The organism is Nitrobacter vulgaris (genome assembly GCF_002028545.1).
Taxonomy (GTDB): Bacteria; Pseudomonadota; Alphaproteobacteria; order Rhizobiales; family Xanthobacteraceae; genus Nitrobacter; species Nitrobacter vulgaris.
Map to the genome: position 1 here is coordinate 57,501 of NZ_MWPQ01000010.1, position 57,536 is coordinate 115,036.

Sequence of the window (57,536 nt, forward strand, 5' to 3'; positions counted from 1 at the left end):
GGAGAAGGCGGGACTGAAGATCGACCGCGGCGTACTCGTCAACGAGTTCCTGGAAACAAGCGCTCCCGGCATCTATGCGGCCGGCGACATCGCGCGCTGGCCCGATTCGCGTTTCGGGGAGAACATCCGCGTCGAGCACTGGGTGGTAGCACAACGTCAGGGCCAGGTTGCCGCGCGCAACATGCTAGGACACAACGAAAAGTATGACGCTGTGCCGTTCTTCTGGAGCCAGCATTACGATGTGCCAATCAATTATCTCGGACATGCGTTAAAGTGGGATCATATCGAGGTCGACGGAAACGTCGCTGATCGGGATTGCCTGCTGCGCTACAAACATCAGGGGCGCGTGCTGGCGGTATCCTCGATCTATCGGGACATTGAGCACCTCAAGGAGGAAGTGGCGATGGAGCGCGCCGTGGTCTCCTGAAGTTCGGCTGCGCGGTATAGGAGATGATCACCATTCTATTGCGTGCGCCAGCCCAAGTCGGCGTGATCGCGAGTTTTTGTGAGACGCAATCCCTTTAACATGAATACGCCAGTCTGCGACGGAGCGATCCGTGAGTGAACAGCCAGATGATCGTAAATTCGCGCTGTTCGATACCGCGATTGGAGTTTGCGGTATCGTTTGGACGATGCGTGGCGTCGAAGCGGTGCAACTGCCGCTGCCGGATAAGGACAAAACCCGGATGCGCATTCTCCAGCGTTTCGGGAGCGTTGCAGAGGCAGTTCCGCCGGACGCTGTACAGGCTGCGATTGACGGCATGTATGCGTTGCTTGAAGGTAAGCCGGCCGATTTATCCAATGTGGTGCTCAATCTCGACGGCGTAGGCGAATTTGATCGCCGCGTTTATGACATCGCACGCACCATTCCTCCGGGCAGGACGATGACCTATGGCGATATCGCCAAACGTCTCGGCGGCGTTGAACTGTCGCGCGATGTCGGTCAGGCGCTCGGCCGTAATCCGTGTCCGATCGTGGTGCCGTGCCATCGCGTGCTTGCAGCCGGCGACAAACCGGGAGGCTTCTCGGCGAACGGCGGCGTTGCGACCAAGCTGAAAATGCTTACCATCGAGGGCGCGATCATCAATCACACGCCAGGTTTGTTCGATTGACCTGTTTCCCGCAATTGCCGCTCTGAGCGTTCTTGTTGCGGAAGACCTGGACCGGTTTGGCCTGACTGGACCGACCGGCGCATCACGCCGTCAGGCTGAGCCCGAGCGGTTCAGTCGTTTCCGATGCCTCATTGCCGCCGCCGTGGTAAGGTGCTGTTTATCTCGTTTCGAGTGGCGATGCGCGGGTTTGACCCGGATCAGGCGCCGCGCCGTCTGAAGAAACACAGATCAAAATCATCACGCTTCTCATTCTGTCAGAAGCGGAAAGACTCCAAGGCCGGAATGGCTCCAGTAGCCCGGAGACACAGTTGAGCGGTGTTCCCTTCGATCCATCCAGTCAGGACGGCGACCAGCGCGAGTTGGCGGGACTTGAACTGACGCGAGCTCTGCAGCGCGCAAGGTGGGTGATCGCATGGGAAAGGGCATGGCCGCATGTTGCGCGGCTGCTTTGCGTCGGCGGGCTTTTTCTGGCGGTTTCCTGGGCCGGCGTTTGGCTTGTTCTACCGGTGATGGGACGTGCCGTTGCCCTTTCTGCATTTGTTCTGCTCGCCATTGCGGCGATGGCGCCTGCCATCAGGTTCCGCTGGCCCAGCCGCGAGGAAGGATTGGGCCGGCTCGACCGCAGTGCTGGCCTTCGCCATCGTCCCGTCACCGCGCTCGCCGACACGCTGGCGACCCGGGATCCGGTCGCGCATGCTTTGTGGCAGGCACAGCGCGCGCGCACGTTGACGGCGATCAAGCGTCTTCGCGCCGGGTTGCCGTCGCCGAGGCTACCGCTGCACGACCGCTGGGCGCTGCGATCGCTGGTGATGGTGCTGATGGTCGCCACCTATATCGCGGCGGACGGCGAACGGACCGAGCGCGTGGCTGCTGCGTTCGACTGGAATGGAATGCTGACATCGACCAATGTCAGGGTCGATGCGTGGGTGGCTCCGCCGCCTTATACCGGCAAGCCCCCGATCATTCTGTCCAAGACCAACGCGGATGCAGCGTCCTTTGATGGCGGGCCGCTTCCGGTGCCTGCGGGCAGCACGCTGACCGTGCGTTCGAGCGGAGGCAACTTCGACGTCGCGCTCGGCGGCGGCGTGACTGAAAAGGCTAATGCCGACAAGCCCCCGGAAGGTACGAACGAGCGGCATTTCACCATTGTCGCGGATGGTACGGCTCGTGTGCGCGCCCCGGCGGGGCTACCGCGATGGACATTTAGCGCAATTGCCGATCGCGTCCCGGCCATATCGCTGGCCAAGCGGCCGGAGCGCCAGGCGCGCGGATCGTTGCTGATGTCCTATCGCCTGGAGGACGATTACGGCGTGACCGAAGCCCATGCGGAATTTTCGACCCGGCCCGGACCCGCTGCAAAGGACGGGGCGGTTGCGCGCCCATTGTTCGATCCGCCGCAATTCGCGCTGGTGTTGCCGAATGCCAGACCCCGCAGCGGAATCGGGCAGACGGTCAAGGATCTGAGCGAAAGTCCCTACGCTGGCGCCGAAGTGACCTTGACGCTGACCGCGCGCGACGATGCCGGAAACGAGGGGCGCAGCGAACCGCTCGACCTGCGCCTGCCGGAACGCGTGTTCACTAAACCGCTTGCGCGCGCGCTGATCGAGCAGCGCCGCATCCTGGCGCTGGACGCTAATCAGAATAAGCAGGTCCATACGGCACTCGATGCTCTCCTGATCGCCCCCGAGGTATTCACTCCCAAGGTGGGGGAGTATCTCGGTCTTTACAGCGTAACGAAGCAGCTCGAGGAAGCGCACATCGATGCCCAGTTGCGTGAGGTCGTCGCCAGCCTCTGGGGGCTCGCCGTAAGCATCGAGGACGGCAATATCACCGACGTCGAGAAAGCGCTGCGTGCCGCGCAGGATGCACTGAAGGAAGCATTGGAGCGCGGCGCGAGCGATGAGGAGATCAAGAAGCTCACCGAGAATCTGCGCGCGGCGCTGGATAATTACCTGCGCCAGTTGGCCGAACAGATGCGCGACAATCCGGAGCAACTGGCGCGTCCGCTCAATCCCAACAGCAGGGTCATGCGCCCGCAGGACCTCGACAACATGATCGAGCGCATGGAGCGTCTGTCCCGCTCGGGCGACAAGGACGCCGCCAGGCAATTGCTCGATCAGTTGCAGCAGATGCTCGAGAATCTGCAAATGGCGCAGCCGGGCCAGGGTGAGGGAGGAGATCTGCAACAGTCGCTGAATGAACTCGGTGACATGATCCGAAAGCAGCAGCAGTTGCGCGACAAGACCTACAGGCAGGGTTTGGATTCGCGTCGCGATCACAGCCAAGAGCCCAACGACCAGAATGCCATGAGTGGCCTGCAGCGGGATCAGCAGGCCCTGCGTGACAGGCTTCAGACATTGCAGCAGGAACTTGCCAAACGCGGAATGGGGCCGAGCCAGCACGGCATGCAAGGGCAGTCGGCCGGGCCGGGTGACGATCTCGGTCAGGCCGATTCCGCAATGGGCCAGGCCGACGGCCGGCTTGGCGAAGGCCATGCCGACGGCGCCGTCGACGCGCAAGGCCGGGCCCTCGATGCGCTGCGCAAGGGCGCTCGAAGCCTTGCCGAAGCTTTGCAGCAGGGTGAAGACGGGCCGGATAGTCGAGTGGGCCGGCAGAACGGCGGTCAGACTGACCCGTTGGGGCGCCCGCTGCATGGCCGCGAGTTTGGCAACGATACGACAGTCAAAATTCCTGGCGAAATTGACGTGCAGCGAGTGCGCCGCATTCTTGAAGAGTTGCGCCGCCGCATCGCCGATCCGTCACGGCCGAAAATCGAACTCGATTACATCGAACGGTTGCTTAAGGATTACTGATCGTTCCGTCAGTCAGCGTGCTTAATGCCCCGGCGACGGCAGAGCGGATATCGGCCACCGAGAACGGCTTCGTAACGACGTCGTGCACAATAGCGTTGAGACCCGAGGCGCGCTCGCGCTGATCGGCGAAACCTGTCATCAGCAGGATGACCAGGTCGGGGAAATCGCGAGCGACCGCGAGAGCCAGCGCAATGCCGTCCATGATCGGCATCTTGATGTCAGTGAGCAGAAGGTCGAAAGCGCGCGCGTCACCGGTCAGAATATCCAGCGCTTCGGCGCCATCGGCCGCCGTCACTGTCTCGTGGCCGTCCATGGCGATGGCGCGGGCGACAAGCGAACGCATCGAGTCCTCGTCGTCAGCGATCAGAACCCGCGCCATGACTCAGGCTCCGTTCCCGGCCGCAAGGTCCTGCCGGTTAAAGAAGCGAACACCGATCCTGCGGCCTTCAGATGGCGGGGCCGCCAGCCGTGTCCGGAACCAGACGTTTTCGCCGGGCTTGAGCGCTGCCTGCTCGAGCACTGCGTTCCACGCGTAGATTTCGGTTTCATGCGCGTCACGGACACTGAAGCGCAGGCGCGGCAATTCGACCGGCTTGCGGCTTTGCGCGACGATCATGCCTTCGATCACCAGCACCGGCTTGCCGTCGACGGTTTCGGTGGACGTCTTGACGTCTTTGAAGGCCAACCCGCGCAGGTTTACTTCCAGTCCGACCAGCCGATAGAACGTTGCGGTTTGCGGCAGCAGGTGCACGATCTCGACGCGCCAGATGACAAGAGCCAGCACCATCGCCGCCATCGCGACGCAGAAGGTGTTCAGAGTGATCGCTGGCGGGCGAAGTGCGAATAAGGGCTTGAGCCGGTCGCGGAACCGCGAAGCAATGGAGAGCGGACGCTTGTCATCGCGCGCCGTATTGTCGTGGGGCGTATTGTCTTGTCGGGCCGGCGAAGTCCAGACACCGGCGAGATCCTGTGGCGGCCCCCCGAGTTCGGGGGATTTCGGCAAATCGCTGGCGATCGACGGACTGTCGACGGACGGCATGTCGCCGGTCTTCGGAGGGTCGGTCCATCCCGCCATCTCGTCCGCTCCCGCCATCGTGGGGATGCGAACGTTGGCGATATTGTCAGGCGTCGCCCGCCATGTTTTCTTGCAGCGCGAACAGCGGACGGTGCGGCCCGTTCCGCCGAAACTTGCGAGATCGACCGCATAGGATGTCGTACAGTGTGGGCATACAATGTGCATGGACGAATCGCCAGAAGTGACTGCCGGAAGTCTACGCGCTGACCGTTAACGAATCGGAAACCATAACCGACGCACAAGGGGACGAGGGTGAGCTTTGTTCCAGAGGCCACAGATGTGGTTGGGGCCGCGCCGGCGTCAGCCTCCCTCGACCGAACGTTCGTGTGGTGATGATCCATTTTCTTCATTCAGCGAGGTGATCAAGGGACCTTTCGGTCCAACCACACCAGAATCATTGAGTTGTTGCATGGAGGGCGAACTTCGGAAACCGGCACATTAGTGTCCTTTCGAATCCCAGGTTCGCGAAAGGAAACGCTGGAATATTGCGAACTTGGAAATCGGGACACAAGGCTTGATCCGGTTCGAAAATGTCGGCTTGCGTTACGGGCTCGGCCCGGAGATTTTGCGCGACCTCAGCTTTAATCTTCCCGCCCGTTCCTTTCAGTTCCTCACCGGCCCGTCGGGTGCCGGTAAATCCTCCCTGCTGCGGCTGCTTTTTCTGTCGCTGCGGCCGACGAGGGGTCTTGTCAACCTGTTCGGTCAGGACGTCTCGCTGCTGAGCAAGGATGCGATCGCCGACTTGCGCAAGCGTATCGGGATCGTGTGGCAGGACTTTCGCCTGCTCGACCACATGACAACTTACGAAAACGTCGCATTGCCATTCCGGGTTATGGGCCGCGATGAGTCGACCTACCGCCGCGAAGTCATCGATCTTCTGAAGTGGGTGGGTCTTGGCGAGCGCATGGATGCGCTGCCGCCGGTCCTGTCCGGAGGGGAGAAGCAGCGCGCGGCGATCGCTCGCGCGGTGATAGCGCGACCGCAGCTTCTGCTGGCAGACGAGCCGACCGGCAACGTCGATCCGACACTTGGGCAACGTTTGCTGCGGCTGTTCATCGAGTTGAACAAGTCCGGCACGGCGGTCATCATTGCCACCCACGATATCGCTCTGATGGATCAGTACGACGCGCGGCGGCTGGTGCTGCATCAGGGACGGCTGCACATCTATGAGTAAGGCAGGGGACGGACACGATGTGCTGATGGATCTCGGGCGCGAACGCCCGCAGGTGCCGGTCCGCGCACGCAATATGTCGCCGATCGTACCGCGTGCATCGATCGCAGGCCGTGCTCTGGTGGCCGTTGTTGCCATCATGACGTTTCTGGCGTCGATCACGACCGGGGCGGTACTTCTGATCAACGCTTCGGCTGCGGAATGGCAGTCGGAGGTCGCGAGCGAAATCACCATCCAGGTGCGTCCCGTCGCCGGTCGCGACCTCGAGCGCGATGTAACCGCGGTCGCCGCCGCGGCTCGGGAGCATCCGGGTATCCTCGATGTCCGGCCGTACACCAAGGAGGAGTCGGGCAAGCTGCTGGAGCCTTGGCTCGGCAGCGGTCTGTCGCTCGACGATCTGCCGATACCGCGCATGATTGTGGCGCGCGCCGCGCCGGGGACCAGGCTCGATCTGGAAGGGCTTCGTAGCCGCGTGACGCAACTGGCGCCCTCGACCAGCGTGGACGACCATCGCGCCTGGATCGACCGGATGCGATCGATGACCAACGCGACCGTGTTCGCCGGAATCGGGGTTCTCGCGCTGGTCATTATTGCGACCATTATCTCGGTATCGTTCGCGACCCGGGGGGCCATGGCGGCCAATCGTCCGATCGTCGAGGTGCTGCATTTCGTCGGGGCCAGCGACCGCTACATCGCCAATCACTTTCTGCGTCATTTCCTGCGGCTCGGGCTGAGGGGCGGCGTGATCGGTTGTGTCGCCGCGATGCTGATGTTCGGGTTCTCCGAATCGATCGCCAACTGGTTTTCCGGAACGCCGGTGGGAGATCAGTTTGCGGCGCTGCTGGGCACGTTCTCGCTGCGCCCGTCCGGCTATCTCGTGCTGGCTGGCCAGACGGTCCTGATTGCGGCGGTCACCGCCTGGGCTTCCCGCCGCACATTGTTCGCGACGCTTGATGAGATCGATTGAGCAGTCGCTCAGGGCCAGCGCGACATTCCGGCGCGGCCGAATTCCACTTCGCCCCAAAACGCACTAAAGTCGAGGGGACCAGGACATCGAACGGATGAGTGAACAAACCCGCCATGACAAACCGGAAGCCTCGGGTCGGGTGCCGGCGCGGCGGCGCCGCACGTTGCTCGCGGCCGCGGTTGCCGCCGTTGGGATTGCCTTTGTCGGGGCAGGGGTGGGCTTCGTCGGATTTCTGTCGCAACTGCGAGGGGTGGAGACAAAGCCTGCCGGTAACGCGGACGGCATTGTCGTGCTCACCGGCGGCTCGTCGCGGATTTCCGATGCCGTCGAGTTGCTGGCCGGCGGCTACGGCAAGCGGCTGCTGATTTCGGGTGTTCATCCGACCAACGGGGTCAGCGATATTTCACGCTCGTTGCCGGACAACCAGCGACTGCTGACATGCTGCGTCGATCTCGATCGCTCCGCGGTTAACACCCGGAGCAACGCAAGCGAGACGCGGCGCTGGGTCGACGAGCAGGGCTTCCGTTCGCTAATTGTGGTGACGTCGAATTATCATATGCCTCGCGCCATCGTCGAACTGTCGCACGCGATGCCGAACGTCACCTTGATTCCGTTCGCGGTCATCGGTGACAAGTGGCGCGAAGAGCCATGGTGGACCAGCGCCGCTACCCTGCGGCTCTTGTTATCGGAGTATGTCAAATACATCGCTGCGGAAGCGCGGGTTCGTCTGGCCCATCTTGGCCTCGAACTTCCCCCCGAAAACGGCGATTAGCCGACCGGGGCGTTCGACCACGCCGTCCGGCTTCGGGCTTTTGCAATTAGACTACGCGCCAATTAACACCACGGAATTGGATGCTTGATGATTTCGATCTTTGTGCGCTCGCTGGTCTTCAACGTTTTGTTCTATTTGACGATGGCAGTCTGGATCGTTGCCGCGCTGCCGACATTCGTGATGCCGCGCGCGGTGTTGGTCAGGATGGCGAAGGCTTGGGGACGCTGGAATATCTGGCTGATGCGCGTCATCTGCGGCACGCGCGTCAAAATCCTCGGTACCGGGAGGATTCCAAAGGGCCCCTTGATCTTCGCCTCGAAACATCAGTCGATGTGGGAGACCTTCGCCCTCTTTAGTCTCATTGATCAGCCGGTCGTCATCCTCAAGCGCGAGCTGACATGGATTCCGTTCTTTGGCTGGTATCTGATGAAGACGGGCATGATCGGCATCGACCGCAAAGCCGGCATACGCTCGCTCAAGATGCTGATCCGGATGACGCGGGAGGAGATGCGTCTCGGGCGTCAACTCGTCATCTTCCCGGAAGGCACGCGACGTCCGATCGGAGCCCCGCCAGCCTACAAGAGCGGCGTCGCCATGATCTATGCCGAAGGCGATGTGCCGTGTGTTCCGGTGGCCCTCAACTCCGGTCTGTGCTGGCCCCGCCGGACGTTCCTGCGTTATCCGGGAACGATTACGGTTGAATTCCTCGAACCGCTGCCACCGGGATTGCGGCGCGATGAATTCATGTCGCGGTTGATGGTGTCGATCGAAGGGTCGACCGCTTCCCTGGTCGAGATGGGACTGCGTGAGCAGGGGCGGTTGTTGGGTCGGGCGGCGGAGGATTAGAGCATGATCTCGAAACGCCAAGAGTCCTATTCAAAACTTCTTGCATCGCACCTACTTGGGCAACCGCGCATCATTGTGCAGCAGTTCTGCCAGCTGATGAAGTTTAGGGTCGCGAAAGCCCTGTGACTCGATCGACTTCACGGTCGACAAGACATAGTCCCGATTGTGTCCGGATCGGCCGTGCCCCTGGCGGACATAATGGACCTGTTCAGCCAGCGTCAGCCGTCCGGCATACTGGACATGTCCGCGATCGACCACGTAAGCAAGCGCGCTGACCCGCCGACGCGCGTCGTCCTCGAGCCAGACGGAGCGCGTCACCTCGCGATAGACGTGGGTGGTCTGCTCGCGCTCCCGCAAATACGCAATTGTGGTCTCGCGCCGGTTGGCTGCAACGCGGAATGCGATGCCCCGGCAAGCTCCCCCCCGGTCAAGCCCGAGAACCAGCCCCGGTCTCTCCGGCGTCCCGCGATGGTCGAACGAGTAGACGCAGAGCGCCCGGTGCTCGCCGATCAGCCGCGCCGGAATCTGTTCGGCAAAATCGAATCCCGGTCGCCACATCAGCGAACCATAGGCAAATACCCAGAGATCGCTGTCGGACCTACCAATAGCCGGGTCAACTTGTTCCTGCACACTCATCCACGCTCCAACCAGAGCGTATCCCGCAAATTGGATACCGAATACGCACAAGCTATTATAATTGAGAGCATTTTCTTAGGGCTAGCCGGGATTTACCCGGCCAACAGATGCTTTAACAGAGCCGCACCGCCAGGCGAAGCGGAACGAAAGGGGCTGGTTTTGCCGAGGTTGCGCGACTATGGTCGGAGACCCCCGCCACCTGACAAATTCATGAGCCAGCCTCCCGCATGAACGCTGCCAACGCCTCTCGCAAGCACCGTCTTTGGCCCGTCTTCGTCATGCCCGTGCTGGTGGTCATCGCCGCCGCGGCTTGGAGTGGGTTCTGGTTTTATGCCGCCTCCCAGGTCGATCAGACGGTCGATGCCTGGCGCGCGCGCGAGGCCGCGTCCGGGCGCAACTATGATTGCGCCAAGCGGACTGTCGCCGGATTCCCCTTCCGTCTTGAGGTTCACTGCAAGGACGCGACCGTCGAGCTAAAGTCGCAAACGGCCGATCAGGCGGCGATAGCGCCACTGACTGCGCGCCTCGGGGATATCCTGGTGGTCGCGCAGATCTATACTCCGAAACTGCTGATCGCAGAGTTCAAAGCCCCGGCAACGCTATCCCAACATGGACAGCCGGTGATGGTCGTCAACTGGAGCATCGCGCGCAGCAGCATTGTCGGATTGCCAGGTACTCCGCAGAGCGCGGATATCGTTTTCCAAGATCCTGCGATCGACCATGTCGCAGCCTCGGTGCAGACCCCGGTTGCGCGCGCCAAGCAAGTCGAGCTTCACGGCCGCATCGCGGAGAACTCCAGACCAGATCACCCGGCGATCGAGGCTGTCCTTGAATTGACCGGGGCGACCATTCAGGACGTTCATCCGGTGCTGACTGCGCCATTCGATGCTGATATCCGTGCGATCGTACACGGGCTGAAGGATGTCACGCCGAAACCCTGGCCGGTGCGGTTTCGCGAATTGCAGGCGGCGGACGGCCGCATCGAGATCAAGCAGTCGCGTATCCAGCAAGGCGATCTGATCGCGATAGCCGCAGGCTCGCTAGGGCTTACCGCCGATGGGCACCTCGACGGCGAGTTACACATGACAGCAACCGGTTTCGAGAAGGTGATTCCGGCGCTCGGAATCGATAAAATGCTGGAGCAGGGCGTGCCGCAGGCCACTCTCGACAAGGTCGCGCCCGGCGTGAAGACCAAGGATATCGACAATCTGTTCGGCGCGCTGGACCGGGCTATTCCAGGGTTGGGTAAGGCCGTGCGTGAGAACGCCAACGTCGGGGTCACGGCGGGCCTTAATGCAATCGGTCAGGAGGCAACGCTGGAAGGGAAGAAGGCGCGCTCTTTCCCGTTGCGATTCGTCAACGGCGCAATCTTCATCGGGCCGCTGAAGGTCGCCCAGACGCCGCCGCTATTCTGATCGAGTGCTGATATCTGCTTCGGCGGTCATGCACGTGCTTGACCCGCGCACCCATCATTTCTCGTAAAAGGATGGATTGCCGGATCGAGTCCGGCAATGCCACTATGGCTTCTTTGCACCCGTCTGCAGCCGCCCGAAATCGGGAGCCGCGGAATCCTGGCCGATCTCGACGATGCCGCGGCGGATTGCGCGGGTGCGGGTGAAGTGCTCAAAAAGCGCTTCGCCATCGCCACGGCGCATGGCGCGCGTCAGCTTGGAGAGATCTTCGTTGAAGGTGCCGAGCATTTCCAGCACCGCATCCTTGTTGGCCAGAAATACGTCGCGCCACATGGTGGGATCGGAGGCTGCGATGCGCGTGAAGTCGCGAAAGCCGCCGGCGGAAAATTTCATCACTTCGGAGGATGTGACCTCGCCGAGTTCGTCCGCGGTGCCAACAATGGTGTAAGCGATCAGGTGCGGCAGATGGCTGGTGATCGCCAGCACCAAATCATGATGCTGAGGGGTCATGATCTCGACCCTGGCGCCGATCGCGGTCCAGAACGCGCGCAACTTGTCGACGGCGGCAATATCCGTTTTGTCTGGCGGCGTCAGTATGCACCAGCGATTGATAAACAGTTCGGCGAAGCCGGAATCCGGACCCGAGTGCTCAGTGCCGGCCACCGGATGTGCTGGCACGAAATGCACGCTGGTGGGCAGATATGGGGTCATCTCGCGGACGACGGCGCCTTTCACCGATCCCACGTCGGAGACAATGGCGTCCGGCCGGAGGTGAGATGCGATCTCTTGCGCCACCGCGCCGCACGCCCCGACCGGAATACAGAGGATCACGAGGTCGGCGTCGCTTGCGGCCTCGGCGTTGGTGTCCACCACGCGATCGGCGATGCCGAGCTCCGTCACCCGCGCACGCGTCTTCGCGGAGCGTGCGGTGACCACGATTTCGCCGGCGAGGCCTTGCGCGCGCGCCGCGCGCGCGATCGAGCCGCCAATCAGGCCGAATCCGATCAGCGCGATCCGCCGGAATAAGGGCGGTGCGGTCATGCCTGCGCCATGAAGTCGCGCAAGCCATCCGCCACCAGCCGGTTGGCTTCCTCGGTGCCGATGGTCATGCGCAAGGCATTCGGCAGGCCGTAATTGTCGAGCGCACGAAGCACGAGGCCGCGTTTGGTCAGAAACACGTCGGCCTCAGACGCCGTCTTGCCCTTGGTGTCAGGGAAGTGGATCAGGATGAAGTTCGTCACGCTGGGCGTGACCTTGAGGCCGAGCTTTGTCACTTCGTCCGTTAGCCAGTTGCGCCACTCTTCCGTGTGAACCTTCGACATCTGAACGTGCGCGGTGTCCTCGATCGCGGCCACGGCCGCAAGCATTGCCGGCGTCGAGACATTGAAGGGGCCGCGGATCCGGTTCACGGCATCGACGATATGCGCCGGGCCGAACATCCAGCCGATCCGCAGCGAGGCCAAGCCGTGGATCTTGGAGAAGGTGTGGGTCAGCACGGTATTTTCCGTCGTCGCCACCAGCTCGATGCCGAATTCGTAGTCGTTGCGCGACACATAATCCGAATAGGCACCGTCGAGCACCAGCAATACGTGGGACGGCAGGCCCGCGCGCAACCGCCTGATCTCGTCGAACGGCAGGTAGGTGCCGGTCGGATTGTTTGGATTAGCGAGCCAGACCATCTTGGTCTTCGGCGTGACCCGCTTGAGGATCGCGTCGATGTCTGCGGTATACTCGGTCTCGGGTGCGACGACGTTTGTCGCGCCGTTTGCCAAGGTCGCAATCGGGTACACCAGAAAGCCGTGCGTGGTCGAAATCGCTTCGTCGCCGTGGCTGAGAAAGGTATGCGCCAGCAGGTTGAGAATCTCGTCCGATCCCGCGCCGCAGATAATACGGTCCGGGTCCAGCCCATAGGCGCGCCCGATGGCTGCGCGCAACACGCGCGAGGTGCCTTCCGGATAGCCTTCGAGGTGAGCCACGGCATCGCGATAAGCGTCCATCGCCTTTGGCGAAGGGCCGAACGGCGTTTCATTGGCCGACAGCTTGAACACTTTGCGGCCCGCCTCCGGTACCGGACTCTTGCCGGGCGTGTAGGGCGCAATATCGAGAATGCCGGGATTCGGCACCGGTCGGGACATCATTTGCTCCGGACTAGAGCCGTTCGCTTCTGACGGAATCAGAAGCGGGCTCTAAGATTTTGATTTGACGCGTTTTCTTCACGCGAACTGGCATCCACTTCGCTGGAAAACGCTGTAGCGAGACGTTACGGACGAGCCGCCCTGCTGGAAGGCATCGTATAGCGCGTTGCGTGACTGCCGACGAGAGCCATTGAACGGACCGACGCGCCGGCTTCGATTAGCGCCGATTTGATGGTGTCGAGGCTGGTGCCGTCCGTGATGGACACCAGCAGCGCGGCGCCGTCGAAGGCGCCATCGGGCACTGCAACGATCTCGGCGAGCGGCGACAGTGTGCGGGCGGTATTGGCATTCCAGCCGGAGACGCGCACGCTCCAGGTCTCCACTTCCGTGACCCGCGCATCGTCGGCGACTCGTGAGATCACGAACACCGGCAGCGCGGCCGGATGATCGGCGCGCTCGATGAAGGGCAGGCGGGCGATGATCTTTGGCGCGCCGTCGGCTTCCAGTGCAAGCCACCATGGCGCGCGGCTCGAGGTCGCCGAGACGAGCGCGAGGTCGCCTTTCGCATTCGCCACGGCTTCCACAGCGGCTTGCGCATTGAAGTGCGGCACGAAGGGGATGGTGAAGCCAAAATGGAAGCGCGCGGAATCCCGCATCGCGGATTCGCCGAGTGAGAGATCGGCGTGCAGCGAGAAGGGCGCCTGAACGTAGGTGAAGGTTGCGATGATGACGCGCCAGATGCTTTCGACGGTGTCGAGCGGCAGGATGCCGCGATGGCGCTGCGCCAGACGCCGCATCATGTCAGCCTCGCGCGCCGGCCGGAATGCCGAGCCGACCTCCTGGGTCTGCTTCACCGATATCAGGCGGTCAATGATGTCGCCGCGCTGCATCAGCAGGTTGTGAACCTGCTCGTCGATGGCGTCGATCTCTTTGCGTAAGTCTTGCAGAGATGGAGGCGCGGGGGAGATTTTCGTCATGGATGCAACCTGTCGGCCGCAGGAAGGAGCGTCGGCCGCGGTCCGGTTCTAACATTCGCATCCCGTTTCAGCGAGCCTTCTTGCGAATGTTGGAAGCGACCATAGAGCCACGCTTCTTACAGAGGCAGAAACGTGGCTCTACGGTTTGATGTGATGCGTTTTCTTTACGCGAACCGGTATTCACTTCGCTCGAAAACGCTCTGGCCCCGGTCGTGATCATGGGCCGGCAGCAACCGATCTGCTTATCTTGACGAAAAGCATGCAGCGGACTATTTTTCGTCCGTTCCGTGGTCATTTGAGCCGGCCGGCTTGCAGCCACGTTAAACAACTCGCTAAACAGGCCGGGGACAGCGAAATCCTGATCCCGGCCGAACCCAAGTTCGGGCCGGGTTTTTTATGGCCTGCGGTCCGGTGGTTTCCCGAAGCCCCGGCGGGGGCAGTGCAGGATGGCAAACGTGCAATCGATACCGGGGCCGGCTCAAGCCGAGTATCGAGCCCAGGAAGCAGATCATCCCACGTCGCAGGTCGCGATCTTCGGAAGCGATCAACCGCTTCCGCTCGATTGCGGCATCGATCTCGCGCCGTTCCAGATTGCCTATCAGACCTATGGTAAACTCAATACTGCAAAATCCAATGCCATCCTGGTTTGCCATGCCCTCACCGGGGACCAGCATGTGGCTAACCTTCATCCGCTCACCGGAAAACCAGGCTGGTGGGTGACCCTGGTGGGACCCGGCAAACCGCTCGATACCGAGAAGTATTTCATTATCTGCTCCAACGTGATCGGGGGCTGTATGGGCTCGACGGGTCCCGCCTCGATCAATCCCGCGACCGGCAAGGTGTGGGGCCTGGACTTCCCGGTCATCACCATCCCTGACATGGTGCGCGCGCAGGCCATGCTGATCGACCGCCTCGAAATCGACACGCTGTTTTCGGTGGTCGGTGGCTCCATGGGCGGCATGCAGGTGCTGCAGTGGTGTGCGGCCTATCCGAAGCGCGTGTTCTCAGCGCTGCCGATCGCCTGCAGCACGCGTCACTCCGCGCAGAACATTGCGTTTCACGAATTGGGACGGCAAGCGGTGATGGCTGATCCCGACTGGCGCGACGGCCGCTATGTCGAGCAAGGCACCCATCCCCACCGGGGCCTGGGCGTGGCGCGGATGGCCGCACACATTACTTATCTGTCGGACGCGGCGCTGCATCGCAAGTTCGGACGGCGGATGCAAGATCGCGAGTTGCCGACATTTTCGTTCGACGCGGATTTCCAGGTCGAAAGCTATCTGCGCCACCAGGGATCGTCATTCGTTGAGCGCTTTGATGCCAACAGCTATCTCTATCTCACGCGAGCGATGGACTATTTTGATGTGGCGGCCGATCATGACGGCGTGTTGGCCGCCGCGTTTCGCGATACCCACACCCGGTTCTGCGTGGTCTCGTTCACCAGCGACTGGTTGTTTCCGACCTCCGAATCGCGGGCGACCGTGCATGCCCTCAATGCCGGCGGTGCGCGGGTCTCGTTCGCGGAGATCGAGACCGATCGCGGCCATGATGCCTTCCTGCTCGACGTTCCCGAGTTCTTCGATATCGCGCGTGCGTTCCTGGAATCTGCGGGAAAGACCCGCGGCGTGGCCGATGCAGGGCAATGAGATGAGTGTGGAGCAGCCGGCCCTGCCGTTAGATGAGGTCGCTCCGCGGGCGGGCGACCGTTATCGCAGTGATCATCTCCTGTTGGCGGAGATGATCAAGCCAGGTTCAAAGGTTCTGGACGTCGGTTGTGGCGACGGCGATCTTTTGCAACTGCTCGAGACGCGGGGCATCGATGGCCGCGGCATCGAGCTGTCGCGGGAGGGCGTCAATCGTTGCGTGGCCAAGGGTCTTGCAGTGGTGCAGGGCGACGCCGATACCGACCTTATCAACTATCCCGACGATGCCTTCGACTACGTCATCCTGTCGCAGACCTTGCAGGCCACACGGCAGCCGAAAACAGTGCTGGAAAATCTGCTACGGATCGGCCGGCATGCTGTCGTTTCGTTTCCGAATTTCGGCTACTGGAAGATGCGTGTTCAGCTTCTGATCGGCGGCCATATGCCGCGCACGGACAACCTGCCGGCGACATGGTACGATACCCCGAATATCCATTTCTGTACCATCAAGGATTTCGTCCAGCTCTGCGACGAGATCAACGTCAAGATCGAGCGTGCGGTCGCGCTCAATCTTTACGGCCGGCCGCTGCGGTTCAACGCGCCCTGGTGGTTTTGGAATATGTTCGGGGAGCAGGGAGTGTTTCTGCTTAGCCGGGCGGAGAAGATCGCTCAGGCTTCGGCAAAGGACGAGTAAAGGTACTTTTCGTCCACTCCGCTCAAAATTTGGGTCGATCGCGTTCGTGATGATGGATCGATCGAGCTCCTGAATGGATCGAGTTCCACGCGCTCCAGGGCTCGTGGAACCGGTTTGCGGCGCAACGTGGCCAGTACCTGGCGTCTTAATAAATGGGCTTGGTAACTTACGCCTATCGCAAAATACCTTTTTAAAACATCAATTTGGAAAAATACCGCATTCTACCAAAGGCGTATTGCACCGCAGATATGCGCTACGCGCAATGCAGGTATGACTTCAAAAAGCCTGCCCCCCGTGATTTTAAGGCCCGCGTTTTCTCGGCACGACATAAGAGCGGAGTTCACCGTGACGCGTGTGGGGAAGTGGGAGGTGTCACAGGGGAGCAAGTATGTTCCAGTTAGTTGCGTTGCGCTGGTTGCCGCGTATTTTGGCACTGGCGGTGTGTTTCTTGGCCGTGGTCGCTTTTGCGATACCGGCCTCGGCTAGACCTTACTATCGTGCGGGACATTACGCGCACGTTCACTATAAACACCATCATCACGTTCACCGGCATTATCGTCATCACAGATACCGCTACACGCGGCGATTTCATGCGCGTGAGTGGAGGGACGCCAACGCCGCCTTGACTCCGGGGACGGGATTTTCAGGCGGAGGCTTGGTCTCGAATGTTGTTGCGGAAGCCAGGCGCTACATCGGAGGTAACCCCACCGGTCGTAGCCGGCTCTGGTGCGCGCGGTTCATGAACATGGTTCTGAAGCGCGCTGGACACCAGGGGACGGGCTCCGACATGGCGCGTTCATTCGCGCATTACGGGCGGCGAGTCTCCGGCCCACAGGTCGGCGCCATCGCCGTCATGGGCCGACGCGGCGGCGGTCATGTCGGCGTCGTCAGCGGTATCGATCGGCGTGGTAATCCCATTATCGTCTCGGGCAATCACGGCCATCGCGTCGCGGAGTCGGTCTATCCGCGCGGCCGCATCTACGCCTACGTCGTGCCGAACTGAGGCATATGATGCCGTTTCGCCCTCTCCTGCAAAGGAGAGGGTTTCGCAGTGAACGAGGACCGGCGGGGGCACGTTTCGACGGGCTCCCGCGCTCCGCACGGACGTCGTCCCTGCGGCCTCTCCTGCGGCGGAGCAGGAGTGGAAGGAAGAATCGCGGTCTCTCGTTTACGCGAGCGATTCCGGAAGCGTTTCGACTTTATCGTCGATCCTGATCGTGCCGCCGGTGACGACTTCCGCATAAACCCCACAATCGCAATGCCCCAGCGTTCGCATCAGCGTGCGCGGAATGTCGAGATCGCGTGCCGCGGTCTCCGGGTCGACGTTGGTGGCGGTGCATCGGACGATGCGCTTGACCACCTTGAGCCGGATGTCGCCGATCGCGAGTGTGCGCTCCAGCAAGTCGAGTTCGCTCCAGGCCGGCCAGCATCGGACGTACAGGTTGGCGCGGAAGCGTAGCGGGTGAACCGGCTGCCCCACCATTTTTTCGATCGCGGCGACACTCTCGAGATTGATGATCGAAACCACTTTCCTTGCGACGTCCGAAAAGCTGTGTCCGTTGCCGACGAGAATCTGGGGCGGTCCCCTCAGTTCCTGCGAGAAGTTGGCGGCGAAGAACCGTTCGACCGCGGCGCGGCCCTCGGCTGTTCCGAGGTCGGCGCGCACCGCCTCCTTGCCGCCAGTCCGGATTGTCAAAACTCGGCTGGTGTCGTCATAACGGCTGTGGAGCGTAGCGAGCCGCTCGTCGCGCATCAGCATCAAAAACCTGGATTTTGGGAAGTACCGAGGCACGGCAGGGTCGAATCCGGTCGGACCGTTCTCGATCGCATAGCTGCGGTCGCCAGAAACGGTCTCGCCGGGGGTAAGCATCGCGTGTTGCAAAGGTTCGGCGGACAGACCTTTGACGGGATAGCGGTAAAGGGCGGTAACGGCTGCATTGGAAATTTCGGACATGGTGTTCTTTAAAAGATTCCTGCGAGCCTTGCCATCGGCTTCGAATCTCCGAACCATGCCCCTTCATTTCCTGGGAGCGTATTCCTACATTTGTTACCGCCGGAACGATCCGGCGTCGACCGCTGCCGGTTGAGGAATGTCAATGCGGCGGCGGAACCCCAATGAGGATGCTGCTTTCGTGCCTTCGGGGCGAAGGCGGCAGGCCGAGGGAGATTTCCATGAACGTTGAAAAATATACCGAGCGGGTGCGCGGGTTCATCCAGTCGGCCCAGTCGTTGGCGATGCGTGAAGGCCACCAGCAGTTTACGCCGCTGCACATTTTGAAGGTGCTGCTCGACGACAGCGAAGGCTTGGCGGGAAGCCTGATTGATCGCGCCGGCGGAAATTCGCGCGCGATCCTGAAAGCCACCGAAGCCGAGCTCAACAGAATGCCGAAGGTGTCGGGCGCCGGAGCGGGCCAGATCTATCTGGCGCCGGCCACGGCGCGCGCGCTCGATGCCGCGGAACAGGCGGCCGAAAAGGCCGGCGATAGCTTTGTCACGGTGGAACGGCTGTTGCAGGCGCTGTCGCTCGACAAGGACAGCGACGCGTTCAAATTGCTGAAGGACGGCGGCGTCACGCCGCAGAACCTTAACGCAGTGATCAATGCGCTGCGCAAGGGGCGGACTGCGGATAGCGCCACGGCGGAAAACGCCTATGACGCGCTGAAGAAATACGCCCGCGACCTGACCCAGGCGGCGCGCGATGGCAAGCTCGATCCAGTGATTGGCCGTGACGAGGAAATCCGTCGCACCATTCAGGTGTTGTCACGGCGCACCAAGAACAATCCGGTGCTGATCGGCGAGCCGGGCGTCGGCAAGACCGCGATTGCGGAAGGCCTGGCGCTGCGCATCGTCAACGGCGACGTGCCGGAAAGCCTCAAGGACAAGAAGCTGCTCGCGCTCGACCTCGGATCGCTGATCGCGGGCGCGAAATACCGCGGCGAGTTCGAGGAACGGCTCAAGGCGGTGTTGCAGGAAGTCACGTCGGCGGACGGCGGTATCGTTTTGTTCATCGACGAAATGCACACGCTGATCGGCGCCGGCAAGGCTGACGGCGCCATGGATGCGTCGAACCTGTTGAAACCCGCGCTGGCGCGCGGTGAGTTGCATTGCGTTGGAGCAACCACGCTGGACGAGTACCGCAAGCATGTCGAAAAGGATGCGGCGCTGGCGCGGCGTTTTCAGCCGATCTTCGTGTCTGAGCCGACGGTCGAGGACACCGTCTCGATCCTGCGCGGCCTCAAGGACAAGTATGAGCAGCATCACGGCGTCCGTATCGCCGACAGCGCACTCGTTGCTGCCGCCACGCTGTCCAACCGTTATATCACCGACCGCTTCCTGCCCGACAAGGCGATTGACCTTGTCGACGAAGCGGCAGCGCGGCTGAAGATGCAGGTCGATTCCAAGCCGGAAGAACTCGATTCGCTCGACCGCGAGATCGTGCGGCGGAAAATCGAGCAGGAAGCGTTGAAGAAGGAGAACGATCTCGGCTCCAGGACGCGCCTCGCAAATCTCGAGAAAGAGTTGGTTGGTCTGGAAAAACAATCGGTGGATCTGACCTCGCGTTGGAACACCGAGAAGAACAAGCTGTCTGACGCCGCGAAGCTCAAGAGCGAACTCGATCAGGCGCGAATTGAGCTCGCCAACGCGCAACGACGCGGCGAATACCAGAAAGCCGGCGAACTGGCCTATGGACGGATTCCGGAGCTCGAAAAACGTCTCACGACCATCGAAGCCGGCGAAGACAGTACGATGATGAACGAGACGGTGACGCCGGACAGTATCGCTCAGGTGGTGTCGCGCTGGACCGGCGTCCCCGTCGACAAGATGCTCGAGGGCGAGAAGGAAAAGCTGCTGCGCATGGAAGAAAGTCTTGCGGCCCGGGTCGTCGGGCAGTCCGAGGCCGTGCGCGCGGTCGCAACTGCGGTTCGTCGTGCTCGCGCGGGCCTGCAGGATCCCCACCGGCCGATGGGCTCGTTCATGTTCTTGGGGCCCACCGGCGTCGGCAAGACCGAACTGACCAAGGCGCTTGCCGCCTACCTGTTCGACAACGAGACCGCGATGGTTCGCATCGACATGTCCGAATACATGGAGAAGCACTCGGTGGCGCGGCTGATCGGTGCGCCTCCCGGCTATGTCGGTTACGACGAGGGTGGCGCGCTCACTGAAGCGGTGCGACGGCGTCCATATCAGGTCGTGCTGTTCGATGAGATCGAGAAGGCGCACCCGGACGTATTCAATGTGCTGCTGCAGGTGCTCGACGATGGTCGCTTGACCGACGGACAGGGCCGCACGGTGGATTTCCGCAACACGCTGATCATCATGACATCGAATCTCGGCTCGGAATTCCTGGTCAATCAGCCGGAAGGGGAAGATACCGGTGCGGTGCGCGAGCAGGTGATGGAGATGGTGCGCGCGCATTTCCGTCCTGAATTCCTCAATCGCGTCGACGAGATCATTCTGTTCCATCGATTGCAAAAGCGCGAGATGGGCCGGATCGTCGAAATTCAGTTCTCAAGGCTGCAAAAGCTGCTGGAAGATCGCAAGATCGTGCTCGATCTCGACACCGCGGCACGCGACCGACTGGCCGAGAAAGGCTGGGATCCTGCCTACGGCGCGCGGCCGCTCAAGCGCGTGATCCAGCGCAGCGTGCAGGACCCGCTGGCTGAAATGATCCTGGCGGGCACCATACACGACGGTGACCATGTCGCGATTTCGGTCAAAGACGGCGTACTTACCTTCAATGGCGAGGCGCCGCTGGCCGCCAATATCGAGCAGTTCGAGCGGCCGATGCCCAGGCGCAAGCTGCACTGAGACACGTGTCAATCCTCCCTGCATCGCAGGGAGGATTGGACATTGCCGCCGGCCGGTTACGCGACCGTCGATTCCTTATGTTTGTTGGTCGATGACGCTAACGCGAGTGGGATCGACCCGGTCCTGCATCGGTTTTCATTCCGGAGAAGATCGCTCACGCTGACGATGGTCGCGCACGCTTCCGGAGTACTCGCCCGAGTTATCGCCCGAAACGCCTTACACGTGTAGGACCGGCTAGGACCGGTGTGATCCACATGATGCCGGCGCGAATCCCATAAATGCTCCCCATGCAATGCTAAAAAAGGCCGAGCGGATGAAATAATCGTTTCGCTGCTGCCACTCACCGAAGGGTATTATTCTTTTTTTCAATAACGCATTGTTTTCTCTGTCAAACTAACCCTATTCAAGGGTCCGAATTGTCGAAACTGACGCGAAAATGTATCCGTTTCGCGCAGCGTCTCGATCCGACCTGTGAAGCCTTAATTGCGGCGGCCGGCAGTTCGCTCCCGAGGTTAGCTTGCGATGACAAAATTGGAATTTCCAGGTTCAGCACTCACGACGGATCAGTGGACGCAGGTCAACCAGCTCGCGACGTCTCTCAGTCATGAACAGGCGATCTGGATCAGCGGTTATTTTGCAGGCCTCAGCCATCGGGCGCGAACTGGCGATGCGACAGCGGAAGTCGCGGAGCTTGCACCTCCTTCGCAGAGCGGCCCCACCGCCACCTTCGCGACGCGGCTCCTGACCGTCCTGTTCGCAAGCGAGACCGGAAACTGCAAGACGCTCGCCAAAGCGCTCGTCGACAAGGCTACGGCCAAAGGAATCCAGGCGCGTCTCGCCGATATGGCGGATTACAAGACGCGCGGTCTCAAGGACGAACAGGATCTGCTCGTCATCACCAGTACGCACGGCGAGGGCGATGCGCCGCAGACCGCCGTCGGTTTCTTCGAATTTCTGGAAAGCCGCAAGGCGCCGAAGTTGCCGCAGCTGCGCTATGCGGTACTGGCGCTGGGCGATTCGACCTACGAAAAATACTGCGAGGCAGGCAAGCGGGTCGACCGGCGGCTCGAGGAATTAGGCGCGCAACGCTTGACTGATCGCGTCGACTGCGATGTCGATTACGAGGACGCTGCAGACGCCTGGATTGCATCGGCCGTCGCCAATCTCGCACCGGCAGCGCAAGCGCCTGTCTCAGCGTCGGCGGCTACGACGCGGAGCGATGCGCCGTCGTCCACGGCATTCGACAAGAAGCATCCGTTTCAGGCCGCCGTTATCGACAACATCGTGCTGACCGGGCGCGGATCGTCCAAGGAAACCCGCCATATCGAATTGTCGCTTGCGGACTCGGGTTTGACCTATCAGCCGGGCGATGCGCTGGGTGTCGTGCCGCGTAACGATCCAGCGCTCGTAGAGGCCACACTTGAGAAATTATCGCTGTCCGCCGACGCTCCTGTCACGGTGAAGCAAGACACGATAAGCCTCGGCGAGGCGCTGAGCGGAACGTTCGAGATCACGGCGCTCACTCCGCGCTTTCTCGATCATTGGGCCGACATCACGGGCTCCGATGAACTGCAGGCATTGCGCGCGCCCGATCAAAAAGAGGCGCGCGCCGCCTTCCAGCACAACCATCACATTTTCGATGTCGTTAACCGGTTTCCGGCGCCAGGCATCGATGCCGCACAATTTGTCGCAGGCCTTCGGCCGTTGCAGCCGCGCCTCTACTCGATCGCCTCGAGCCTTGCCGCCGCCCCGGACGAGGCGCATCTTACCGTCAGCGCGGTGCGATACATGCTGCACGGCGTTCCGCGCACTGGCGTTGCATCCGGCTATCTCGCCGCGCGCACCGAGGCGGATGCCACGATTCCCGTCTATATTCAGTCCAACGATCACTTCCATCTGCCGGACGACGATGTGCCGATCCTGATGATCGGCGCCGGCACCGGCGTCGCACCGTACCGCGCCTTCATGCAGGAGCGTGAAGCCCGCGGCGCGTCTGGCCGCTCATGGCTGTTTTTCGGCGAGCGCAATTTCCGCAGCGACTTTCTTTATCAGGTCGAGTGGCAGGACTTGATCAAGAATGGCGTGCTAAGTCGTCTCGATCTGGCGTTCTCGCGGGACGCCGCGCCAAAAACCTATGTGCAGGATCGTCTGCGCCGCCAGGGCCGTGATGTTTACGCGTGGCTCGAGGAAGGCGCATACCTCTACGTCTGCGGCGATAGCGCCCACATGGCGCCTGATGTCCACGCGGCGTTGACCGATATCGTTGCCGAGCATGGCGGCCTCGATCGCGACGAGGCGGGCGCTTATCTCTCGGCGCTGCAACGTGATCGCCGTTATCGGCTCGACGTTTATTGAGTATTGAGGCCAGTTTGGTGGACGCAAAAACACAACCCGATCGCAGCCGCGATGTCTCGCAGCCGCTTGATAAGCTCGGGCCTGACGAGACGCTGAAAGCCAACAGCGACTATCTGCGGGGCACGATCAAGCAGAGCCTCGCCGACGAGATCACGTCGGCGGTGACGGCAAGCGACGCCAAGCTGATGAAGTTCTTCGGCATCTATCAGCAGGATGACCGCGACATTCGTGACGAGCGCCGGCGTCAGAAATTGGAATCGGCGTTCTCGTTCATGGCGCGCGTACGTCTGCCGGGCGGGGTCTGCACGCCCGGTCAATGGCTGAAGCTCGACGATCTTGCGCGCAACTACGCCGGCGATACGCTACGGCTGACCACGCGCCAGACGTTCCAGTTTCATCGCGTGATGAAGCACGACCTGCGCACCCTTATGCAGGGACTACGCGACGTCCTTCTCGACACCAAGGCGGCCTGCGGAGACGATACCCGCGGCGTCATGAGCACCGTCAATCCTGATCTGTCGAAACTGCACGCCGAAATTTATGCGCTTGCCAAGCAGGCTAGCGACCATGCGGTTCACAGGACGGGCGCCTACAAGGAAATCTGGTACGGTGCCGAGCGCGAGGAAACGGACGCTCCCGAGGAACCGTTCTACGGGCGCACCTACATGCCCCGGAAGTTCAAGATCGGGTTTGCGATCCCGCCCAGCAACGATATCGACGTCTACGGCCAGGACCTTGGCTTCATCGCCATCGCGCACCGCGGCAAGCTGAAGGGTTTCAACGTCGCCATCGGAGGTGGCCTTGGCCGGACCGATCAATCGCCAAAGACCTATCCGCGCCTTGCCAGCGTGATCGGCTATATCGACGCGGACAAGCTGTTTCCCACGATCGATGCGGTGATGTCGGTCCAGCGCGATTACGGCGACCGTCTCGACCGCTTGCATGCTCGTTTCAAATACACCATCGACGAAAAGGGCCTCGACTGGATCAAGGCGGAAGCCGAGCGTCGTCTCGGCTTCGCCTTCAAGCCTGAGCAGCCCTACACCTTCACCTCGAACGGTGATCCGCTCGGCTGGGTCAAAGGCGAGGACGGTCGCGAGCATTGCGTCCTCTACATCCAGAACGGCCGCGTCATCAACACGCCGAACTATCCGATGATGGATGGCTTGCGCGCTATTGCGCAGGTCCACAAGGGTATGTTCCGCGTCACGCCGAACCAGAATCTCATCATTGCCGATATCGCTCCTGAGGATCGGCCCGAGATCGAAGCGCTGATGAAGGAATATGGTCTCGATCAATTCGAGACCCGTAGCGGCTTGCGCCTCAACTCGATGGCCTGCGTCGCGCTGCCGACATGTGGTCTGGCGATGGCCGAAAGCGAGCGTTACCTGCCGGATCTCGTGACCAAGATCGAGGCTATCCTTGGCACTTATGGTCTCAAGGACGATCCGATCACCATTCGGATGACCGGGTGCCCGAATGGCTGCGCGCGCCCCTACATCGCCGAGATCGGCCTCACTGGACGCGCGCCAGGCAAGTACAATCTCTATCTCGGCGGCGGCTTCCATGGCGAGCGGCTCAACAAGATGTATCTGGAGAATGTCGGCGAGCCCGCGATCCTCGAAGCGCTCGATAAGACGCTCGGTCACTATTCCCGCGACCGCAAACCCGGCGAACACTTCGGCGACTTCGCTATTCGCGCCGGCTATGTCGCAGAGGTGAAGGAAGGGCGGTTTTTCAACGATTAGGTCGGTTGCGCCTGAGTTTTTGTTCAAAGCGAGAACAGAACGCGTCGCGTTCCATACGCGCAAGCTCCTTGGGATTGTGCAACGCGAATCGCGTTGGCTTCCCAGGATCGTTGTGTTCCGGAAGAAGTCCCTTAAATTTGCAAACGGCTGACCGGCGCGATATCCCGGACGGGATCGTGCCGGCCCTCGCATTTTTATTGAAAGTTCACGAACGTCATGTCCGAATCTATGAATCCGAGAACGGTCGCGGCTGCAAACGGCATCGCGGCGGAAGATACTTTCGGAGCGGTGACGCCGCCGATCTGTCTGTCGAGCACTTTCACTTGGCCAGGATTTGGGCGCAAAGGTACGCACGATTACACCCGTACCAGTAACCCCACCCGGACGCTGCTGGCCGACACTCTTGCCAAACTCGAGGGCGGCGCGGGAGCGGTGGTGGTGTCGTCGGGCATGGCCGCGATCGATCTGGTGCTGTCGCAACTCTCACGCGATGACATTGTGGTTGTGCCGCATGATTGTTACGGCGGCACTCATCGCCTGCTTCTGAACCGCCGCGACCGTGGTCACTTCAAGGTGGCCTTTGTTGATCAGAACGACCAGGCGGCGCTGACATCTGCCTTGAAGGACAAACCCAAGCTCATCCTGATCGAGACCCCGAGCAACCCCTTGATGCGCATCGTCGACATCCGGGCGATCGTCGCGCAGGCAAGGACGGTCGGTGCCAAGGTGGCTGTTGACAATACCTTCCTGTCGCCGGCGCTGCAGCGACCGATCGCGCTGGGCGCCGATTTCGCCGTTCACTCGACGACGAAATATCTCAATGGCCACTCGGACATGGTCGGCGGCGCAGTGATCGCAGCCGATCCCGGCGATGCCGAAGCCTTAACGACCTGGGCCAATATCGTTGGCACGACGGGGGCGCCGTTTGATTCTTATCTGGCGCTTCGCGGGGTCCGTACGCTATTTCCGCGCGTGGAGTGTCAGCAACGCAACGCGCAAGCGGTTGCTGAGTTTCTTGTCTCACACCCCCTTGTCGCGGCATGCCACTATCCGGGATTACCCTCGCATCCGGGTCATGCTGTTGCTAAAGCGCAGCAATCCGGCTTTGGCGCGATGCTCAGCTTCGAGTTGAGAGGAGGCGAGGTGGAGGTTGGTCGCTTCGTCGAGGCCGTGCGGCTTTTCAGCTTTGCGGAGTCGCTCGGTGGCACCGAGAGCCTGGTGGCTCATCCAGCCACGATGACCCATGCCGGAATGTCGGAGGAAGCGCGCGAGGCCGCCGGCATCACCAGCGGTCTCATACGGCTTTCGATCGGCCTGGAGGATGCCGCCGACTTGATCGCCGATCTGGACCGGGCTCTTGCTGCGACCGATCGGCCGGCTCGATCGAGTGCGAACGTCTGAACCACGACTTCAGAGTTATCTGCACGGCAAAACGCGGAGCCAACTGGCTCCGCGGCAAATGGTCCGATGTAGGCGGTGATATAGTGTTCTTGAGCGAAGCACGCCCCTCGGGCTTGACCCGAGGATTGATACCGGGCGCGTGAAGAAAACGCGTCAGATCAAAACTATGAAGCCCCGCTTCTGATTTCGTCAGAAGCGGAAAGGCTCGAGAGTCTGATTCAACGGCGTTGAATCAGACTCTGCTTTATTTTTTTCGACTGAGCATGATCTTGTCCGAAAACCGGTTCCCACTTTTCGGGATCATGCTCTCACCGCGCGATCGAATTCCGGTGTTACGGACAGGGATGACGGTATCCATCGGTGCCAAGATACGTTCCGGATGCCGGATCGTAGGAACGGAAGCGCTGCGCGCAATAGGCCACGTTCTGTTGCGCCGCCGCGGCCGCATTGGCCTGACCGGCCGCAATCGCGCCGCCGACAATGGCGCCAGCCGCCAGACCGCCGATCAACGCTCCGGCTCCATTGCCGTAGCCGTAGCCGTAGCCGTAACCAGGACCATAATATCCGCGACGATAATACTGAACGGTCTCGATTGAGGACGGGGCAGCCTTGCTCATGTTGGACTGAGCCATGAGCGGTGCTGAGGTCGCCGGAACGGAAAATGTGAGTGCAACGGAACCGGCAAACAGCGCCGTCAACAGGATTTTCGATCGCATCATTTAAGCTCCTCAACGGTGGGAATATTGGCCAAAGACATTTGTTCTATTTATTCAAAGTGTCAGATATTTAAGGCGTCACAAATCAGCGCGGCATCAGATTGCCGCGAGCGGCCGTAATTCATGTGACGATCATCGTACGATTAGTGCTCGATGGCCGCTTCATGGTTCATTTTTTAGTTCGATGACCATATAATGGCAAGCTGACCTGTTTGTGTGGATTTGCTCATATCAAGGTAAATCTCATTGGTGATGCTTCGCGGTGAAGCTGTCCTGCTTCGTGTCCCGGATTGATCATTACACCACGACGCTCAGTCGCTTTGCAGCGCGGGTGATGCCCGTGTAGAGCCATCGCGCGCGGCTGTCCTGAAATGCGAAGCTTTCGTCAAACAGGACCACGTCGTCCCACTGCGAACCCTGCGACTTATGCACCGTCAGGACATAGCCATAGTCGAACTCGTCGTAAGGTTTACGCTGTTCCCACGGAATATCCTCGACGCCTCCGGCGAAACAGTCCTGTCGCACCGAGACTTTTGTCACCTTGTGTGCAAATTCCTCGTCGGGCGACAGACGCATCGTGATGATCTTTGACTTTGAGGTGGCGCGCGATTTCACGCGCCATAGTCCGCCGTTAAAGAGTGCCTTCTTGCGGTTGTTGCGCAGGCAGACCAGCTTGTCGCCCGCCACCGGCAGCGGATCCTCGATGTTCTGCCGTTGCCGAAATCGCATGTTGTAGGAACGGCGGGTGTTGTTGCGCCCGACCAACACCTGGCCGGCATCCATCACGCGTGCCGGATCGAGATCGCCGCGCGACACCACCTCGCTTTCGCCGTAGCTGCCGATGTCGAGTTCGCGACCCTCGCGCACGTCCATCGACATCCGTACGATCGGGTCGTCCTGGGCCTGACGATGAACCTCGGTCAGCATCGCATCCGGCTCGGCATTGGTGAAGAAGCCGGCACCCTGAATCGGCGGCAGTTGCGCGGGATCGCCCAGCACCAGCAGCGGACAGTCGAACGACATCAGATCGCGGCCGAGTTCCGCGTCGACCATGGAGCATTCATCGATCACGATGAGCTTGGCCTTGGAGGCGGGCGCATCGTCCCATAGCTCGAAGCTCGGCTGCTCCTCGCCGGATTCGCGGGCGCGGTAGATCAGCGAATGAATCGTTGATGCGCCGTCGCAGCCCTTGTTGCGCATCACCAGCGCGGCCTTGCCGGTGAAGGCCGCGAATTTGACCTCTCCATCGACGCCGTCAGCGATGTGACGCGCCAGCGTGGTCTTGCCGGTTCCGGCAAAGCCGAACAGGCGAAATACCGGAGGCGTGCCGTTCTTGCCGGGTTTGGCTTTGAGCCAATCGGCGACGGCTTTCAGCGCTGTATCCTGATGCGGCGTGAAGGAGGCCATGATCTCGAAGACTAAGGAAGTCGGCGAACGATGCCGCGACTCGATCTTCGAAAGCTAACCATTCGCGGAGCGAGCGCAAGACGCATTGCCCGCGCGGTGAATCGGGTTGTCAGGCCGTTGCGACGAATGCGCGATGATCGCCGTTGCCGGGAGGCGTGATGGCGACGCCATCGTCGGCGTATTCATTCAGCTTGTTGCGCAGGGTGCGGATCGAGATGCCAAGGATGTTGGCGGCATGGGTCCGGTTGCCGAGGCAGTGCTTCAGCGTTTCAAGGATCAGGTCGCGCTCGACGTTGGCGACGGTACGGCCGACCAGCGCACGTGTCACCTGCTCGGCGGCGAGCGTGGCATGGGCCACGGCCGGCGCCGTCTTGGCGAGATCAAGACGGTCGCCTTCCGGCGTCAGGATCGCGTCGGCGCCGATTTCGTCGCCACTGGCCATCAGCACCGCGCGGTGGATGGTGTTTTCCAGCTCGCGGACATTGCCCTGCCAGCGGTTGGCGGTCAGCACGCGCTGCGCGTCCGCCGAAATCGGACGTACCGGCACGCCGTTGGCCGCAGCATATTTTTTGGCGAAATGCTGCGCGAGTTCGAGAATGTCCGCGGGACGCTCGCGCAGGGACGGTATCTTCAGGTTGACGACATTGAGACGAAACAGCAGATCCTCGCGGAAGGTGCCCTGCCGCACCGAGTCCGCAAGGTTGCGGTTGGAGGTGGCGATGATGCGGATATCCACCGGCACCGGCCGGGTGCCGCCGACCCGGTCAATCACGCGTTCCTGGATGGCGCGCAGCAGCTTGGACTGCAGCCGGACGTCCATTTCGGATATTTCGTCGAGCAACAGCGTGCCGCCGCTGGCCTCCTCAAATTTGCCGATCCGGCGCGCGATAGCCCCGGTGAACGCGCCTTTCTCATGGCCGAACAGTTCGGATTCCAGCAGATGCTCCGGGATCGCCGCGCAGTTGATCGAGATGAATGGTCGTCTGGCTCGGTTCGAGCGCGCGTGCACATAGCGCGCCAATACCTCTTTGCCAGTCCCGGATTCGCCGGTGATCATGACCGAGGCGTCGGAGCCTGCGATCTGCTGCGCCAGCTTGATGATCCTGGCCATCGCCTCGTCGCGATAAACGAGATCGCGGGAATCGTTTGCCACCGCGGCGATTACCGCAGCGATCAGTTCCGGGTCCGGCGGCAGCGGGATGTATTCCTTGGCCCCGGCGTGGATCGCCGCGACCGCCGCGCGCGCATCGCTGATGATGCCGCAGGCCACGATCGGGACATGAATATGTTCCGCCTCGAGTCGAATCACGAGGTCGCGGATATCGAGACCGACATCCATCAGCAGGAGATCAGCGCCCTTGCCGCCGCGAAGCACGGCCATTGCCTGTTCGTTGCCGGCCGCGTGGGTGACGGAGGCGCCATTATCCATGGCGATCTTGGTGGCGGTTGTGAGCTGGCCCTTCAATGTGCCAACAATGAGAAGCCGCATGGATCTGCTCCTGTTATGTATCCAGCGCTCGCAGCGCTGGCGGTCAGGCTTTCTCGGCCTTGATGATTTCGGTCATGGTCACGCCGAGCTTGTCCTCCACGAGAACCACCTCGCCCCGCGCCACGAGCCGGTTATTGACGTAGATATCGATGGCCTCACCGACACGACGATCGAGTTCCAGAACGCTGCCGGGCCCGAGCTTGAGCAGCGCGCCGACGTCCATCTTGGAGCGGCCGAGCACGGCGGACACCTGCACCGGAACGTCGAACACGGCCTCAAGGTCGGAGGCGACCCGCGAGACCTGCTCGTCCTCGCTGTATCCAACGTCGTCGATCGTCGGCGCATCGGCGGCGTTGAGGTCGGGAAGCGGAACCTGGGTGTCGTTATCGCTCATTGTTCGCTACCATCTCAGGGAGTGCCGTTCGATTTGCGTGTCGTCATGTAGCCGCGCACCAGTTCGTCGATCTTGGCGTCTATGGCCGCCCGTTCCAGCACGATCCCTCCGTCGGCCCATTCGATCTTGCAGTCGCCGGTCGCGACATCGGGCTCGGCGAGAATGACGAGTTGTCCGGCGAACCCGCTCTGTTTCGCCATACACTCGATCTGACTGCGTACTGCGTCGTAGAGTTGATCGTTGATCCGGACCACGAGATGCGGCGTGGCCACCAGGTGCCGGAAACAGTCGCGGACTAGCGCGATGATTTCCGCCGATTGCTCGGCTGCGATCAATTCGCTGCACAGTTTGCGCGCGACCGCGATGGCGACATCGACCGCCTCGGTCTCCATTCGCATTTCGACGCCCGCGAAACGTTGGGCGATTTCCTTGATACCCGCGGCGCTGCCCTCGATCGCCAGCGCCACGCGGTGATCGCACTGCACCTTGGCTTCGCGCTGCGCAGCCTCGAAGCCCTTTTTATAGGCCGTGGCCTCCGCGGCCGCGATCTGCTGCGCGATTTCCAGAGCCGTAGGCGCCCGCTCCCGGGATTTATGCGGAGCCGAGAAGTCCGTATCGAACAGAAATTTTGCCGGACCGTTCATCAGTACACCAGCTCGTCGTCGGCGCGGTTTTTCGACAGCATGATTTCGCCCTTGGCAGCAAGGTCCTTGGCGAGATTGACCAGCAGCGCCTGTGCTTCGTCGACGTCGCGCAGCCGGACCGGCCCAAGCGCCGCCATGTCGTCCATCAGCATCTTCGCGGCACGGGATGACATGTTGCCCATGAAGAAGGCGCGAACCTCTTCGTTGGCGCTCTTCAGCGCAATACCGAGCTTGTCCTTGTCGACGTGGCGCATCAGGGTCTGTGCCGAACCCGCATCGAGCTTCACGAGATCGTCGAACGTGAACATCAGCGCCTTGATGCGTTCGGCGGACTCGCGGTTATCCTCTTCCAGCGAGGTGATAAAGCGGGTCTCTGTCTGACGGTCGAAATTGTTGAAGATTTCCGCCATCACCTCGTGGGCGTCGCGGCGGTGGGTCTGCGACAGGTTGGACATGAATTCGCTGCGGAGCGTCTGCTCGACGCGCTCGATCACTTCCTTCTGCACCGCTTCCATCTTGAGCATGCGACCGACGACATCGAACGCCATGTCCTCGGGGAGGATGGCCAGCACCCGTGCGGCATGTTCGGGCTTCAGCTTCGACAGCACCACTGCGATGGTTTGCGGATATTCGTTCTTGAGATAGTTCGCGAGAACTTCCTCCTGAACGTTTGACAGCTTTTCCCACATGTTGCGACCGGCAGGGCCCCGGATTTCATCCATGATTCCGGTCACTCGCTCGGCGGGGAGATATTGAGTCAGAAGCCGCTCGGTTGCATCGAAATTGCCCATGAGCGCGCCCGACGCCGACATCCGCGAGACGAATTCGAGTAGCAGATCCTCAACCACGTCGGCCTCGACCGTGCCGAGGGTGGACATTGCCAGCGACAGGTCACGCACCTCGTCATCGTCCAGCATGGCCCAGACCTTGCCGCCGTACTGTTCGCCCAGCGCCAACATCATCACCGCCGCCCGTTTTGGCCCACTCATCGGCTTGGACTTGGGACGGGCGCTTTGCCGGCTCGCAAGCGTGGCGACGACGCTGTTGATGTCGTTGGCGTTTGGGTTGGTCGTGGTTTGCGGTACTGACATGTCAGATTATGCTGGTTCGGCAAGCCATTGACGGATGATGGACGCAGTCTCGGCCGGGTTGCGCTCGGCCAGTTCGCCGACCCGGTGCACCGACTGGGCGTGGACTTGCCCCTGCACCTGGGCCACGTCGATCAATTGCGCGGTGGCGTTGCTGCCGGGAATGAGATTCTGCCCTGGTTCTGCTGGGTGAGCGCTGGCGTCGGCCGGGACCGGGAGCGCGGCCGGTTGCGCGCTGGCCGCGGCCGGCTCCGAGGCCAGGATCCGCTTGACCAGCGGGCGGATCACCATGAACACCACCACGAGGCCAAGCAGCGCCATGACAGCAAGTTCGACGACGTACATCACGTCGTCCTTCGTCAATGCGATCATTCCCAGCAATCCTGCCGGCTCACTGAGCGGCACGACAGCGGGTGGCTCGGCGAATTTGAGGTTGACGACCTCGACCTGATCGCCGCGCTTCTGGTCGAAACCGATAGCCGAGCGCACCAACGTGGCGATGCGGTCGAGCTGCTCCTTGCTGCGTTCCGCGTAGACCGTCTGACCCTGTTCATTCTTGGCATAGGTGCCGTCGACGAGAACGGCGACCGAAATGCGGTTAACGCGGCCGACCTCGGTCACCTCGGTCTTGGTGGTGCGGGAAATCTCGTAATTGTTGGTTTCTTCGCTCTTCTTGCTCTGGTCGCGCGCCGGGTTCGGATTGTCCGATGGCTGATTGCCGGGCAGTTCGTTGTTGACCGTGACCTGGCCGTTGTTCTCCGCGGTGGTGGAGGACTCCTCGCGGGTCTGGCTGGATCGCAGCACTCGGCCTTCCGGATCGAACTTGTCCGAGGTCTGGGTGATCTTGTTGTAATCGAAGTCGGCGGAGAGCTCGACGCGGGCACGGCCACTTCCAACTACTGACGATACGATTGCCTCGACCTGATGACGCATCCGGTTTTCGAAGGCGTTGCGTCGCTCGTCTCCGGTTACGCCGTCGGCATCGGTCGCCGACCCGTCGGCAAGTAACTGGCCGGATTCGTCTACGATGGAGACCCGCTGCGGCTTCAGTCCGTTGACGGCCGAGGCGACAAGATGGCGGATAGCGCGTATCTGTTGCGGTTCAAGGCCGCCGCGGACACGCACCACGATCGAAGCCGAGGGCTGAGGCGCTTCGCGCGTAAAGAGTGGCCGCTCGGGCAGCACCAGATGGACGCGGGCGTCCTGAATGCGGTCGATCGCGCGGATGGTGCGTGCGAGTTCGCCTTCCAGTGCGCGCAGACGATTGATGTTCTGGACGAAGCTGGTCGTCCCAAGCGCATCCGATTTGTCGAAAATCTCATAGCCGACACCGCCACCCTTGGGCAGCCCCGCCTCGGCGAGCTTCATCCGCAGCCGCGTGACCTTGTCCTTCGGCACCATGATCACGGCGCCGTCGTTACGAAGCTCGTAGGGAATTGCCTGACGTTCGAGATCCTTGATGATGCCGGAGGAGTCCTCAACGCTGAGATCGGTGAAGAGGGTCGTCATCTGCGGCGTCGTGACGCGTATGATGACGAACGCGAAGAAACCGATCAGCACGGCGGTGACCGCGACCATCGCCATCAGCCGGGATGCTCCCAGGCCTTTCAGAAATGCCAGCAGACCTTGCAACGAACCAGCCCCTCAGACTCGGCCTGGAAAGGCCGACTCGGCAAATATTGCCTATGGTATGGTTTCGATATGGTTAATGGTGGTTAAGACCCGTGACGAAATTGCAAACAGTAAAAAACCGGCATCCGAATGAATGCCGGTTTGGGTTCGAACTATCCTGAAGAAGCTCTTTTATTGGCGATATTGTTGAATACGGGTGGTGCGCAACCCGGCCAAGCCGTGCTGGTCGATCGAAAACTGCCACGACAGGAATTCATCGACAGTTAGCGTGTAGCGGCTGCAAGCTTCCTCAAGCGAGAGGAGTCCGCCACGTACCGCGGCGACGACTTCGGCCTTTCGGCGAATGACCCAGCGCTTGGTTCCTGGTGCCGGCAAATCCGCAATCGTTAGTGGACTGCCGTCGGGTCCTATGACGTATTTCACCCTCGGGCGGTGCGGTTCTGTCATGGCGTACTCACAAACTCTAAACCATTGAACTCACCGACAAACCTATGCCCTGCGGCTTAAAATTTGCCTAAGCTCTAAGCTTCAATACGATTCTCCTTTGAAATGGCGTTCCCGATAGGGCCCGGCCGAGTGTTGGATCGCCAAGTATGGCGGAAGAGTTCCTGCTATCGGCCAACCGCCGTCAGTTCAGGATGCGCTTGATCTGGCTGATGGTGTAGGTCTGGCCGCCGATCGATAGCAAAGGGGGTGACTGGGTCAGATCGACAGAATTGACCTGCCCCTGAATCTGCGTCGAGACTGCGACCGGATTACCGGACGCATCGGCAGCCGTTGCGGTCAGCGTGTATTTACCGTCTGGCCATTGAGTGCCGTCATTACCGAGGCCATTCCAGGAGAAGACCTGATTGTCGCCGCCATTGACGCCGTAAGAGCCGGAGAAGACATTCTGGCCAGTGCTGTTTGCGATGTTGACGGTGAGGGTGGAGGCCGTCGGAATACCGAGTTGCCACGTCGCCGCATTGTTGGTCATGGTGGCGGTGCTGCCGTCAACCACGGCGTTCTTGCCGACGAAGTCCAGAGCCTGCGTTGCCTGCGTGGTCTGCTGCATGGAGACGAGGTTCGAAAGCTGGTCGTTGGTTCTCAATTGCTGCTCGACGCCCGCGAACTGGACGAGTTGTTGGGTGAACTGGTTGGTATCCAGCGGATCGAGCGGATTCTGGTTCTGCAATTGCGTGGTCAGCAGCGTGAGAAAGGTTTGGAAATTGCCGGCCAACGTAGCGTTGTTGGATGTTGCTGGCGAACCCTGAGAGGAGGCAGGCAGCGCCGTCGTGCCCGATACCACCTGCTGAACCGCAGAACCCACTGACGTCGTCATTTTCCGTCTCCTTAAACCCTGATGTCGAGACCGCGATTCGATTCGAAAACCCGGCCATAATTTCGTCCGGCCGCTGCTACCGGGATATCCTCCTCCGTCACGATCAGACGCTGGTTGTGACGGCCGCCGGTGCCATCACGCGCGTTTTGTTCCTGGGAGGATTGATCCCGCAGGCTGAATTGGAGACCGCCATCGCCGGTCTTCAGGCCGGCATCTTGTAGCGCGCGCTGGAGCTGCGGCGCATCTTGCCGCAGCATTGCAAGCGTTTCCGGCTTCTCGACCGTTAGATGCGACGTAACGCGGCCCTGGTGATCGACATCGAGACGAACATCAATGCGGCCAAGATCGGCGGGGTCGAGCCGGATTTCGAAGCGACTCTTGCCGCTAAGGGCCGTGACTGCGATCTGGACCGCAAGCCCGTTCAGTGGCACGGCCGCGCCGGTAACCACCGCGACATTGTACTGTGGCGTCGCCGGGGTTGCAGTGTTGGATTGGATCGGCGGCTGCGCAATGGCGTTATTGATGCTCTGACCTTCGACCTGACCGGCTTGCGGCTGCGGAGCGACGGCGGCGGCGTCGGCCGCCTGGGCGGGATGCTGCGGCATTGCTGCTCCCGGTTGCGTTTCGGGCGTTCCGGTATCGGATGCGGCGGTCTTCGTACCGGCGGTGGCGGCGGCATCATGCTTGTGATCGGGGAGCTTGGCCTCGGGCGACGAGGGATTGCCGCTGGCTGCCGACGGCGTTGTTAAGTCCGACGCTTCCGGTCCGGGCTGGATCCCCGTGGAGATCGATGCTGCTGTTCTGCCCGACGGCGCATTGTCGAGCGTCCTTACGGTCGCCTTCGTGGCGCCAGATGCTGTCTTGGCCACTGCCGCCGCTAAGGCACTCCCGGTCTGCATCGCGGCTGTCTGCGCAACCTGTTCAGTGTTCGGTGTCTCTTGAAGGATTGGCTCTTGAAGGATGGCAGCTGTGACCGCCGCTGTATCGGTTGCGAGGGCCGGATTGAAACCCGCATTCGCAGGCGATGTCGTCATTGCGCTGGTTTGCTGCGCCAACGGTAGTTCCGCGGCGCTGCGAACCGGTTGGGTGGCTAATTCAGCGGGGGCTCCCGCGACAGGCACCGTAACCGGGATGGCTGCGGCTGGCGGCGTTGCGACCGGATCCGGTGAGGCGCCGGGGACGGTCGTGTCCGAAAACGCCTGCATGGTGTCAGAAGCGTTTCCGGTCGACGCGATTTCGGGATCATCGTGTTGGGTCTCGTGGCGGTGTGCGCCGCTCGATACCTTTGCGCCGGGGGCGGATTGCCAAATATTCCTGTCGGCCTCCCCCGAATCGGCCTGTGGTGGCCGGGCGGACTTTGCCCGAGAGTCGCCCGATTCCGGCTTGACGCGGTCCGGATGGGGAATATTGGGACGTATATTGAACGGATCGCGCGAATTCGACGACTGCGCGACCGCGGTATGTGAGCCTTGCGCGCTGGCATCGACCAGAGTTCCGAAAGCATCTTCGGACGACCGGTCGGCGCGCTGAGAACTCGGCTGCGCGCTTTGGAAAGACACATTGGGGGCGGCTTCCGTCGTTACGCTAAGCACAGGCAACCTCTTGAGGATAGAGACGTTGAGGCAAGCAGCAAGGACCGGGCCATCGTCCGGGTGAGAAAATGATGATGATAGCCAATGAGTTATAGAACGGGTTGGCGGCTGAACCCGCCGATTCGGGTCGCTCTTTTCTGCCCGGCGGCAAGATTTGCCGTCTGCTGTCGTCGTCCGGCCGTGATTGCCTCGCAGGAATACGGACTATATTAAAGGCTGGTCTTTTGGTTTGCTTCAACGGGCGGAATTCCGCCCGTGAACACCGAGAAAGTTTCCGATTCGCAAGGCGGATGTGATCTTGCACGGTCTCATGAATTGACGGGATCAATGCTCAACAGTCTGGATTTGGAAGGCCGTCCTCAGGACACCCGGGTCGTGGTCGCCATGTCGGGCGGCGTCGACTCGTCTGTGACGGCCGCGCTGTTGAAGTCCGAGGGATACGATGTCGTCGGAATAACCCTGCAGCTTTACGATCATGGCGCTGCGACCCATCGCAAGGGCGCCTGCTGCGCCGGTCAGGACATTCATGACGCGCGAAACGTTGCGGAGCGCCTCGGCGTTCCGCATTACGTGCTGGACTATGAGAGCCGCTTCCGCGAAACCGTGATCGAGAATTTTGCTGACAGCTATGCGTCGGGCGAGACGCCGGTGCCTTGCATCGAGTGCAACCGCTTAGTCAAATTCCGTGATCTGTTGACGACTGCGCGCGAGCTTGGCGCTGCGGCATTGGCGACAGGCCATTACGTTGCCTCGCGCCGTTTGCCCGGTGGATCGCGCGCGCTGCTCTGCGCGGCGGACGCGGACCGCGACCAAAGCTATTTCCTGTTCGCCACCACGAGGGAGCAGCTCGATTTTCTACGTTTTCCGCTGGGTGATATGACAAAGTCGCAGACCCGCGAATTGGCGCGGCGTTTTGGTCTATCGGTTGCCGACAAGCATGACAGCCAGGATATCTGTTTCGTGCCGACCGGTCGCTACACCGATATCATCAGTCAGTTGAAGCCGAACGCGATGGAGCCCGGCGATATCGTCGATCTCGGCGGGCACGTCATCGGTCATCACGAGGGTATCGTGCATTTCACGGTGGGACAGCGCCGCGGTCTTGGCATCGCCTCCGGCGCGCCGCTTTACGTCCTGAGTCTTGATGCAGCGAACCGGCGCGTGGTGGTGGGACCGCGCGAAGCGCTGAAAATGCATCGCATCGTGCTGCGCGATGTCAACTGGATCGGCGATGGCGCGCTCGACCGCGCCATCGGTGGTGGACTTGAACTCTTCGTGCGGGTGCGCTCGACTCGTAAACCTCAGCCGGCGTGGCTGCGCGTTGTTGACGGCTGCTATGAGGTCGAACTCGTGGCCGGCGAGGAGGGCGTGTCGCCTGGTCAGGCCTGTGTGTTCTACGACGGGCCGGAAGGGCAGGCGCGTGTGCTCGGCGGGGGATTCATCGCACGGGCCATGGCGCAGCGTGCAAACGAAGCCGCCGCGCAGAACAGTGCGCCAGCGCAACCCTTTGCCGCCGAATTGCGCGGGTAGAGTCCGGGACGCGCGGGAAGCATGGGCAACGACATCGACCGCGCGGGCGTTGCCAGGGCCTATGGCCTCTGGGCACCGGTTTATGATCTGGTGTTCGGCAAGGTGTTCGATCCTGGCCGTCAATCCACGATCGAAATTGCCAACGCAATCGGTGGACGTATCCTTGATGTCGGCGTCGGCACCGGACTGTCGCTGTCGGATTATGCATCCACGACGAAACTGTATGGCGTGGACCTTTCTGAACCGATGCTGCGCAAGGCGCAGCAGCGGGTGCGGTCTCTTAACCTCACCAACGTCGAAACGCTGGCGGTGATGGACGCCAAGAACCTCGCTTTTTCCGATTCGTTTTTTGACGCGGTGGTGGCGCAGTTTGTCATCACGGCGGTGCCCGACCCCGAAGCGACGCTCGATGATTTTGTCCGGGTGCTGAAGCCGGGCGGCGAACTGATTCTGGTCAACCATATTGGCGCGGAGCGCGGGCCGCGCCGCTTGTTCGAACTGGGCTTTTCGCCCTTGGCCCGGCGGCTCGGCTGGCGCCCCGAGTTCCCGTGGGCGCGTCTCGTTAACTGGGCTGCCAAGCATGGCGGCGTGACGCTCTTCGAGCGTCGCCCGATGCGGCCGATGGGACATTTTTCGCTGATCCGCTATCGAAAATCCTGATCGTACCGCGGAACATCCGCTGCGGCCATTCGTTGCCGTTTCATGCGAATGAAGATCGCCTCCCTGTTGGTTGCCCTTTTTGCGTTCGCCGATATTGCTGCTGCGCAGGCGCCACCGACGGCGGCTTCCCCGCCCGGCACGACGGCAACGCCGCCTCCGTCTCCCAATTCCCCCACTTGCTCCCCTCACAATATACCCGCGCAGAACGGAACGGCGGCGGGCGAGCAAAAGCAGCCACTGGGCGAGAAGCTTGCGAAATCCGATGGCGTGCTATGTCCGCCTGCGGGGGTCGATCCGGAAATCCGCGCGCCGACCCCGGAAGGCGGCAATACGCCGGTGATTCCCCCGCCCGGCAGCCCTGGCGGCGATCCGACCGTGCGGCCCAAATAAGCACCATTCATCGATAAGTCGGGGCGCTTGTTGCGGCTTTGCTTGACAGGCCCTCGAGCGGCTTTTTATATGCCGCGCGTTCACGGCATCGTTGATGGACACTGCGGCGAGGTAGCTCAGCTGGTTAGAGCACGGGAATCATAATCCTGGGGTCGGGGGTTCGAGTCCCTCCCTCGCTACCACTCTCTTTCACATATATCCCGGATCAAGCGATCAAGCGTTCCCCGTTGTAAAACGAAAAGCTGATCTGATGCCGAGTTGCGAGCGGGCAAGCGGATGTCGGCAAAGTCTCCTCCGGATTGCGCGAGGGGCGAGCGCGCCTCGGGCATCGACGAAGTCGGCGGCACCCGCGCATCTTGCTTGAGCGTTTGAAATATATGACCGGCTGAGGGGAATGCACGAACTTATTGGCGACATCACGCTTTGCATCCTGTTTGCCTGGGGTCTTGGGTTGGCCGCTCATTTTTCCCGGCAACCGTTGATTCTGGCTTATCTGCTGGCCGGATTCTTCATTGGTCCATTCGGGATGGAATGGGTCAAATCGCAGGAGTCGATCCGGACCATTTCCGAACTCGGCCTGATCTTCATGCTTTTCATGATCGGCCTGGAAATCGATCTGAAGAAGATCATGCGCGCCGGGCCGGTGATCCTGATCGCCGGCGGCGGACAGCTCCTCGGCGGCTGCATTCTGGGCGTATTGTTTTTCATGGCAATCGGTCTGCCCATCGATGTCGGTGGGTTCGATGCGCTTTATCTCTGTGTCGCATGCGCGCTCTCGAGTACAGTCATCATCGTCAAAGTGCTCTATGAAAAACACGAGCTCGACACACTGCCGGGCCGTATCACGCTTGGTGTGCTGGTGCTTCAGGATGTCTTCGCGATCCTGTTCCTGGCGGTCCAGCCTAGTCTCGACGATCTTCACATTACCATCGTGCTGCTGTCGATCGCACGGGCCGGCACGTTAGTCGCGACTGCGCTGATCCTCAGCCGCTATGTACTGCCTTACCTGTTTCATCAGATCGCACGCCGCCCCGAGCTGGTGCTGCTCGGCGCGCTCGCGTGGTGCTTTCTGATCGGCGAAATCGCTGAACAATTGCATCTGTCGCGCGAGATGGGCTCGCTGGTGGCCGGGGTCTCGCTCTCAACTTTTCCCTACGCGCTCGACGTCACCGCAAAGGTGACGACGTTGCGCGATTTCTTCATCACGCTGTTCTTCGTCGCGCTGGGCATGACTATTCCGATTCCGAACGGATCCGTGATTGGGCTCGCGCTGGTGATCGCGGCCTTTACCGTGGTAAGTCGTCTCAGCACGACTTTCCTGCCACTGTATCTGATGAAGCAGGGATTGCGAGCCAGCCTTCTGCCGGCCATCAATCTGGCGCAGATCAGCGAGTTCTCGCTTGTCGTAATTCAAACCGGGCTGATTGCGGGACATATCCAAAGCGAGACCGCGAGCGCAGCGTCGTTCGCGTTCGTGGTGCTGGCGGTGTTGAGTACGTTCGCTATCGGTCGAAGCGACCAGCTCTCTCGGTACGGCATCATGTTCCTGAAACGGATCGGCCTTCGCGATCTCGACCGCCTCCAGGCGGGGGAGGGTGGGCATGGCGCAGGACACGGTGAGCCGCGACGCATTGTCATTCTCGGATTCTTCCGTGCCGCCAGCGCACTGCTGAGCGAGATCGAATGCCGGGACGAGTCGATGCTGGACCAGATCGGAGTGGTCGACTTTAATCCGGTGGTGTTCAGTACCCTCTCGGCTCGCGGCCTGCATGTCACTTATGGTGACATCAGCAACGTGGATACGCTCGTCCATGCCGGGGTCGGCAGCGCCGAGATCATCATTCTGAGCGTGCCGGATTCGCTGCTCAAGGGTGCCAATAATGAAAAGCTTGTCCGCCACGTTCGTTCGCTGAACCCGACCGCAAAGATCATCTCGACGGCGGACCGGTTGTCGGACGTCGAGGATCAATATGCCGCCGGCGCGGACTACGTGACGGTGACTCGGCTGACCGACGCGCAAGAGTTGTTTGCGGCGATTGAAGCCGCCGAAAACGGGTTGTTGGCCGACAAGCGCGCCGAGACCGACGCGATTCTGGAAGGGCGTCGGGAGGTACTGCCGTAGTTGATCCGGTACCGAACTCACCATGCCGGATCATATATGATGGCATGATCGTGTGACCGCTTTTCCGGACGCCGTCGGTTGCACCGCCGCCCGCTCTGCGTCATACGAACTTCCGTCAAACGGGAACGCGCAGACCATGCCCCATCGGATACCGGAAGTCCTCCAGGCTTTTGCCAATGGCGAAATCGTCGTCGTCACTGACGATGAGGACCGTGAGGGGGAGGGTGATCTGATCGTCGCAGCCTCGCTCTGCACCGCGGAGAAAATGGCGTTTGTTATACGGCACACGTCCGGCATCGTTTGCGCGCCGATCACCACGGAGGATGCGCAACGGCTGCGGCTTGATCCGATGGTCGCGCATAACGAGTCCAATCATACAACGGCTTTTACCGTCTCGATTGATTACAAGCCGGACGGCGGCACCGGCATTTCGGCCGAGGCGCGTGCCTCCTGTTGCCGGGCGCTTGCCAATCCGAACGCCGGTGCCAGCGACTTTGCCCGGCCCGGCCACGTCTTCCCTCTGATCGCACGCAACGGCGGCGTCCTGCTGCGCGCCGGCCATACCGAGGCGGCGGTCGATCTTTGCAAGTTGGCGGGCCTGCCCCCGGTCGGGGTCATCAGCGAACTGATGAACGACGACGGCACGGTGATGAAAGGCGAGCAGGTGGCGCAGTTTGCTGCTGCGAACGGGCTCAGGCATGTGACCATCGCCGATATCATCGCGTATCGTCAGGCGCGAGAGAAACTGATTGAGCGGGTTTCGGAATTTGCGATCGACAGCCCGATCGGGCTGCTGCAAGGCTACGCTTACCGCTCGCCGTTCGATACGATAGCCCATGTCGCGTTTGTCTATAACGGTGTCGGCGACGGCCAGAACGTCCTGACCCGTTTCCACAAATCCAATATTGTACGCGACATTTTCGCCGGGCCGAAACGCATGGAGGCCGTGCTCGAACACTTCAGGAAGGCCGGCCGCGGCGTGCTGGTCTATCTGCGAGACGGTGCCGCGGGGGTGCCGGTGGCGCCGCTTCCTGAAGACAGGTCAGCGGAAGCTGATCGCAACAGACAGTGGCGAGAGGTCGGCGTCGGCGCGCAGATTCTGCGCGATCTCGGCGTGACGTCGATCCGGCATCTGACCTCGTCGGCCTACGACTACAAGGGGCTCTCCGGTTTCGGCATCGAGATCGTTTCGAACGAGCATCTGGAAAGCTGACTGTGGTTGCAGCGTCGAATTAGGATATACTCATGATCGCGGCTTTGCCGGCAGCGGTATCCGGAACGACGTGAAAGGATTGTCATGAGTGTTCGTCCGCAAGGCAAGGACAAACCCGTGCCGGTCAGTTTCCAGTGGGACGATCCGTTCAGGCTGGACGATCAGCTGACCGAAGACGAACGCATGATCCGCGACACCGCGCGCGCCTATGCGCAGGACAAGCTGCAGCCGCGTATCGTCAGGGCCTATCAGGAGGAGAAGACCGATCGCGAGATCTTCAATGAGATGGGCGAGCTTGGCCTGAACGGTATCACACTTCCGCAAGAGTATGGTTGTGCCAATGCCAGCTACGTCGCCTATGGCCTCGTCGCGCGGGAGATCGAGCGTGTGGACTCGGGTTACCGCTCGATGAACTCGGTGCAGTCATCATTGGTGATGTATCCGATCTATGCTTATGGCGACGAGAATCAGCGCAAAAGATATTTGCCGAAGCTTGCGACCGGCGAATGGGTCGGTTGTTTCGGTCTGACCGAACCGGATGCCGGTTCCGATCCCGGCGGCATGAAAACCCGCGCCGAGAAAGTGTCGGACGGCTATCGGCTGACTGGTTCGAAGACGTGGATTTCCAACGCACCGATCGCGGATGTGTTCGTTGTTTGGGCCAAGTCGTCGGCGCACGACAACCAAGTCCGCGGCTTCGTGCTCGAAAAGGGCGCGAAGGGCCTATCCGCCCCGAAGATCGACGGCAAGCTCAGTTTGCGGGCGTCGGCTACCGGCGAGATCGTGATGGATGGCGTGGTCGTGCCGGAAGAGAACCTGTTGCCGAACGTGTCCGGACTGAAAGGTCCGTTCGGCTGCCTGAACCGCGCGCGCTACGGCATATCATGGGGCGTTATGGGCGCGGCGGAAGACTGTATGGATCGCGCGCGAACATACGTGCTCGAGCGAAAGCAGTTCGGCCGTCCGCTGGCGGCTACGCAATTGGTGCAGAAGAAGCTCGCGGATATGCAGACTGACATCGCGCTCGGGCTTCAGGGCAGCCTGCGCGTCGGCCGTTTGATGGACGAGGGCAAGATGGCGCCGGAGATGATCTCCATCGTCAAACGCAACAATTGCGGCAAGGCGCTCGATATCGCGCGGATGGCGCGCGATATGCACGGCGCCAACGGAGTTCAGATCGAATATCACGTGATGCGTCACGCCGCCAACCTTGAAACCGTCAATACTTATGAAGGCACCCACGACGTCCATGCGCTGGTCCTTGGCCGCGCCATCACCGGAATCCCGGCGTTTTCTTAGAGGCGTATCGTCGCGCAACTCGAAGCCCTCATGCCCGGGCAGAAGCGCGAAGCGCGTCTCCGCGCAGGTGGCCCGGGTATCCATCTTTGAAGAAGGTTGGATTGCCGGATTCATGGCGCTTTCGGAGCGAAGTGGGTTCGCGTGAAGAAACGCGTTAAAACAACAATCTAGAGCTTCGCTTCTGATGCCATCAGGGGAAAGGCTCTAATCCGACAATGACGGCTTGGGTTAGTTCATGTCCGACACCGAAGACATTCCCTTCAACCGTGACTTTCCGCTGAAGCCGGGCGTCGCCGAGGAAGTCGTGCCCGGGGTCCGTCGCTTGCTTTGCAATAATCCGAGTCCTTTCACCTTCACAGGAACGGTGAGCTACATCGTCGGCCGCGGCAAGGTTGCGATCATCGATCCCGGACCGGATAGTGAGGCTCATGCGAAAGCGTTGCTCGACGCGGTGAGAGGCGAGACTGTGACGCACATCTTCGTCACCCACACCCACAAGGATCATTCATCGAATGCCGCGCGCGTCAGGGCGGCTACCGGCGCGGCAGTTTATGCGGAGGGACCGCATCGTGCTTCGCGGCCACGGTTTGAAAACGAAAAACACAATCCGGAGTTCGGCGCCGATCGCGACTTTAGTCCCGACGTTAGGCTTCGTGATGGCGACGCCGCGACCAGCGATGAATGGGCGCTGGAAGCGGTGAGCGCGCCCGGACATACCGCGAACCATATGGCGTTTGCATGGAAGGAACGCGGAATCCTTTTCGTTGGTGACCATGTCATGGGCTGGTCCACCTCGATCGTCGCGCCGCCGGACGGGTCGATGATCGACTATATGGCCTCGCTCGAGAAGCTCTCGCAGCGCGACGAGCAACTGTATTTCTCCGGTCATGGCCCCGAGATTCGGGATGGGCCACGTTTCGTGCGGCATCTGGCGCGGCATCGCCGGGCGCGCGAAGCCTCGATCCTGCATCGGCTGGCGAAAGGCGAGGCCGATATTCCGACCCTGGTCCGCGCCATCTATATCGGCCTTGATTCCAGGCTGTCCGGCGCCGCCGGCTATTCGGTGCTGGCGCATCTGGAAGATCTGGTGGCGCGGGGCCTTGTGCTCACGAATGGTGATCCCGTCATCGGTGGACGCTACCGGCTGGCGTGAGCCTTATCGCTTGACCGCTCCCTTTCCGGGAGGCTTGACCGGCACGGGCGGCTCCTTCACCGGTTTCTCGACAATGTTTTCGGCAGCGGTGTTGATGTCGTCGATCAGACTGCTAACACGCGCGGCGTTGCTGCCGAGATCGTGCTCGAAATAACGCGACGAGGAGCGGATATCGACGCGCGACCCGTCCTCGGTCGGCATGATGCGGATCACCACGTCTTCGCGGAACCCCATGACTGGCGTTTTCGCCACGGCCTCGATATGGCCGGGCTGCCGCGGCAGCTGCGGCGGGCGTTCATCGATCACCAGCCATTTGCGCCGCGCGACGAGCCGCCGGACGATATCGAAGGCATGCTGGGCCGTCAGATCCAGCTCCACCGGCTCGATCGCGGGATAGGCCACGCGCTGCTGTTCGGCAGAATAAAGACCGGTGTAGACTGCGGAGTTGGCGCCGTCGGTACCGCGCAGCCGCGCCAGCGCGTCGAAGTGAGGCGGGTTGATCGGATCGGTGGTGATATCGTGGATCGGCGGCAGGTTGCGATATTTCACGGCGAGGTATGCCGGATAGGCGAGAATGAGCACGTTCAGTAGCAGCGCTGTCAGGATACGGCCTATGCCGCGTGAGCCATTCCGCCATAGCGCTACAAGGCCTGCGAACGCCACCAGGATCGACAGCCCGGCGCAGGCCAGAGCGCCTAACAAGGTCGCGAGCGCGGGCTTGCTCTCGAGGATACCGAACCTTACGGCTACAATGGACACCAGCGTCGCGACCGCTGAGAACACCGCAAGTCGCCGCGCCCAGGTAGCCAGCGCGGAGAACGGTTCGGATTGATAGCGTGCGGAAAACCTGCGGGCCATCGGAGCGTCCGGTTTCGGCGGGGACGGGTTGCGTGGATCACCTACCTTATTTGCTTCCTTGAAGAAACGCTGCTGTTCGCTTCCGTCAAAGTGGCGAACTCTGCGGCCAGAAAGTCCAGCAGCGCCCGTACCGAGGGCAACAATCCGCGTCGCGACGAGAACACCGCATGGACGATGCCGGCGCGCGGACGCCATTGCGGCAGCACGTCGACCAGCGTGCCATTGTCGAGGTCGGCTTCTACTACCATGGCCGGAAATTGTCCGACGCCGATGCCGCGCAGGGCCGCGAAACGCAGTGCCACCATGTCCTCGGTGATGAGGCGTGGTGTGTAGGGGATCAGCGCAGTGGCTTCGTCAGGGCCGTCGAGGCACCATTCATGATGCTGGTGAGGCGGTCCCCAGCCGATGCTTGGAAGTTTGGGAAGATCGGCGGGAACAAGCGGGTGGCTCAGTCCCTTTAACAGTATCGGCGCCGCCACCAGCCGCTGCGTGCTCTCGGCCAATACCCGCATCACCAGATCGTTGTTTTCGAGTGGCGGAAAACGCACGCGTAGCGCGATGTCGATACCATCGGCGATCAAGTCGACACGGCGCGGCGTGCTTTCGAGATGCACCGCAACGTCCGGACACTCGGCCATGAAGCGGGCGATCATCTCGCCGACCTGGAAATACAGAAGCGGCGGCGGACAACTCACGCGAACGATACCTTGCGGTTTGCTGCGCGAGCGCTCGATCAGTTCCTGCGCCGCATCGGCTTCCACCAGCATAGCGACGCAATGCCGATAGTAGTCCTGCCCGATCTCGGTGACGCTGAAGCGCCGGGTCGAACGCTGGATCAACCGCACCCCGAGCCTGTCCTCCAGCATTGCGATGCGGCGGCTCAATCGCGAACGCGGCATCCCCAGCGCGCGGGCGGCGGCGGCAAAACCGCCATGATCGACCACCTGAACGAAGAAATACAGATCGTTGAGATCCTGCATCATCGTCTCATTAATAGGACAGTGATGGGTGATATTGCCAGCTACCGGGGTATTTGTCCCACCTATATCCTTCGTTGCAACAGCGGTCGAACTAGGCCGCGTCACGGAGGTTCATCATGCGAAAGGTACTTGGTGTCTTTAGCGGTCCCCGGCAGCATTGGGTGGGCGACGGTTTTCCGGTTCGCTCGCTATTCTCGCACGCCAGCCACGGCGACCATGTCAGCCCGTTCCTGCTGCTCGACTATGCCGGGCCGGCCGACTTTACCCCGGTGGAGCAGCCGCGCGGTGTGGGCGTGCACCCGCATCGCGGTTTCGAGACCGTCACCATTGTTTATCAGGGTGAGGTCGAACACCGCGATTCCACCGGCAACGGCGGTTTGATCGGGCCGGGCGACGTGCAGTGGATGACGGCAGCCTCAGGCATCCTGCATGAGGAGTTCCACTCCCGCGCCTTCACCAAGAAGGGTGGCACGCTGGAGATGGTGCAGCTCTGGGTCAACCTGCCGGCCAAGGCGAAGAACGCCGATCCCGGATACCAGACCTTGCTCGACGCCGACATTCCGGCGGTGGATTTACCGGATGACGCCGGCAAGCTGCGGGTGATCGCCGGTGGGTTCGACGGCCGAAAAGGGCCGGCGAAGACCTTTACGCCGATCGACATCTACGACGTGAAGCTCAACCGCAACGGCGTTGCCACGTTCAAGCCGGCGGAAGGGCACACCGTCGCGGTGGTGGTGCTAAAGGGCACGGTGCTTGTCAACGGTAGCGAGATCGCCCGCGAGGCGCAGTTCGCATTGCTCGACCGCAACGGCGGAGAGATGACTATCGAGGCAAATGGTGAGGCTTCAGTACTGATCCTCTCCGGCGAGCCGATCGACGAGCCGGTGGTGATGCGCGGTCCGTTCGTCATGAACACGGAAGGCGAAATCCGCCAGGCTATGATCGATTTCCAGAGCGGCCGCTTCGGTACTCTGGAGCCGGTCGCGGCCGGCGGCTGACGGCGGTTGAGAGAGACGCGATTCGGCTAGCCGGATCGCGTCTCATCCTTCAACATTCAGCGGCGGTGCGCTCGTCCCGCCGTCGATGCACCCGCGTCAATGTCAGCGAGCCCTTCAATAAAAGGAAATGACCCGTGGTCAGCGAAGCAATCCGTGATCCCGCAAAGGATGATCTTCTGACACCGCAAAATTCCACGTTCATCATCATCGACTATCAACCGGTGCAGGTGAACTCCATTGCATCGATGGATCGGCAGATCCTCGTCAACAACATTACCGGTGCGGCGAAAGCGGCGGTCGTCTACGGACTGCCGATTATCCATTCGACCGTGAACGTGAAGACCGGACTCAATAAGCCGCCAATCCCCACGATCCGCAAGGCGCTCGACAAATATCCGACCTATGATCGCACCACGATCAATTCGTGGGAAGACGTCGAATTCCGCAAGGCGGTCGAGGCGACCGGCCGCAAGAAGCTTATCATGACGGCGCTGTGGACCGAGGCCTGCCTGACCTTTCCGGCGCTTGATGCGCTTAAGGAGGGTTACGAGGTGTACGTGCTCGTCGATGCCGTCGGCGGGACGTCGGTCGCGGCTCATGAGGCGGCCCTGCGTCGCATCGAACAGGCCGGCGCAAAGCTCAGCAGCGTGCCGCAGCTCTTCTGCGAACTGCAACGCGACTGGAAGCGTGCTGAGACCGTTCCGGCCTTCATAAATTTGTTCATCGAGACGGGTGGAACGGCCGGTATTCAATTCTCTTACGACAAACAGGGTTGAACCATCGCGATGCCTCACTTCGTTGCATGAAAATGCTTGGCCTCACGGCCCAGGCATTCGTTGGTTCAGCGCCGAAATGTCACGCCGCGGCGTTAGGAAAGCTGTATCCCCTGAACTGTTCGCGCAGCGCCGTTTTCAGAATCTTTCCGGTGGCGGTGTGGGGAATGCTGTCGACGAATGCGACGTCGTCGGGCATCCACCACTTGGCGATCTTGCCATCCATGAAACCGAGAATCTCTTCGCGCGTCGCGCTCTCGCCTTTCCTGACTTGGAGAATTAATAGCGGGCGTTCGCCCCATTTGGGATGGTGTATGCCGATTACGGCGGCTTCCGCTACCTTGGGATGTTCAACGGCGAGATTTTCCAGATCGATCGACGAGATCCATTCGCCCCCCGATTTGATCACGTCCTTTGATCGGTCCGTGATCCGGACGTAGCCGTACTCGTCGAGGGTGGCAACGTCGCCGGTATCGAAGAAGCCCTCCCCGTCGAGGATGTTGTCATTGACGCGGTAGTAGGCGCCGGAGATCGCGGGGCCTCGCACCTTGAGCCGGCCGGGGGTCGTGCCATCCCACGGCAGTTCGTTGCCGGCGTCGTCGGTGATCTTCATTTCGACCATGAAGGGCGCGTATCCCTGCATCTGCAGCCGATCGAGCTTGGCGTCTCCCTTGAGGTGGCTGAACTTGCCTTGCAACGCGCCGGCAGTGCCGCGCGACGACATCTCCGTCATGCCCCAGGAGTGGCGAACCTCGATGCCCATGTCGTCGAAAGCCTTGATCACCGAGCGCGGCGCCGCCGAGCCGCCGCAGATCACCACCTTGAGGTCCGGCAGCCTGAGGTTGTTTGTTTCCATATGCTGCAGCAGCATCAGCCACACGGTAGGGACGCCCGCTGTGAAGGTGACCTTCTCGCTCGACAGCAGTTCGTAAACCGATGCGCCGTCGAGTTTGGCGCCGGGCATCACGAGCTTTGTGCCCATGGATGGCGCAGAGAACGCTATTCCCCAACTATTGGCATGGAACAGCGGGACCATCGGCAGCATTGTATCCTTCGATGCCGCACCCAGCGCGTCAGCGCTGTTGACAATCATCGAATGCAACACATTGGACCGATGCGAGTACACCACGCCTTTCGGATTGCCCGTGGTTCCCGACGTGTAGCACATCGCGGCTGCGGTGTTCTCGTCAAAGGTTTTCCAGGTGAAGTCGCCGTCGGCTTCCGCGATCCAGTCTTCGTATGGGACCGCATTTTTCAGCGCGGTCTGCGGCATATGCACCTTATCGGTGAGGACGATGTAGCGTTCCACGCTTGGCAGCCTGTCGGCGATCTTCTCCAGAATCGGGATGAAGGTGATATCGGTCATCACGATGCGATCTTCCGCGTGGTTGATGATCCAGGCGATCTGATCCGGAAACAGGCGAGGGTTTACGGTATGGCAGACCGCGCCGATGCCCATGATGCCATACCAAGCCTCGAGATGACGCCAGGTGTTCCAGGCGATGGTAGCGACGCGGTCTCCCAGCTTGATGCCTTGGCGATCGAGTCGCTGCGCCAGTTTCAGCGCGCGGCCGCGAATTTCGGCGTAGTTGGTCCGATGAATCGGACCTTCGACCGATCGCGTGACCACCTCGCGCCCGCTATGAACCTTCGCCGCGTGATCGATGATCCGATGACACAGCAGAGGCCAGTCTTGCATCAAGCCGAGCATTCGAGCCTTCCTGTTGATCCTCGCTCTCTTTATCGTTCTCCTGGCGGGGATTTGCCATGACGAAGTCTGGCGTGGGGATTTCAGGCGGCCAACTGCTGTGCGGTGCTTTAGCCCGCGACCCATGGGCCATGGTAGCGTTCGCAGCCCTTTTAATGCCGGCAACGGCATTGGCTGGGAGCAGGACGCCGTTGCCACAGCCTCGTCCGGCCGCTGCGCTGGCTCCCGATGGCAAGGGTAGCACGCAGATGGAGGAGGATCGCCCCGCGACGCCCGAGATTGCGCCGGAGCCTTCTTCCTGCCGCCTGGCGTTGACCGATTCGGTCGCTATCGCCCCGAGCATTCCTGCGATTGCGGGGCCGGGCGAGTGCGGCGGTGACGATCTGGTCCGGCTTGAAGCCGTGGTGCTGCCCGACGGTGGCCGGGCAGCGGTCAAGCCTGCCGCCACCCTCCGTTGCAAAATGGCGTCCGCGATTGCGGACTGGATTCGCAGCGACATGGCGCCGCTGGCCGAGGGACTCGGCAGCCGGGTCAGCGAACTCGACAATCTCGACTCGTTTGAATGCCGAGGGCGCAACCGGGTCGCCGGAGCAAAGCTGTCCGAACACGGGCGCGCCAATGCGCTCGACGTGGGTGCCCTCAAGCTCGCAAACGGACGGACGATCGATTTGGCGGATCGGGCGGTGGAGCGGGATCTGCGCGAAAAGGTGCTGGGCTCGGTTTGCGCGCGCTTCACCACGGTGCTGGGGCCTGGATCGGATGGCTATCATGAGAACCATATTCACCTCGACCTGATTCAGCGCCGCAACGGCTACCGGATCTGTCACTGGGAAATCTACGACCCTGTGCCGGCGGTCGCGCCGTTGCTGCCCACCGAACGCCCGGCGGAAGCGCCGCAGCGTGAAATGGCGGAAGAAAAAGGCAAGGCGTTTGAAGCGGTACCAGAGCGCCGCGCGGTATCTCGCGCTGCCCCGCGAGCTGGATCTGTAGCGGCTATCTCGGCGGAGATGGTGCCTCAACCCCAGAAGCGGCCTACGGCCGCCGACGCTGCGGGTAAGGTTGCAAAGTGGCCGACGCCGTCGACTTCAAAACCGCCAACGCGACGCTCAGCCGCTGACTCTGTGAAACGCAAACGGAGGCTCCGCAGCAATCTTCCGCCATTCCTCCGACCGCTATTCGACTGATTGACGGCTATAGGCGAAGCATATTCGCGAGTTTGCCCCGAGATGCGCACCGGTTCGCATGAAGAAGCGTTCCCAATACAAAGCTGGAAATCGGTTTTGATTCCATCAAACGCTGGTACGGCCCGACACGCCGGGGGAAACAGACGGCAATAAAAAAGCGCCGGAGAACCGGCGCTTTGCAGATTGAGAAATCGGTCGATCAGTTAAAGTTGCCGCCGCCATTCCACGAGGCCATCTTCGCGCCGTGTTTCGGCTCAAGCACAACCACCACCGTTCCCACCTTGACGCGATCATAAAGATCGATGGCGTCCTCATTGGTCATGCGAATGCAGCCTGAGGAAATCGAGGCACCGATATATTCCGGCTGGTTGGTTCCGTGGATCCGGAACAACGTATCCTTATTGCCCTGATAAAGATACAGAGCTCGCGCGCCGAGGGGGTTATCCGGCCCACCCGCCACGCGCGACGGCAGTCCCTCGATGCGCTTGTGAATGTCGGCGGTCGGAATCCAGTCCGGCCACTCACGCATGTTGCCGACCCTCGCCACGCCGGAGAACGCCAGCGCTTCCTCACCGACGGTGACGCCGTAGCGGATCGCCTTGCCGTTATCGAGCACGTAATAGAGGTAGTGGTTGTCGGAATCGACCATGATCGAGCCCGGCGCTTCCTTACGGTGATAATCGACGATCGCGCGGCGGAACGGCGCAGCCACCGGCGTTCTCGTGTAGGAGACCTTGGACAGCAACTCCTTGTCGCGCGGCTTGAAGTTGTTGGCGTTCGTGGCCTCGTAATGCGTGGCCTGCATGCAGCCCGACAGCATCAGGCCCGCAGCCAGAATCCCAAGTTTAATCCGAAGAGACGACATCGTTGTTTTCCAAATGCCCACTGAAATCCTGGCGACTTGCACCCCAGAAGCCAAGAATCTTCTAAACTCATTATTGTCGGAATTCCCTCGAATTCCAGCACTTAGAAGCCTCTGTCGCTATGCAAACTCGCGCCTGTGGTATTTTTGCCGCAAATGCCGATCCGCAAATCAGCGGCGCAGTATCTCAAGACGGTAGCAAGAAGCGTGTAATTGCTGGTTCCCAGCGCATCGGAATAACTGCATCCGCTGCAGCGGCGGTGCCTTGCCTGCTTTTCAATGCTGCGATTGGTTCCGATTCCAATATTTGCATTCCGTTGCGGGGGAAGCCCTTGCAAAGGTCGGGATCAATCGGCCACTAGACGTTCTACTAGACTTTCAAGTTCGTTTGCCGGGTTCGCTACAAAGTGGCTGGCGAATGCCAAATTCAATCCACCAGCGTCACTTCAGATTGTTCGTGTCCACACCTTGAGTCGGTGCCGTTATCTTCGGAGGGGCCATGCTCTCGATCTTCGCGCCAGATGGCATGGCGCTGCGAAAGACCGGTCCGGTCGATCCCGCCGCGCTGCCCGACAGCGCCGTGTGGATCGATCTCGAGAACCCGACGCCGAGCGAGGACCGCGCCGTGGAGGGGCTCGCGGGGGTTGCGGTGCCAACCCGGGAGGATATGCAGGAGATCGAGATTTCCAGCCGCCTCTATGTCGAGAACGGCGCGCGCTACATGACGGCCAGTCTGATGTGCGGCAGCGAAACCGACCGCCCCCGCATCACCCCCGTCACGTTCATCCTGTCCGGCCATCGTCTCGTCACCGTGCGCTACGACGCGCTAAAACCGTTCGCTCTGGTGGAGAACAAGCTTGCGCGCGCGGCTGCACAGGGTTTGACCGGCGAGGGGGTGTTGCTCGAATTGCTCGATGCCGTGATCGATCGCTGCGCCGACATTCTGGAGCGCGCCGGCGCCGACATCGATCAAGTCAGCCACGACATTTTCGAGCCGAACGAATCCGCGCGCACTGGCCGTGCCAAACGCTATTCCGAAATCCTGATCGTAATCGGCCGCAAGGGCGATCTCACCTCGAAAGTTCGCGAGAGCCTGGTCTCGATAGGCCGTCTCGTCACCTTCGTCGCGACCGAATCCAACAGCATCAAATGGTCTAAGGACATGCTCGCTCAGCTCAAGACGATGCAACGTGATGTCGCCTCGCTTTCCGATCACGCCTCTTATCTGTCGAACAAGACCACCTTCGTGCTCGATGCGATGCTTGGAGTTGTTAATCTCGAGCAGAACAATATCATTAAACTGTTTTCGGTAATGGCTGTGGTGCTGATGCCGCCGACGCTGATCGCTTCGATCTACGGCATGAATTTCAAGATAATACCTGAGTTGAACTGGTCGCACGGCTATCCGTTCGCGCTCACCATGATGGTGATTGCTGCGGTGCTGCCCTACATGATCTTTAAATGGAAGAAGTGGTTGTAGGACCAACTCTCGAGCACCGGCCTTGCGACAGGGCTTGCCACAATTTTCCCCGTAAAATTTGAATGTTCGCCTGAACGCTTTCCAAGAAAAATTGCTGCCATAACCCGTGCATGACATCGCGGGAGTTACAATGGTTGAGAAAGTCGTAACAAGGGATCGCAACATCCTCGATTTTCGCAGCTATCAACGGTTGCGCAGATTCAGTGCGGACAATGCTGCGGTCGCTCCCATACGCACATGCCGGCATTGCGGTGCAGCGTTGCTCGAGGGTGAGAATGACGACGATTGTTCCAGCGCGGGTCTCGCTGCGCCGATAGCGCGCGCGCCATCACGAAGGTCTTGCGCGGATTGAACTTAGCGTCCTCATCCCGGATACGCGATTTCACGTGAGCTCGGATTTCCATGGCGGGAGCTATGGAGTCCGACGGCGACTGCGATTCCGGAAATGATACGTGCCAATGGTGCTTGTCCGCGTCCGGTCTATACGTGTTGGCCGCCGTTGATGTGGATCTCCGCGCCGTTGACATATGAACTCGTCTCCGTGCAGAGCACGTAGACGATTTTTGAGACTTCGTCCGGGGTGCCGAGGCGACGCAGCGGAATCTGGCGCTGGACGATCTTCTCGGTTCCAGGCGACAGGATCGAAGTGTCGATCTCGCCCGGCGCGATTGCATTAACGCGTACGCCGAGGCGGCCGAAGTCCGCCGCCATCTCGCGGGTCAGTGAGGCCAGCGCCGCTTTTGAAGTTGAATAGGCCGCGCCCGCGAACGGATGCACGCGCGAGCCGGCGATCGATGTGACGTTCACAACAGAGCCTTTCGCAGCCTTCAGTTCGCCGATCAGTCCGCGCGCCAGCATGATCGGCGCCATGAAGTTGACACGGAATACCTTCTCCCAGGTCTCCATGTCGGTGTTCAGTGAGCCAAGCCGCGCGCCGCCCTCGCCCTTCGGCGAGATCGCGGCATTGTTGACCAGCGCATGCAGCTTACCGCCTTCGAGCCGCGATCGGATCTCCTGGATGGCCTGCATCGTGTTTTCGGGGTCGGACAGGTCGACCTGAATGTGGTCTTCGGGGCCGGCATCCCAGGGGCACTGTTCCGGAAACGGATGCCGCGAGCAGGTGATGACCCGCCATCCCGCGCTGGAAAACCGGATTACGGTCGCGTGGCCGATGCCGCGGCTCGCGCCGGTCAGCAGCAATGTGCGGCGCGGCGCGTTGGGGTCGACCGCCGTCGCCATCTCGGTTCGAGGATTTGCTTTGTCGGGGGTCATGGGTACAGCCTTGTCTTGGTCCACGGAGCATCAGGCGCCGTGCGGCGGAATTCGATGCGGTCGTGCAGCCGGAATGGGCGGTCGTGCCAGAATTCGAATTGCGTCGGTGCGATCCGCCAGCCGCTCCAGCCCGGCGGTCGCGGCACACCGCCGATGATGTATTTTGCGGCTTCCTTCGCGATCGCCTGCTCGAACGCGAAACGGCTTTCCAGCGGCTGCGACTGCTTGCTGACCCAGGCGCCGATCTGCGCCTGCTTCGGACGCGTGGCGAAATAGGCATCGGCCTCCGCATCGGTGACGGGCGTCACGGGCCCGCGCACACGGACCTGCCGGCGTAGCGACTTCCAGTGAAACAACAATGCCGCTTTGGGATTTGCGGCGAGTTCGCGGCCCTTGGCGCTGGCGATGTGGCTGTAGAACACAAAGCCCCCGGCATCGAAGCCCTTCATCAGCACCATGCGCACATCAGGCAGGCCGTCGGCGTCTGTGGTAGCGAGCGCCATGGCATCGGGGTCGTTTGGTTCTGACGCGACGGCTTCCGCGAGCCACGCCGCGAAGAGGGCAAAAGGATCCTGGGCTTCCGTGAAATCACCGGACGTTAACTGGCTTGTGTTCTTGATGTCCGTGGTGTCGTTCATACGGGGTCCACAGGTTGCGCCGGTCTATCGTCGAAAGTCCGTTGCGGTCCTTATACAGGGCAAACCTGTATAGGGCACGTCTGCGCGTTGGCCTATCCGCGATCGGACCCTTCGCCGCCATCGTGGCGGCGATCATGATTGGGGCTACGACCGGAGGCTGCAGTATGGCACGGAATCAAGCGGCGTTCGCGCAGATGGGAGACGACGAGGCTACCGGATCGATCGCAGCGCTCTCCCATGCGCGTCCGACGGACACCGATCTTGCTTTCGCGCGCACAGCCGCCTCCGACGTGCTGACTAAAGGGAATAAGGATGCGAGCCAGCCATGGGAAAACCCCTCGACCGGCGCGCGGGGCTCGGTAACGCCGCTGGCACAGGCCTATAGCGCCGAGGGGCGCACTTGCCGTGATTTTTTGGCGAGTTACGTTAACGGAAAGTCCGAAAGTTGGTTGCAGGGGGCGGCGTGCAGAGCCCGCGGCGGTCAGTGGGAAATCCAATCCCTCAAACCCTGGCGAAGCTGATGCAGAACGGCAGCTGCGAATAGCTGAACCACCTCGTTGCAAAAATGCCACGGATACCCCAAATGATAGGCACGGTGGGTCCGGGGGCTCATTGTCCAGATTCCTGAAGGAGACGGTACGGATGCGCGACCCCTATGAGGTCTTGGGGGTGCAGCGGGGCGCCAGCGCCGCGGCGATTAAAAGTGCTTTTCGCAAGCTCGCGAAGAAGCACCACCCTGACGCCAACACGAACGATCCCAAGGCCGCCGAACGGTTCGCGGAGGTGAATTCCGCCAACGAGATCCTAGGCGACGAGGTCAGGCGCAAGCAGTTTGACCGGGGCGAGATCGACGCAGACGGCAAGCCGCGCTTTCAGGGTTTCCCGGGCGGTGGAGGTCGCGCTGGCGCGCGGCCGGGCGGCGGTTTCGAGCAGTACGGCTTCCGCGGTGGCGGTGGCCCCGGGGGTGATGGTGGCGGGTTTGAGGACATTATCAACAGCATGTTCGGCGGCGCGCGGGGTGGACGCCGGCCGGGCGCGCAGGCGTTTGATTTTGAGTCCAGCACGTTCGGTTCGCCTGATCTCGATCTCAATATCGCCATGACAGTCACGCTCGAGGAGTCGGTCAAAGGTGGCGAGAAACGCATCCGCCTGCCCAGCGGCAAGGAACTCAATGTCAGAATTCCGGCCGCCGTAACGTCGGGCCAGCAGATTCGGCTGAGAGGGCAGGGCGACACCGTGCCCGGACATCGCCCCGGTGATCTCCTGATCACGGTGACGGTCGCCCCGCATCCGTTCTTCAAGATCGACGGGGGCGATTTGCGCGCCGAGTTGCCTATCACGCTCTATGAGGCGGTGCTGGGCAGCAAGGTGCGGGTGCCGACGCTCGGCGGCGCAGTTGAACTGTCGATCCCGAAGAACACTTCGGGCGGTCGCACCTTTCGCCTCAAGGGCAAGGGCATCCCGAAGGGGGGGTCCTCCGGCGATCTGTTCGTTACGACGCGAATCGTCCTGCCCGACGGCAATGACGCCGAGCTTGAGGCGCTCATGGAGAAGTGGCGCGAGGCGC

52 protein-coding genes, 1 tRNA gene and 1 riboswitch (2 of these 54 cut by a window edge) are annotated in these 57,536 nt (G+C 61.1%); of the genes, 29 read left to right on the plus strand and 24 right to left on the minus strand.

Annotated elements, in window-relative coordinates:
- The 3 genes from B2M20_RS03590 to B2M20_RS03600 all read left to right on the plus strand — a co-directional run.
- A protein-coding gene (locus B2M20_RS03590; RefSeq protein WP_079445785.1) for an FAD-dependent oxidoreductase crosses the window boundary here: on the plus strand, positions 1-427 show its 3' end. The gene continues 1,094 nt to the left of window position 1, outside the view; only the last 427 of its 1,521 coding nucleotides appear in the window; its start codon lies beyond the left edge, outside the window; it ends in the stop codon at positions 425-427.
- Between the two features lie 130 nt (positions 428-557).
- On the plus strand, positions 558-1,112 hold the full coding sequence (locus B2M20_RS03595) for a methylated-DNA--[protein]-cysteine S-methyltransferase (protein WP_244553407.1): 555 nt from the start codon (positions 558-560) through the stop codon (positions 1,110-1,112).
- Between the two features lie 308 nt (positions 1,113-1,420).
- Complete coding sequence (locus tag B2M20_RS03600; RefSeq protein WP_079445722.1) at positions 1,421-3,925, plus strand: TIGR02302 family protein; 2,505 nt, start codon at positions 1,421-1,423, stop codon at positions 3,923-3,925.
- Here B2M20_RS03600 and B2M20_RS03605 read toward each other — a convergent pair.
- Positions 3,912-4,304 carry a response regulator gene (locus B2M20_RS03605; RefSeq protein WP_079445723.1) on the minus strand — a complete coding sequence of 131 codons (393 nt, stop codon included), beginning with the start codon at positions 4,302-4,304 and terminating at the stop codon, positions 3,912-3,914. The two genes, B2M20_RS03600 and B2M20_RS03605, sit on opposite strands and share 14 nt — an antisense overlap.
- A gap of 3 nt (positions 4,305-4,307) precedes the next feature.
- Entirely contained in the window at positions 4,308-5,165 is an 858-nt protein-coding gene (locus B2M20_RS03610) for an MJ0042-type zinc finger domain-containing protein (RefSeq protein WP_079445724.1), read from the minus strand.
- A 349-nt stretch (positions 5,166-5,514) separates the two neighbouring features.
- On the opposite strand from B2M20_RS03610, the gene ftsE reads away from it, so the two are divergent.
- The 4 genes from ftsE to B2M20_RS03630 all read left to right on the plus strand — a co-directional run bounded on the left by ftsE (position 5,515) and on the right by B2M20_RS03630 (position 8,756).
- On the plus strand, positions 5,515-6,174 hold the full coding sequence (ftsE, locus tag B2M20_RS03615; RefSeq protein ID WP_079445725.1) for a cell division ATP-binding protein FtsE: 660 nt from the start codon (positions 5,515-5,517) through the stop codon (positions 6,172-6,174).
- Positions 6,167-7,138, plus strand: a complete 972-nt coding sequence (locus B2M20_RS03620) for a cell division protein FtsX (RefSeq protein ID WP_079445726.1) — start codon at positions 6,167-6,169, stop codon at positions 7,136-7,138. The genes ftsE and B2M20_RS03620 overlap by 8 nt, the downstream gene beginning before the upstream one ends.
- 94 nt (positions 7,139-7,232) lie before the next feature.
- Positions 7,233-7,910, plus strand: coding sequence for a YdcF family protein (locus B2M20_RS03625; protein WP_079445727.1), 678 nt, complete (start codon positions 7,233-7,235; stop codon positions 7,908-7,910).
- Between the two features lie 87 nt (positions 7,911-7,997).
- The gene (locus B2M20_RS03630) at positions 7,998-8,756 is read left to right on the plus strand and encodes a lysophospholipid acyltransferase family protein (protein WP_079445728.1); all 759 of its coding nucleotides are present in this window, start codon (positions 7,998-8,000) and stop codon (positions 8,754-8,756) included.
- 51 nt (positions 8,757-8,807) lie between these two features.
- Here the strand turns inward: B2M20_RS03630 and B2M20_RS03635 are convergent, their stop codons facing one another.
- Positions 8,808-9,392: a gamma-glutamylcyclotransferase gene (locus B2M20_RS03635; protein ID WP_079445729.1), complete on the minus strand. Its 585-nt coding sequence runs from the start codon at positions 9,390-9,392 to the stop codon at positions 8,808-8,810.
- A gap of 227 nt (positions 9,393-9,619) precedes the next feature.
- Between B2M20_RS03635 and B2M20_RS03640 the strand changes: the two genes are divergently transcribed.
- Complete coding sequence (locus B2M20_RS03640) at positions 9,620-10,807, plus strand: DUF2125 domain-containing protein (RefSeq protein WP_079445730.1); 1,188 nt, start codon at positions 9,620-9,622, stop codon at positions 10,805-10,807.
- A 102-nt stretch (positions 10,808-10,909) separates the two neighbouring features.
- Here the strand turns inward: B2M20_RS03640 and B2M20_RS03645 are convergent, their stop codons facing one another.
- The 3 genes from B2M20_RS03645 to B2M20_RS03655 form a co-directional block, all read right to left on the minus strand.
- Positions 10,910-11,845: a prephenate/arogenate dehydrogenase family protein gene (locus tag B2M20_RS03645; RefSeq protein WP_079445731.1), complete on the minus strand. Its 936-nt coding sequence runs from the start codon at positions 11,843-11,845 to the stop codon at positions 10,910-10,912.
- The gene (locus B2M20_RS03650) at positions 11,842-12,939 is read right to left on the minus strand and encodes a pyridoxal phosphate-dependent aminotransferase (RefSeq protein WP_079445787.1); all 1,098 of its coding nucleotides are present in this window, start codon (positions 12,937-12,939) and stop codon (positions 11,842-11,844) included. Before B2M20_RS03650 ends, B2M20_RS03645 begins: the two co-directional genes overlap by 4 nt.
- A gap of 125 nt (positions 12,940-13,064) precedes the next feature.
- Positions 13,065-13,916 carry a chorismate mutase gene (locus tag B2M20_RS03655; protein ID WP_079445732.1) on the minus strand — a complete coding sequence of 284 codons (852 nt, stop codon included), beginning with the start codon at positions 13,914-13,916 and terminating at the stop codon, positions 13,065-13,067.
- A 277-nt stretch (positions 13,917-14,193) separates the two neighbouring features.
- A riboswitch (SAM riboswitch) is annotated at positions 14,194-14,273 on the plus strand.
- Between the two features lie 89 nt (positions 14,274-14,362).
- Between B2M20_RS03655 and metX the strand changes: the two genes are divergently transcribed.
- From metX to B2M20_RS03670, 3 genes are all read left to right on the plus strand, one after another.
- Entirely contained in the window at positions 14,363-15,562 is a 1,200-nt protein-coding gene (metX, locus tag B2M20_RS03660; protein ID WP_079445733.1) for a homoserine O-acetyltransferase MetX, read from the plus strand.
- Between the two features lies 1 nt (position 15,563).
- Positions 15,564-16,253 (plus strand): methionine biosynthesis protein MetW, encoded by a 690-nt coding sequence (metW, locus tag B2M20_RS03665; protein WP_079445788.1) that lies wholly within the window; start codon positions 15,564-15,566, stop codon positions 16,251-16,253.
- 388 nt (positions 16,254-16,641) lie between these two features.
- Positions 16,642-17,256: a TIGR02594 family protein gene (locus tag B2M20_RS03670; protein ID WP_079445734.1), complete on the plus strand. Its 615-nt coding sequence runs from the start codon at positions 16,642-16,644 to the stop codon at positions 17,254-17,256.
- Between the two features lie 165 nt (positions 17,257-17,421).
- On the opposite strand, the gene B2M20_RS03675 is transcribed toward B2M20_RS03670, so the two are convergent.
- Positions 17,422-18,207, minus strand: coding sequence for an MOSC domain-containing protein (locus B2M20_RS03675; RefSeq protein ID WP_079445789.1), 786 nt, complete (start codon positions 18,205-18,207; stop codon positions 17,422-17,424).
- 218 nt (positions 18,208-18,425) lie between these two features.
- On the opposite strand from B2M20_RS03675, the gene clpB reads away from it, so the two are divergent.
- From clpB to metB, 4 genes are all read left to right on the plus strand, one after another.
- The gene (gene clpB, locus B2M20_RS03680; RefSeq protein ID WP_079445735.1) at positions 18,426-21,062 is read left to right on the plus strand and encodes an ATP-dependent chaperone ClpB; all 2,637 of its coding nucleotides are present in this window, start codon (positions 18,426-18,428) and stop codon (positions 21,060-21,062) included.
- Positions 21,063-21,584: 522 nt separating this feature from the next.
- A complete protein-coding gene (locus tag B2M20_RS03685; protein WP_079445736.1) occupies positions 21,585-23,417 on the plus strand; it encodes an assimilatory sulfite reductase (NADPH) flavoprotein subunit in 1,833 nt (610 codons plus the stop codon).
- Positions 23,418-23,434: 17 nt separating this feature from the next.
- Positions 23,435-25,165 (plus strand): NADPH-dependent assimilatory sulfite reductase hemoprotein subunit, encoded by a 1,731-nt coding sequence (locus B2M20_RS03690; RefSeq protein WP_079445790.1) that lies wholly within the window; start codon positions 23,435-23,437, stop codon positions 25,163-25,165.
- A gap of 216 nt (positions 25,166-25,381) precedes the next feature.
- Positions 25,382-26,566: a cystathionine gamma-synthase gene (gene metB, locus B2M20_RS03695; RefSeq protein WP_079445737.1), complete on the plus strand. Its 1,185-nt coding sequence runs from the start codon at positions 25,382-25,384 to the stop codon at positions 26,564-26,566.
- A 332-nt stretch (positions 26,567-26,898) separates the two neighbouring features.
- Here metB and B2M20_RS03700 read toward each other — a convergent pair whose 3' ends face one another.
- From B2M20_RS03700 to B2M20_RS03745, 10 genes are all read right to left on the minus strand, one after another.
- Positions 26,899-27,285, minus strand: a complete 387-nt coding sequence (locus B2M20_RS03700) for a BA14K family protein (protein ID WP_079445738.1) — start codon at positions 27,283-27,285, stop codon at positions 26,899-26,901.
- 294 nt (positions 27,286-27,579) lie between these two features.
- Entirely contained in the window at positions 27,580-28,689 is a 1,110-nt protein-coding gene (locus B2M20_RS03705) for an ATP-dependent DNA helicase (protein WP_079445739.1), read from the minus strand.
- A 109-nt stretch (positions 28,690-28,798) separates the two neighbouring features.
- Positions 28,799-30,178 carry a sigma-54-dependent transcriptional regulator FlbD gene (gene flbD / locus B2M20_RS03710; protein ID WP_079445740.1) on the minus strand — a complete coding sequence of 460 codons (1,380 nt, stop codon included), beginning with the start codon at positions 30,176-30,178 and terminating at the stop codon, positions 28,799-28,801.
- 43 nt (positions 30,179-30,221) lie between these two features.
- Entirely contained in the window at positions 30,222-30,572 is a 351-nt protein-coding gene (gene fliN, locus B2M20_RS03715) for a flagellar motor switch protein FliN (RefSeq protein ID WP_079445741.1), read from the minus strand.
- A gap of 14 nt (positions 30,573-30,586) precedes the next feature.
- Complete coding sequence (locus B2M20_RS03720; RefSeq protein WP_079445742.1) at positions 30,587-31,216, minus strand: FliH/SctL family protein; 630 nt, start codon at positions 31,214-31,216, stop codon at positions 30,587-30,589.
- Positions 31,216-32,307, minus strand: coding sequence for a flagellar motor switch protein FliG (gene fliG / locus B2M20_RS03725; RefSeq protein ID WP_079445743.1), 1,092 nt, complete (start codon positions 32,305-32,307; stop codon positions 31,216-31,218). The genes B2M20_RS03720 and fliG overlap by 1 nt, the downstream gene beginning before the upstream one ends.
- Positions 32,308-32,313: 6 nt before the next feature.
- Positions 32,314-33,936 carry a flagellar basal-body MS-ring/collar protein FliF gene (gene fliF, locus B2M20_RS03730; protein ID WP_079445744.1) on the minus strand — a complete coding sequence of 541 codons (1,623 nt, stop codon included), beginning with the start codon at positions 33,934-33,936 and terminating at the stop codon, positions 32,314-32,316.
- 171 nt (positions 33,937-34,107) lie between these two features.
- Positions 34,108-34,383: a CtrA inhibitor SciP gene (gene sciP, locus B2M20_RS03735; protein WP_002714638.1), complete on the minus strand. Its 276-nt coding sequence runs from the start codon at positions 34,381-34,383 to the stop codon at positions 34,108-34,110.
- A 181-nt stretch (positions 34,384-34,564) separates the two neighbouring features.
- On the minus strand, positions 34,565-35,257 hold the full coding sequence (locus B2M20_RS03740) for a flagellar hook assembly protein FlgD (protein ID WP_079445745.1): 693 nt from the start codon (positions 35,255-35,257) through the stop codon (positions 34,565-34,567).
- An 11-nt stretch (positions 35,258-35,268) separates the two neighbouring features.
- On the minus strand, positions 35,269-36,849 hold the full coding sequence (locus B2M20_RS03745; RefSeq protein ID WP_079445746.1) for a flagellar hook-length control protein FliK: 1,581 nt from the start codon (positions 36,847-36,849) through the stop codon (positions 35,269-35,271).
- A gap of 327 nt (positions 36,850-37,176) precedes the next feature.
- On the opposite strand from B2M20_RS03745, the gene mnmA reads away from it, so the two are divergent.
- From mnmA to B2M20_RS03785, 8 genes are all read left to right on the plus strand, one after another.
- Positions 37,177-38,379: a tRNA 2-thiouridine(34) synthase MnmA gene (gene mnmA / locus B2M20_RS03750; RefSeq protein ID WP_079445747.1), complete on the plus strand. Its 1,203-nt coding sequence runs from the start codon at positions 37,177-37,179 to the stop codon at positions 38,377-38,379.
- 21 nt (positions 38,380-38,400) lie between these two features.
- Positions 38,401-39,039 (plus strand): class I SAM-dependent methyltransferase, encoded by a 639-nt coding sequence (locus tag B2M20_RS03755; protein ID WP_079445748.1) that lies wholly within the window; start codon positions 38,401-38,403, stop codon positions 39,037-39,039.
- Positions 39,040-39,087: 48 nt separating this feature from the next.
- On the plus strand, positions 39,088-39,429 hold the full coding sequence (locus B2M20_RS03760) for a hypothetical protein (protein ID WP_079445749.1): 342 nt from the start codon (positions 39,088-39,090) through the stop codon (positions 39,427-39,429).
- A 105-nt stretch (positions 39,430-39,534) separates the two neighbouring features.
- A tRNA-Met gene (locus B2M20_RS03765) sits at positions 39,535-39,611 on the plus strand.
- A 212-nt stretch (positions 39,612-39,823) separates the two neighbouring features.
- Complete coding sequence (locus B2M20_RS03770; protein ID WP_079445750.1) at positions 39,824-41,551, plus strand: cation:proton antiporter; 1,728 nt, start codon at positions 39,824-39,826, stop codon at positions 41,549-41,551.
- A 136-nt stretch (positions 41,552-41,687) separates the two neighbouring features.
- Positions 41,688-42,764, plus strand: coding sequence for a 3,4-dihydroxy-2-butanone-4-phosphate synthase (ribB, locus tag B2M20_RS03775; protein WP_079445791.1), 1,077 nt, complete (start codon positions 41,688-41,690; stop codon positions 42,762-42,764).
- A gap of 84 nt (positions 42,765-42,848) precedes the next feature.
- A complete protein-coding gene (locus tag B2M20_RS03780; RefSeq protein ID WP_079445751.1) occupies positions 42,849-44,063 on the plus strand; it encodes an acyl-CoA dehydrogenase in 1,215 nt (404 codons plus the stop codon).
- Between the two features lie 235 nt (positions 44,064-44,298).
- A complete protein-coding gene (locus tag B2M20_RS03785) occupies positions 44,299-45,216 on the plus strand; it encodes an MBL fold metallo-hydrolase (RefSeq protein WP_079445752.1) in 918 nt (305 codons plus the stop codon).
- 3 nt (positions 45,217-45,219) lie between these two features.
- On the opposite strand, the gene B2M20_RS03790 is transcribed toward B2M20_RS03785, so the two are convergent.
- On the minus strand, positions 45,220-46,074 hold the full coding sequence (locus B2M20_RS03790; RefSeq protein ID WP_079445753.1) for a DUF1499 domain-containing protein: 855 nt from the start codon (positions 46,072-46,074) through the stop codon (positions 45,220-45,222).
- A gap of 41 nt (positions 46,075-46,115) precedes the next feature.
- Positions 46,116-47,054, minus strand: a complete 939-nt coding sequence (locus B2M20_RS03795; protein ID WP_079445792.1) for a LysR family transcriptional regulator — start codon at positions 47,052-47,054, stop codon at positions 46,116-46,118.
- Between the two features lie 116 nt (positions 47,055-47,170).
- On the opposite strand from B2M20_RS03795, the gene B2M20_RS03800 reads away from it, so the two are divergent.
- Entirely contained in the window at positions 47,171-48,052 is an 882-nt protein-coding gene (locus B2M20_RS03800) for a pirin family protein (protein ID WP_079445754.1), read from the plus strand.
- Positions 48,053-48,186: 134 nt separating this feature from the next.
- A complete protein-coding gene (locus B2M20_RS03805) occupies positions 48,187-48,828 on the plus strand; it encodes a hydrolase (RefSeq protein ID WP_079445755.1) in 642 nt (213 codons plus the stop codon).
- Between the two features lie 79 nt (positions 48,829-48,907).
- Here the strand turns inward: B2M20_RS03805 and B2M20_RS03810 are convergent, their stop codons facing one another.
- Entirely contained in the window at positions 48,908-50,536 is a 1,629-nt protein-coding gene (locus tag B2M20_RS03810) for a fatty-acid--CoA ligase (protein ID WP_079445756.1), read from the minus strand.
- Positions 50,537-50,664: 128 nt separating this feature from the next.
- Between B2M20_RS03810 and B2M20_RS03815 the strand changes: the two genes are divergently transcribed.
- On the plus strand, positions 50,665-51,717 hold the full coding sequence (locus B2M20_RS03815; protein ID WP_079445757.1) for an extensin family protein: 1,053 nt from the start codon (positions 50,665-50,667) through the stop codon (positions 51,715-51,717).
- A gap of 199 nt (positions 51,718-51,916) precedes the next feature.
- On the opposite strand, the gene B2M20_RS03820 is transcribed toward B2M20_RS03815, so the two are convergent.
- Positions 51,917-52,582: a L,D-transpeptidase gene (locus tag B2M20_RS03820; protein ID WP_079445758.1), complete on the minus strand. Its 666-nt coding sequence runs from the start codon at positions 52,580-52,582 to the stop codon at positions 51,917-51,919.
- 496 nt (positions 52,583-53,078) lie between these two features.
- Here B2M20_RS03820 and B2M20_RS03825 point away from each other — a divergent pair, with 496 nt between their 5' ends.
- Positions 53,079-54,059: a magnesium transporter CorA family protein gene (locus B2M20_RS03825; protein WP_079445759.1), complete on the plus strand. Its 981-nt coding sequence runs from the start codon at positions 53,079-53,081 to the stop codon at positions 54,057-54,059.
- 200 nt (positions 54,060-54,259) lie between these two features.
- Here the strand turns inward: B2M20_RS03825 and B2M20_RS19405 are convergent, their stop codons facing one another.
- The 3 genes from B2M20_RS19405 to pdxH all read right to left on the minus strand — a co-directional run bounded on the left by B2M20_RS19405 (position 54,260) and on the right by pdxH (position 55,969).
- Positions 54,260-54,445: a hypothetical protein gene (locus B2M20_RS19405; RefSeq protein WP_158081494.1), complete on the minus strand. Its 186-nt coding sequence runs from the start codon at positions 54,443-54,445 to the stop codon at positions 54,260-54,262.
- 94 nt (positions 54,446-54,539) lie between these two features.
- Positions 54,540-55,331, minus strand: a complete 792-nt coding sequence (locus B2M20_RS03835) for an SDR family NAD(P)-dependent oxidoreductase (RefSeq protein WP_079445760.1) — start codon at positions 55,329-55,331, stop codon at positions 54,540-54,542.
- Positions 55,328-55,969 carry a pyridoxamine 5'-phosphate oxidase gene (gene pdxH / locus B2M20_RS03840; RefSeq protein ID WP_079445761.1) on the minus strand — a complete coding sequence of 214 codons (642 nt, stop codon included), beginning with the start codon at positions 55,967-55,969 and terminating at the stop codon, positions 55,328-55,330. The genes B2M20_RS03835 and pdxH overlap by 4 nt, the downstream gene beginning before the upstream one ends.
- A gap of 41 nt (positions 55,970-56,010) precedes the next feature.
- Between pdxH and B2M20_RS03845 the strand changes: the two genes are divergently transcribed.
- Positions 56,011-56,490 carry an RT0821/Lpp0805 family surface protein gene (locus tag B2M20_RS03845; protein ID WP_244553408.1) on the plus strand — a complete coding sequence of 160 codons (480 nt, stop codon included), beginning with the start codon at positions 56,011-56,013 and terminating at the stop codon, positions 56,488-56,490.
- Positions 56,491-56,611: 121 nt separating this feature from the next.
- On the plus strand, positions 56,612-57,536 hold the 5' portion of the coding sequence (locus B2M20_RS03850; RefSeq protein ID WP_079445762.1) for a DnaJ C-terminal domain-containing protein. Its footprint extends 32 nt past the window's final position; the window shows 925 of its 957 coding nt (coding positions 1-925); it begins with the start codon at positions 56,612-56,614; its stop codon lies beyond the right edge, outside the window.

Bases quoted from the DNA above. Each gene is read 5' to 3' on its own strand.
- pdxH (WP_079445761.1), bottom strand. From the start codon at position 55,969: ATGAACGACACCACGGACATCAAGAACACAAGCCAGTTAACGTCCGGT.
- B2M20_RS03785 (WP_079445752.1), top strand. From the start codon at position 44,299: ATGTCCGACACCGAAGACATTCCCTTCAACCGTGACTTTCCGCTGAAG.
- fliG (WP_079445743.1), bottom strand. From the start codon at position 32,307: ATGTCAGTACCGCAAACCACGACCAACCCAAACGCCAACGACATCAAC.
- ribB (WP_079445791.1), top strand. From the start codon at position 41,688: ATGCCCCATCGGATACCGGAAGTCCTCCAGGCTTTTGCCAATGGCGAA.
- B2M20_RS03760 (WP_079445749.1), top strand. From the start codon at position 39,088: ATGAAGATCGCCTCCCTGTTGGTTGCCCTTTTTGCGTTCGCCGATATT.
- fliN (WP_079445741.1), bottom strand. From the start codon at position 30,572: ATGAGCGATAACGACACCCAGGTTCCGCTTCCCGACCTCAACGCCGCC.
- B2M20_RS03810 (WP_079445756.1), bottom strand. From the start codon at position 50,536: ATGCTCGGCTTGATGCAAGACTGGCCTCTGCTGTGTCATCGGATCATC.
- B2M20_RS03650 (WP_079445787.1), bottom strand. From the start codon at position 12,939: ATGTCCCGACCGGTGCCGAATCCCGGCATTCTCGATATTGCGCCCTAC.
- clpB (WP_079445735.1), top strand. From the start codon at position 18,426: ATGAACGTTGAAAAATATACCGAGCGGGTGCGCGGGTTCATCCAGTCG.
- B2M20_RS03640 (WP_079445730.1), top strand. From the start codon at position 9,620: ATGAACGCTGCCAACGCCTCTCGCAAGCACCGTCTTTGGCCCGTCTTC.
- B2M20_RS03605 (WP_079445723.1), bottom strand. From the start codon at position 4,304: ATGGCGCGGGTTCTGATCGCTGACGACGAGGACTCGATGCGTTCGCTT.
- B2M20_RS03625 (WP_079445727.1), top strand. From the start codon at position 7,233: ATGAGTGAACAAACCCGCCATGACAAACCGGAAGCCTCGGGTCGGGTG.
- B2M20_RS03755 (WP_079445748.1), top strand. From the start codon at position 38,401: ATGGGCAACGACATCGACCGCGCGGGCGTTGCCAGGGCCTATGGCCTC.
- B2M20_RS03635 (WP_079445729.1), bottom strand. From the start codon at position 9,392: ATGAGTGTGCAGGAACAAGTTGACCCGGCTATTGGTAGGTCCGACAGC.
- B2M20_RS03705 (WP_079445739.1), bottom strand. From the start codon at position 28,689: ATGGCCTCCTTCACGCCGCATCAGGATACAGCGCTGAAAGCCGTCGCC.
- B2M20_RS03790 (WP_079445753.1), bottom strand. From the start codon at position 46,074: ATGGCCCGCAGGTTTTCCGCACGCTATCAATCCGAACCGTTCTCCGCG.
- B2M20_RS03825 (WP_079445759.1), top strand. From the start codon at position 53,079: ATGCTCTCGATCTTCGCGCCAGATGGCATGGCGCTGCGAAAGACCGGT.
- B2M20_RS03655 (WP_079445732.1), bottom strand. From the start codon at position 13,916: ATGACGAAAATCTCCCCCGCGCCTCCATCTCTGCAAGACTTACGCAAA.
- B2M20_RS03820 (WP_079445758.1), bottom strand. From the start codon at position 52,582: ATGTCGTCTCTTCGGATTAAACTTGGGATTCTGGCTGCGGGCCTGATG.
- B2M20_RS03740 (WP_079445745.1), bottom strand. From the start codon at position 35,257: ATGACGACGTCAGTGGGTTCTGCGGTTCAGCAGGTGGTATCGGGCACG.
- B2M20_RS03685 (WP_079445736.1), top strand. From the start codon at position 21,585: ATGACAAAATTGGAATTTCCAGGTTCAGCACTCACGACGGATCAGTGG.
- metB (WP_079445737.1), top strand. From the start codon at position 25,382: ATGTCCGAATCTATGAATCCGAGAACGGTCGCGGCTGCAAACGGCATC.
- flbD (WP_079445740.1), bottom strand. From the start codon at position 30,178: ATGCGGCTTCTCATTGTTGGCACATTGAAGGGCCAGCTCACAACCGCC.
- B2M20_RS03610 (WP_079445724.1), bottom strand. From the start codon at position 5,165: ATGCACATTGTATGCCCACACTGTACGACATCCTATGCGGTCGATCTC.
- mnmA (WP_079445747.1), top strand. From the start codon at position 37,177: ATGCTCAACAGTCTGGATTTGGAAGGCCGTCCTCAGGACACCCGGGTC.
- B2M20_RS03645 (WP_079445731.1), bottom strand. From the start codon at position 11,845: ATGACCGCACCGCCCTTATTCCGGCGGATCGCGCTGATCGGATTCGGC.
- B2M20_RS03630 (WP_079445728.1), top strand. From the start codon at position 7,998: ATGATTTCGATCTTTGTGCGCTCGCTGGTCTTCAACGTTTTGTTCTAT.
- B2M20_RS03780 (WP_079445751.1), top strand. From the start codon at position 42,849: ATGAGTGTTCGTCCGCAAGGCAAGGACAAACCCGTGCCGGTCAGTTTC.
- B2M20_RS03835 (WP_079445760.1), bottom strand. From the start codon at position 55,331: ATGACCCCCGACAAAGCAAATCCTCGAACCGAGATGGCGACGGCGGTC.
- B2M20_RS03795 (WP_079445792.1), bottom strand. From the start codon at position 47,054: ATGCAGGATCTCAACGATCTGTATTTCTTCGTTCAGGTGGTCGATCAT.
- B2M20_RS03815 (WP_079445757.1), top strand. From the start codon at position 50,665: ATGGTAGCGTTCGCAGCCCTTTTAATGCCGGCAACGGCATTGGCTGGG.
- B2M20_RS03675 (WP_079445789.1), bottom strand. From the start codon at position 18,207: ATGTCCGAAATTTCCAATGCAGCCGTTACCGCCCTTTACCGCTATCCC.
- B2M20_RS03770 (WP_079445750.1), top strand. From the start codon at position 39,824: ATGCACGAACTTATTGGCGACATCACGCTTTGCATCCTGTTTGCCTGG.
- metX (WP_079445733.1), top strand. From the start codon at position 14,363: ATGGCAAACGTGCAATCGATACCGGGGCCGGCTCAAGCCGAGTATCGA.
- B2M20_RS03670 (WP_079445734.1), top strand. From the start codon at position 16,642: ATGTTCCAGTTAGTTGCGTTGCGCTGGTTGCCGCGTATTTTGGCACTG.
- sciP (WP_002714638.1), bottom strand. From the start codon at position 34,383: ATGACAGAACCGCACCGCCCGAGGGTGAAATACGTCATAGGACCCGAC.
- B2M20_RS03620 (WP_079445726.1), top strand. From the start codon at position 6,167: ATGAGTAAGGCAGGGGACGGACACGATGTGCTGATGGATCTCGGGCGC.
- B2M20_RS03700 (WP_079445738.1), bottom strand. From the start codon at position 27,285: ATGATGCGATCGAAAATCCTGTTGACGGCGCTGTTTGCCGGTTCCGTT.
- B2M20_RS03720 (WP_079445742.1), bottom strand. From the start codon at position 31,216: ATGAACGGTCCGGCAAAATTTCTGTTCGATACGGACTTCTCGGCTCCG.
- B2M20_RS03800 (WP_079445754.1), top strand. From the start codon at position 47,171: ATGCGAAAGGTACTTGGTGTCTTTAGCGGTCCCCGGCAGCATTGGGTG.
- metW (WP_079445788.1), top strand. From the start codon at position 15,564: ATGAGTGTGGAGCAGCCGGCCCTGCCGTTAGATGAGGTCGCTCCGCGG.